This window comes from uncultured Aliiroseovarius sp., from assembly GCF_947492455.1.
Lineage (GTDB): Bacteria > Pseudomonadota > Alphaproteobacteria > Rhodobacterales > Rhodobacteraceae > Aliiroseovarius.
In genome coordinates this window covers 621985-670391 of record NZ_CANLNB010000002.1, presented here as the reverse complement: position 1 = coordinate 670391, position 48407 = coordinate 621985, and the positions used below count along the sequence as shown (strand labels likewise).

Below are 48407 nucleotides of genomic sequence, written 5' to 3'. Positions count from 1 at the left end.
ATAATCCCAAACGCATGCTCAATCCCATGCATCTGAAGCACTTTTACAAACGCTTCTTCCGTGGTCATCTTCATTGTGACGCTCTCCCTTGAAATGGTGGTAGGGCGACGCGTTCACTTCGTCCGCCCAAGCAGTTTTCCTAAATCATTTTTAGGCAGCGGATCCCGGTCTCTATAGGGCCAGTTGTCTTGGCTATCTGGCGCCAGATTTCACGGCGGCTGCAATTTCATCCGCGATCAGGGAAATCCCTTCGGGGATGCGCGTGGCCGGGATCGAGCTATAGGCGATCCGATAGAAATTGGTGGGCTGATTGGGGCCGCGGAAGAAGGGCGTGCCGGGTTCAATCAAGACACCCTTAGCGTTGAGCTGCCCGGCCAGTTGGCCCATGTCTACCCCTTCAGGTGCACGCATCCAGAAGGCTGATCCACCAAAAACACCGCGCCCCGCTATGCTTAGCCCTGTATCTTCGATGGCCTGATTCATGACTTCGCGCCGTTCCTGATAGGCTCCTCCCATCCGGCGGATCAGGGCGTCGTAATGGCCCAAAGACAGGAAATAGGCGACGGTGCGTTGGATCAGGCCGGGCGGGTGGCGCAGCACGGCGGACCGCAGTGCGCGGGCTTCGCGGATGAAGGGTTCCGACCCGACCATGTAGCCAAGGCGCAGTCCCGGAAACAGTGATTTCGAGAAACTGCCCACATAGATCACCCGCCCTTCGCGGTCCAAGGACTTCAGCGCGGGTGAGGGGGGCTTCAGGAACGACATCTCGAAATCATAGTCGTCTTCCACGATCACAGCGTCCAATTCCTTAGCACGCGCGAGCAGCGCCTTGCGCCGTTCGATCGGCATAGTGGCGGTGGTCGGGCTGTGGTGGCTGGGCGTCGTGAAGATGACATCGGTGCCGTCGGGTAGTGCCTCGGGCGGTAGGCCGTCGCGGTCAACAGGGATATCAACCAGATGACAGCGACTTTGGGTCAGCACGTCGCGGAGTGAGTAATAGCACGGATCTTCAATCGCAGCGGTACGGCGCTGGGTTAGCAGGATTTGTGCAGCCATCCACAGCGCGTTCTGCGCGCCCAATGTGATCAGAATTTCTTCCGGTCGGGCCAGAATGCCGCGACGCGGAAGGATGTGGCGGGCAATGAATTCGATTAGTTGCGGGTCATCCTGATCATAGTAGTCGCCCATCATCACTTCGTGGTCCTTGTGACCAAGCGCGCGTAGGGCGCAAAGACGCCATGCGTTGTGGTCAAACAGCTTGGGATCGGCTTGACCATAATTGAACGGATATTTCTGTTGCCGCCAGTTTTGCGGTTTCTTTGGTGTGCTGCCACCGGTGAAGTGGTTGCCGATGGCGCGATGCCAGTCGACCTTATCCTCGCCGCGGGCGCGGGGTTGGAAGCTGGGCGGTTCTGGTGCGTTTTCCGACACATAGAAGCCCGAACGCCCCTTAGAGGACAGGTAATCATTCGCCTGAAGCTCGGTATAGGCCAGTGTCACGGTGATCCGACTGACCCCAAGATGGGTCGACAATTTCCGGGTCGAGGGCAGCTTTTCGCCTCGGGGCAGGCGCCCGGACAGGATCGCCTCGGCGATCATTTGCTGGATCTGCGCTTGAAGCGTGCCCTGGGCGTCAGGGTCCAGAAAGAATGTCTCAACAGGTGCTGCCATAAAGGGCACCTTATATTGGACTTAGTTGCGGTGCAATCTGGATATAATCAACTTCTCAGCGATTTGAGGATATCCACGCCGACATTAGCCCCGCATCGCGAAAGCATTCGTCCGGGACAGATCGGCGTTTGGCGCGTGCGATCCGTTCCGCATAGGCCACCTGTTTCGAGGTCGCCCGTGTGTCGCGTGGCTGTGTGGCACGGGCTTTCAAGCGGGCCTGATGCTCGCCAATCCAGCCTGACAGGGCTGCACGATCTTGCGCCACGTCTGCCGGAATGGCCGCGCCAAGCTTTGACGCAATCGCGCGGGCATAGTCCGTCTGTTTCGGCGTCGGGGGCAGGCTTCTGGGCTGGGCCATGGCGCGTTCCTTTGTTCACATCGAGTGAGAACAAATATAGAACAAAATGGTTACTTGTCCAGTCCCACAGGATCACGGGATGGTGAACGCCCTTGTTTTCTTGGTTTCTCAAGCCGCCATGTCAGGTTTGCCCGGACGGCGGGCCATTCCGCCGCGATGATCGAATAGACCGCTGTGTCGCGCAGCACCCCGTTGCCCTGATCCATGTGGCTGCGCAACACGCCATCCAGTTTGGCGCCCAGTCGTTCAATCGCGGCCCGGCTTTGGTGGTTCATGAAATGGGTGCGGAGCTCGACCGCGATACAATTCAAGTCGTCAAAGGCGTAGGTAAGAAGCAGCCGCTTGGCTTCGGTATTCAGCGGGCTGCGTTGGACAGATGTGCGATACCACGTCGATCCGATCTCGACCCGCTTGTTGGTGGCGTCGATGTTCATGAAGGTCGTCATGCCGACTGGCGTGCCGTCTGGCGTCATCACGCAGAAGGGCAGCATTGATCCCGCGTCCTGCAGCGATAGGCGCCGGGTGATTTCGGCCTCCATATCCTCGGGCTTGGGGATCCATGTGTACCACAGGCGGTGCAACTCGCCATCCGCACTGGCTTCTTTCAACGCGGGGGCGTGATCTAGGCTGAGAGGCGCGAGTGTAACGTGAGTGCCGGTGAGGGTGACGGGGGCAGGCCACATGATGCAGATCCTTTTGTTGAACTTGATCGTGATGCGAAAAAGGCGGCCCTGTTTCCAGAGCCGCCTTTGAACTTTTTGACCAGTCCAATTTTACTGGGGTCAGCCAAAGACCTTGGTCAGGGCGTTGTCCACCGCTTCGCAAATGCGGTCGATGTCCTGCTCGGTCGCGATCAGGGCCGGGCTGAAGCACAGCGTGTTGTTGCGGCCGGGCAGCGAGCGGTTGGTCGCGCCGATGATCACGCCCTGCGCTCCGCAATCGGCAACAACGGCACCGACTTCGGCTTCCGAAACCGGTTCCTTGGTCTCGCGGTCTTTGACCAGCTCGGCGCCCAGGAACAGACCCTTGCCGCGCACGTCGCCGATGACAGCGTGCTTTTCGGCTAAAGCGTTCAGGTTCGCCATCATGCGCTCGCCCATCTTGGTGGTGTTCTCCAAAAGGCCCTCGTCTTCGATGATGCGCAGGTTTTCCAGCGCGGCGACGGGACCAGCGGTGCAGCCGCCGAAGGTCGAGATGTCGCGGAAATAGCCCATCGGGTCCGAGGCATCTTCTTTGAACATGTCAAACACGCGCTCGGTGGTCACGCAGCAGGCAATCGCCGCATAGCCCGAGGCCACACCCTTCGCCATGGTGACGAAATCGGGCTTGATGCCATAGTGCTGATAGCCAAACCATGTGCCGGTACGGCCCAGACCGCAGACGACCTCGTCGATATGCAGCAGGATGTCGTATTTCTCGCAAATCTCCTGCACGCGCGGCCAGTAGCCTTCGGGCGCTTCGATGACGCCACCGCCTGCGGTGATGGGTTCAAGGCACAGTGCGCCAACGGTTTCCGGACCTTCGCGCAGGATGACCTCTTCAATCGCGTCAGCAGCAGCGCGGCCGAACTCGGTACCCGACAGATGCTCAAGACCCAGCTCGTGCTTGCGGTACTCCATGCAATGCGGCACGCGGATGAAGTCCGGGGCGAAGGGGCCATATTGCGCGTTGCGCTCGTCCTGACCGCCGGCCGACATGGTCGCAAGGGTCGAGCCGTGATAGTCGCGGTCGCGATACAGGATCTTGGTTTTCTTGCCGCCATAGCGCTTGTGGGCGATCTGACGGATCATCTTGAAGGCTTTTTCGTTCGCTTCCGAGCCCGAGTTGGTGATGTAGACACGGCTCATACCCGGCATCTTTTCGATCAGCTTCTCAGAGAACAGCGCGCCGGGGATCGAACCCGCAGCGGCGGCGAAATAGTTCATCTTCACCAGCTGGTCACGTACGACGTCAGCGATGGTTTCGCGGCCATAGCCCACGTTTACGGTCCAGACGCCACCCGACACGGCATCGATGTATTCTTTGCCGTTCTGGTCCCACACGCGCATGCCTTTGCCTTCAACGATGATGCGGGGATCACCGGTTTCAAAGGGCTTGTGCTGGGTCAGGTGGTGCCAGACATGGGCCTTATCGGCCTCGACTACGTGGCTGATATCGTTTTCTTTGATTTGACCGTCCATGACGTCCTCCGGTGCTGAAGGTTCCCCGTGCGAAGCGGGCCGTGGGAACAGAGATTCTTTGATCAAATATCTTCTCGGAAATCGCAAACGAAAATAGGGCCAGCCCGCTATTAAATTATATCCAGAATTGGGGCGAAGCGACGGGCTAAATGCGGCCTTCGGGCTGGCTACCCCTGAAATATAACACGGAATGCGCGCGAAAGCTGGAAATCCCTGCAGGATTTGCTTAACTGCCCGCATGGCTGGACAAACCGAAATCGTGCTGAATGCAATCCTGACATCGATTGACAGGGGCGAGTTGTCGCCCGGAGAGGCAATCGACGAGAACGCGCTGATCGCGCAATACGAGGTCTCGCGCACACCCTTACGCGAAGCGTTGTTGCGGTTGGAAGCGATGGGTTTGGTCACGCGCCCGCCGCGTAAAGGGGCGGTGCTGTTCAAACCCAGCTTTGAAGAGTTTCTGTCCATCCTTGAAGTGAACGCCCAATTGGAAGGGCAGGCGGCAGGTTTGGCGGCGCGTCGGATCGGGGCCGAGGATGGCGCTGCCCTGATGCAGATCGTCGAGGCCTGCGAGGTCCATGCGCGCGACAAGGGGGATGGCGATCCAAACGGCTACTACGCGCTGAACCTCGCCTTCCACAAGCAGGTGGCTGAGGCCGCGGGGAACCCGTTCCTTCTGGACATGATCAAGATGAACGGGCGCAAGCTGATCGCCTATTACCGCGCCCGATATCGCAATCCCGGCGCGATTGCAGAAAGTGCGCGCGAGCATCGCCAGATTGCCGAGCTGATCCTTGCCCACAAGGTGGACGAGGCGCGCGCCCTGATGACCGAACATGTCCTGTTTGACCGTGTCACGGTCACGGATTTGTTGGCCGCGTTGGGTTAGCCTTGCGCGTTCGCGTGTTCGAAGAACCTGACGATCCATTCCGCAAATTGAGGGCCATCTGCTGGCATCGCCAATGAGGTACGCGCGCGCGCGATCACGTCCGCGGGTTTTTCGTCTTCCAACTCGTCAATCAAGGCCGCGATGAAGTTTGGCGTCATTTCCGGATGGTTTTGCGTGGTGAAGACGTGATCGTCGATGCGGAACCCGCCGATGGGGCAGCCTTCGGAGGTCATGATATTCGTCGCGCCCTCGGGCATCTGGGTCACTTGCTCGATATGCGCACCATACAGACGGAATCGCTGTGCCTCGACCCACGGGGTGGGGGTGCTGATCCCCATCTGAGTCGACCCGAAAACCCAGCCGCCGGGGTTCGCTTCGACCTTTCCGCCAAGTGCTTTCGCAATGGCTTGATGTCCGAAACAGGCACCGAAAAGCGGGGTCTTCTGGGCGTGTAGGGTGCGGATCAGATCTGATAGCGGCTCGACCCACGCGTCTTCATCATGCACCGATGCCGGACTTCCGGTGATCACAAAACCATCAAAAACCTCAAGCTCTTGCGGGAAGTCACCATCCTTTACGGAAAAGGCCACATAGTCCCAATCCGGGCGCTGGTGCGCCAGCAATGTGGTCCACTTCTCGCCGTCCTTTGGGTGCTGATCGGCAAAGCTGCTTTCATCGGTGTTTGCCATCAGAATTGCGATGCGCATGATTTCGCCCTTTACATACTTAACATGTTCCCTAATATATTTATAGACGCGCTAAGTACAATATAAAAACGCCACGGAGGTGCGCATGACCGTTTGGACCCCACAGGATGATGGATTTGCGGATCTGTCCAGCCACGACACCTTTGTGAATGGCGCCCCGCACAACACCTTTGCGCGTCTGCGCCGGGAAGACCCGCTCAGCTGGACCGATTGGGACGGCGGCGAAGGCTTCTGGAACGTGGTGCGCCATGCCGACATCACCGAGCTGAACCGGAATTACGAGCTGATGTCCTCGGCCCGCGGCATTCGGATGGAGGACCAGACCTACGAGGAATATCTGGCCCGCCGGACCTTTCAGGAAACCGATCCGCCCGAACACATGAAGACCCGCGTTAAGGTGGGCAAGGCGTTCTCGCGCCCGGTTGTGGCGGGGTTCGAAGAACAAATCCGCGAGCTGTGCCACCCCATTCTGGACGAAGCGCTTGAAGCGGGCACCTTCGACGCCACCAAGATCATCGCGCGCCAATTGCCGATGATGATGCTGGGCCGGATCATCGGGACGCCGGACGAGGACCTGCCGTGGCTGGTGGAAAAGGGCGATGCGCTGATTGCCAACACGGACCCGGACTTTACCGATCACGTCTTGGACAAGATGGAGACCGACGAATACCGGATGATGCCGTTCAACTCGCCCGCCGGGGCCGAGCTGTTCGACTATGCCAAGCGCCTGATGGAAGAGAAGAACCGTAAGGGAGATACGGATGGTGTGCTGCACCTGATCTTGCAGCCCGACAAGGATGGCAACGTGATGCCGGAGCAAGAGTTCCGTAATTTCTTCTGCCTTCTGGTCGCCGCCGGGAATGACACCACGCGCTATTCAATTGCGGCGGGCATTCAGGCGATGGCGCATCAGCAGGAACTGCTGGGTCAGATGCAGGACGGCGGTGATGTCTGGGCCACTGCGCCGGACGAAATCATCCGCTGGGCCACGCCCGCGCTCTATTTCCGCCGGACCGCAACGCGCGATCACGAGATGCACGGGAAGCAGATCAAAGAGGGCGACAAGGTGCTGTTCTGGTGGTCCTCTGCCAACCGCGATGACGAGGTCTTCGAGGATCCGTTCCGCGTTGACCTGCATCGCAGCCCCAACCGCCACATGTCCTTCGGGCAGGGCGGGCCGCATGTGTGCTTGGGCATGCATCTGGCGCGACTTGAGGTTCGGGTTCTGTTCGAAGAACTGGCGAAACGTGTGAAAATGGTGGAACCTGCCGGGGACCACAAATTCCTGCGCTCGAATTTCGTGGGTGGGATCAAGGAACTGCCTGTCACAATGCAGGCCAAATAACCCCAAAGGGGACGCCCCGGATCGCCGGGCAGGGAGGATACATGAAAGATCGTTTGCGGGCCTTATGGCTTGATCATCTGAGCATTCTGCGCGGCAAATACCTGCCCGGCTCGAAAATTGGCACGGGTGAGACGCGGTTCTGTCGATCCACTTATGGCGTGCATTACGACAAGGACCTTCTGGATGCGCCGGGCGCGATGATGAAGGAAGGTTTGCCGGATATGGAGTTGCGCTGGCGGGCCGAGGACATTCGGGACGGGTGGGAGGCCTCGACGCAGATTGTCATCGGTGACCTGTACGACCAAGACGGCGTGCCGCTGGACCTGTGCGGGCGTCAGGCGTTGAAACGCGCGATTGCGGCGTGGGAAGAACGCGGCCTAACCCCGATGGTCGGGATCGAGCTGGAATGCTTTGCCCTGATGGCCAACGAGATCGGCCGCCTTGTGCCCTATGACGCGCCGGGTGGCGTGGTCTATGGCACAGGACCGTTTACCGATCCGCTGCGGTTCACCGATGACATCTGGGAACGGGCCGAGAAACTGGGCTTCAAGCTCGAAATGATGACGGGCGAGTACGATAGCCCTCAGTTCGAGTTCACGCTGACCTTTGACGAGGCGCTGAAGCATGTGGACGACATCGTGCTGTTCCGTCAGATGGCGCGCGAAGTGGCGCTGGAACACGGGCTGGTCCTGACCTTCATGCCGAAACCGATTGCCGAGGCGGGTGGCTCGGGCATGCATATCAACTATAGCTTCCGGGATCGGTCGGGCGGCAATGCGCTGGACAATGGTCCGGTGGGTGGGCCCGATCACATGAACGATCTGGCGCGCGGCTGTATTTCGGGCCTGATGCATCACCACAAGGGGCTTGCCGGGCTGGTCGCACCCACGACGAACTCGTACCAGCGTTTGCAGCCGGGATCGCTGTCGGGCTATTGGCGCAACTGGGGCGGGGACCACCGCAATGTCACCACCCGGATTTCCGGCGAGGGCGGCGCAAAATCGCGGCTGGAGCACCGGATGGCGGATGCGACGGCGAACCCCTATACGGCAGTGGCTGCGGTGTTGCAGGCGTCACTTCTGGGGCTTGAGAACAACTATCCGCTTGGGTCCATCGAGGGTGGGGACGGGTTCGACCGGACCGAAGCCAAGGACGGCACGGCGGTGAACCTGAAAGCGGCGATGAATGATCTGGAGGCCGACACCGTGCTGGGCGACCGTGTGGGTCGTTTGCTGGTCGACAACCACATTTTCATGAAGCGCAAAGAGGTCATCAAAACCCGCGACCTTGAGGGCGACGGGCTGCGCGATTTCTATGTGAATTTCGTCTAAGCGACACGAAAACAAGGAGATACGAGATGAAAGTAACCTGGGTCTTGCCTGGGGGCGAGGAAGTCGTGGCTGACGTCCAGACGGGCGTGAACCTGATGGAAGCCGCTACAGCGAACAATATCGCAGGCATTCAGGGCGAATGTGGTGGATCGCTGTCCTGCGCCACCTGCCACGTGCATGTGGACGGTAATTGGCTGTCCAAAACAGGCGAGAAAGGCGATTTCGAAGAGGCGATGCTGGACATGGCGGATGGCGAAGTGACCGACGCCTCGCGCCTGTCCTGCCAGATCGAAGCATCGGATGATTTGGACGGTATTCGGCTAATCGTCCCCGTCTAAATCCCGTGTGATCCGCCCATGTGCTACACTTGTCGCAAAGGGAGGATCACATCATGCAACTCGGAGCGTTCTCGGTCAGCCTTGGCGTCAAGGATCTGGCCGCGTCGAAGGTGTTTTACGAGGCATTGGGCTTCACCGCTTATGCCGGCACGGAAGAGCATAACTATCTGATTATGAAGAACGGCGACACACTGGTGGGGCTGTTTCAGGGAATGTTTGAAGGGGCGATGCTAACCTTCAATCCCGGCTGGGATCAGAATGCTACGAATGTGGACCCATTCGACGATGTGCGCGCAATCAAGGCGCAGTTGGCGTCGGCGGGGATCGAGGTTGCGCAGGAACAGGGTGGGGATGAAGGTCCGGGCAGCTTTGTCGTCACCGACCCTGATGGCTTCCCCATTTTGATCGACCAACACAGATAAAGGCCGCCCGATGGGGCGGCCTTCGGTCATTTCTGGAAGGGGTTAGACGGCTGCAAAGCCCGCCTTCAGCGCATTCAGAATGGTCTGCACGTCGTCCGAGGTCAGGACCAGCGGCGGCGACATGATGACATTCGGGCCCGACACACGTACCATCGCGCCGGTCTGATAGGCGACCTCTTGCAGAGTGCCGATGGTCTTCTTGTCGATCGGCGCTTTGGTGGCGGGATCCGAGACCAGCTCCAGCGCACACATCAATCCGTGCCCCCCGCGCACGTCGCCGATGATGTCATGGGCTGCGCCAAGCTCTTGCAGACCGGCGAACAGCTCGGCCCCGCGCGCGGCGGCGTTTTCGTTCACCTTCAGGCGCATGGTTTCTTCCATGCAGGCCACGGCTGCAGCCGCACCGACCGGGTGACCGGAATAGGTATAGCCGTGACCGATGGCAGCGGCGCCGGTCGTGTCTTTTTCAAAGGTTTCAACCACATGGTCGGCAATCATCACCGCGCCGAATGGGAAATAGCCGTTGGTGATTGCCTTGGCAGTACACATGAAATCAGGCTGCACGCCCCAATACCGGCTACCCGACCAACCGCCGGTACGACCGAAGGCGGTGATGACCTCATCCGCGATCAGCAGAATACCGTGCTTCGAGCAGATCTCGCGTACGCCGGGCATGAAGCTTTCATGGGGCGGGATGACGCCGCCTGCGCCCAGAATGGGTTCCATAATCATGGCGGCGATGGTGTTTGCGCCCTGGAATGCGATCTCGTCTTCCATCGCTTGCAGGCAGAGCTGGGCCAAACGCTCGGGGTCTGTTTCGTTGAACGGGTTGCGATAGGTGTAAGGCGCGGGGATGTGATAGCAGCCGGGCAAAAGTGGCTCGTATTGGGTGCGGAAATTGGCGTTCCCGTTCACCGACGCGCCGCCCATATGGGTGCCGTGATAGCCCTTCTTCAGGCTCAGGAACTTGGTCCGACCGGTGTCGCCCTTCACCTTGTGATACTGGCGCGCAAGGCGCAGCGCGGTTTCCACACTGTCCGATCCGCCCGAGGTATAAAACGCCCGCGTCAGCCCGTCCGGCGCGAAGAAGTCGCGCAGGATCTCGGACAGCTCGATCACTTTGTCATTCGTGGTGCCGCGGAAGGTCGAATAATATGGCAGGGTGTCCAACTGCGCGGAAATCGCATCCTTGATCTTCTGGTTCGAGAAACCAAGGTTCACGTTCCACAGCCCGCCCACGGCGTCGACGACCTCGTGCCCGTCGACGTCCTTGATCTTCACGCCAGTGGCGCCAGTGATGATGGTGGGCGGGTTCTGAAGGCTGTCGGCGGGATGCGCCATTGGATGCCAGAGCGAACGGGCGTTCTTTTCTTTCAGAAAGTTGGAATCTTTCATGTCAGCTCGCTTTCTACAGGAGAGTCTGTGGGGTTGATTTTTGGAAAACTGTCAGGCGGGAAGCCCCCAAGCACGCGCGTTGTCCGGCGGGCGGCAAGGGCAAGTTCGGCTTGGATCATGGCACGCAGTTCGTCGGTCATGCGCGAGACCGGGGCCGCGACGGCCATCGCACCGATGCACTGCGATCCGGCGTCGAATATCGGCACGGCATGGGAATAGACATCCCGTTCATAGCCACCAATCGACCATGCCATCCCACGTTTGCGAATCTTCGGCAGCAAAGCTTGAATGGCTGCGGGATCGGTGACGGTTTCGGGGGTGCGCGCGACCAGCGGTTTGCTGAGAATGGCGTCGATGAACGAAGCGGGAGAGAAGGCTAGGACGGCCAAGCCCGAGCCGGTCGAGTGCAGCTCTAGCACCTCAGCATCTTCCATCATCACCATCGTGCCGTGCTTATGCGCGTAGCTGTAGGTGAGGTTGGACAGGACCTCGCCATTCAAGAGTGACATATGGGATGTTTCGCCGGTCAGTTCGCTGAGTTTTGTCAGTTCCGCCAGCGCCAATTCGCGCATCGGAACGGCTTTTTCCCGCAAGGCTGCGAGGCGCAAAAAGGCGGGGCCCAGACGGTATTCACGGCCCGCGCCGACCTGTTCAACGAATCCATGATCCGCCAGTTCGCCCATCAGGCGATAGACGGTCGCCTTGTTCATTCCTGACAAGCGGGCCAGGTCACTTAGCCCGATCTGAGACTGGGCGCGACTGAAATAATTCAGCAATGACAAGGCTTTGGATGCTGTTCCCATTGGGTCTTCCGGTTGGATTCGGCGCCGATCGACAAGCGGCCTGCGCAGAAATTCGTTTACATGTTCATTGTTTTGTTGACAGGAATCACTCCCGTCTGTCAATCTATTTTAAAACCGATGGTTCAAATATTGAACCGATGCATGAATTCTGATCTGACGAAATAGGGAGACCGTCATGAACACCAAATCCATTCTGGCTGGCGCGCTGGCTGTAACCGCAACCATGGTCGCTGCACCCGCGCTGGCCGAGTATCCGGAAAAGCCGGTCAGCTTCATCGTGCCGTGGCCTCCGGGTGATCTGGAAGACGTATTGACCCGCATGATCGCGGAAGACTTTCAGGCCGAGTACGGCGTCTCGGCTGCGGTTGTGAACAAACCCGGTGGCGGCGGCGGTCCGTTCCCCGGCGCGATCGACGTGGCAACTGCGCCGGCGGACGGCTATACCATCGGCAGCTTCGTGCCCGCCGTTCCTGTGATCGGCCATGAGATCGGCATTGACGAGCTGGCCCCGGCCAAGTTCGACCCGATTGGCATCTTTCTGACCTATCCATTCGTCGTCGCAACCTCGGGCGACGCGCCTTACAGCTCGATGGCTGAACTGGCCGACTATGCCAAGGAAAACGACGTGGCACTGGGTCACTTTGGCGACGTGCTGACGCCGACGCAGGTGACTAAGGCCTACGCCAAGAATGCTGGCTTCGAGTGGGGTTCGGACGCAGCCTTTGATGCGCTGGACTGCAACACACTGGCATCGGGCGATGCGGATGTGATCAACACCACGCTGCAGCTGATCCTTCCCTGTCTGGATGACGTGAAGGTTCTGATGGCCGTCACGGACGAGCGCATCAGCCTTGTGCCCGACACCCCCACCATCGGCGAACTGGACGCTCAGCTGAACATCGCCCTGTGGAACGGTCTGTTCGTCACCAAGGACACCCCGGCAGACGTGCGCGAGAAGATCGCAGCCGTCGCGTCGAAAACCGTGATGAGCGAGCGTGCTCAGGCCGTCGCCAAAGAGACCGGCGCGCTGGTCTACTGGATGGATGCCGAAGCCTCGGCCGCACGCATCGCAGCCGATCAGGAAACTGGTGCGGTGATCAGCGGGATCCTTGAGTAATCCCCTCTGATACGACCTTTTGCGGGGCTGGCTTTGGCTGGCCCCGCGTGACGACCAAGCCCCCGGAAAGCGCCTGATATGAGCGACGAAATCACAGAACATCCCGACCGGCCACAGCGCGGTCAGGTGTTGTTCGCGGCCCTGTTTCTGATCTGTGCCACGCTTCTGTTGGCGGCCATTGAAGATCAAACCAAGTGGCTGAAAGGCAAAGACTTCTTCGCACAACCGCGGTTCTGGCCCGCGATTGGTGTTGGCGGCATGGTGCTGTTCACCGCGCTGCATTTCTGGCATCTGCCGCGTAAACCCCGTCGCCTGCCGCGCTGGATGCGCGAGGCCGATTGGTTCCAATGGGCCGAGAGCCTGTTTTGGGCCGTATTGGCTATTGGATTGGCGCTCTGGCTTGGCCCGATTTCGGCAGCGCCCATGGTGTTTCTGGTCGCTATCATCCGCGTGACGTGGCTGTACCAGCACTGGACCGACCGGCGCGAAGCCAAGATCTGGGCGTCTGTCTTCGAATGGGCCGGATGGTTCCTAGCCTATGTTCTTCTGGTGCCGCTGATCGGCTATCTGCCGGTTACCATCGCGTTCTCGCTGATCCTGACATGGCGGGTGGGCTATCGCTCGCGCCTGATGATGTGGAGCGCGGGCATCTTCGCGGTCACCGTTGTGCTGGTCTTCAAAAGCTTCCTGCAGGTGAAGATCCCCGGTGCCGCGCTTTATGAATATTTTCCGGGCGCGCTGCGCTCGTTCTTCATCTTGAATTTCTGAGGGCAGCATGGACCTGATCTACGACTTCCTTGCTCAAGTGCAGGCCAGTTCCTCGGTTCTGGCGCGTTGGGACGTGGTGCTGGCGCTTTTAGTGGGGTCGGTCGGTGGTGTGCTGATCGGCGCGATCCCCGGCGTGGGCCCGGCGGTGGCCATTGCGATCCTGTTGCCCGCGACGTTTTCCATGGACCCGATTGTCGGGCTGACCGTGTTGCTGGGCATCTATGGCAGTTCAATGTACGGGGGCTCGATCCCTGCGATCCTGATCAACACGCCGGGCACGGCGGTGAATGCGCTGACCACCTATGACGGCTATCCGATGACCACGCGGGGCGAGGCACGGCGCGCGCTGTCGCTGGCCTATAGCTCGTCCTTCTTTGGGGGCATCTTCTCGGTCGTCTGCCTGATTTTCTTCGCACCCATTCTGGCGAAAATCGCCCCGATGTTCGGTTCGCGCGAGATCTTCTTGGCCGCCCTTCTGGGCATCATCCTTGTGGTCACGGCGCATCGCAAACACACACTGATTGCGGCTGCGATGGCCTGCTTTGGTATCTGGCTGAACACGATTGGCCTACATCCAGCCAGCTATTCGAAACGCTATACGTTTGACCAAAGTTGGCTGTCGGGCGGGGTGAACCTGATTGTTGTGGTGCTGGGGCTGTTTGCTTTGAGCCAAGCCTTTACCCTGCTGCATGGTGATGACGAAAAAGTCCGCCTGACAAAGCTGAAGGGCAGCTTCTTCCAGGGCTTCCGCGAGTTGGCCCGCCACCCGCGCATCGCCGGTATCTCAGCCACCTTCGGTGTAGTCATGGGCATGATCCCTGGCGTGGGTGAGTTCACGGCGCAGTTCATGTCCTACACATACGCGCAGAAGTCGTCGAAGCGGCCCGAGGATTTCGGGCATGGATCAAGCGAAGGGCTGATCGCGGCCGAGACGGCCAATAACGCGGTTCCCGGTGCAGCGATGGTGCCGCTTCTGGCGCTGGGCATCCCGGGCGAGGCGCTGACGGCGATGATGCTGTCGGTCTTCTATGTCCACAACGTGATCCCCGGCCCGCAGCTTTTCCAGAACGACATGGATTTTGTGGTCGCGCTGTATCTTGCGCTTCTGATCCTGAACGTGCTGGTGGTGGCTTTCCTGTTGGTGGCAACCAACCAACTGATCAAAGTGGTTAAGATCCCCAACCGCTTCCTCGGCGTTTGCATCTTGGTCCTCAGCTTTGTGGGGGTCTATTCGCTGCGCAACTCGCTGACCGACTGCATCATCGCCGCCGCTTTCGGCATCTTCGGCTTCGTCATGAAACGCATGCAACTGCCCGTCGTGCCCATCGTACTGGGCATGGTTCTGGGCGGCATCATGGAAGTGAAACTGCGCAGCGCCATGGCGCGCGTGAAGACCCCCTTGGACTTTATTGATCGCCCGATCGCGGCGATCCTCTTTGGAATGATCGTTCTGGTTCTGGCCCTGCATTTCCGCCGGGTCTGGCTGGACTATAAAGAAAGAAAGACGGACGAATGGCAGACCAGTCACGCATCAACGAGCTTTCCCGCCATCCTGTCGCGCCGCAGAAACTATATATTGACGGAGCGTGGCAAGAGGCTGAGGGCGAAGCGCAAGACGTTCTCTCGCCGATTGACGGACAAAGACTGACCACGATCGCACGGGCGTCCGCAGCAGATGTGGACCGGGCGGTTGCGGCGGCACGGCGGGCGTTTGACGACGGGCGTTGGTCGCGGGCAGCGCCTGCGCATCGCAAGAAGGTCCTGCATAAGCTGGCCGATTTGATCGAGGCCAACGCGCTGGAACTGGCGGTTCTTGGCGTGCGCGATAACGGGACCGAGATCGGCATGGCCCTGAAGGCCGAGCCGGGATCGGCGGCGGGCACCTTCCGCTACTACGCCGAGGCTTTGGACAAAGTGTATGGCGAGATTGCCCCGACCGCGCCCGGCATCTTGGGCCTTGTCCACCGGGAACCCGTGGGCGTTGTCGGCGCGATTGTCCCGTGGAACTTCCCGTTGATGATCGGCGCGTGGAAACTGGCCCCGGCGTTGGCGGCGGGGAACTCGATCGTGTTGAAACCGGCCGAAACCGCGTCGCTGTCGCTTCTGAAACTCGCCGAGCTGGCTGCCGAGGCTGGACTGCCGGATGGCGTGTTGAACGTCGTCACCGGGGCAGGGTCCGTCACCGGCGAGGCGCTGGCCCTGTCGATGGACGTTGACGTTCTGGTTTTCACAGGCTCGGGCGGGGTCGGGCGGCGGCTGTTGGAATACTCGGCGCGCTCGAACCTGAAACGCTGCTATCTGGAGCTGGGCGGCAAGTCCCCCAACGTGGTCTTCGCGGATGCGCCGGATTTGGAGCAAGCGGCCAAGGTCTCAGCTGCTGGGATCTTCCGCAACGCAGGGCAAGTTTGCGTCGCGGGTTCGCGCCTGTTGGTCGAAGAGAGTATCCATGACGAGTTTGTCAACGCCCTGTCTCGTCATGCGGCGGCGATGAAGGTGGGCAACCCGCTGGACCTGACCACCAATATCGGCGCGGTGAACAACCTGACGCAGTTGGAAGGCAACCTGAACTTCGTGACGAAAGCCGTGGAAGAGGGCGCCGAGATCGCACTTGGCGGCGCCCGCATCATGCAAGACACCGGCGGATACTTCATGGAGCCGACCGTGCTGAAAGGCGTGAAGCCGCAAGACAACGTGGCCCAGAACGAGGTCTTCGGCCCGGTGCTGGCGGTCACACCGTTTAAGTCGGATGCGGAAGCCGTCGCCATCGCCAACTCGACAAAATTCGGTTTGGCCGCGGGGGTTTGGACCTCGAACCTCAGCCGCGCACATACCATGGTGCGCGACATTCAGGCGGGCGTCGTGCATGTGAACACCTATGGCGGAGCCGACGGCACCGTTCCCTTGGGCGGCGTCAAGCAATCGGGCAACGGCCATGACAAGTCGATGCACGCCTTCGACAAGTATTTCGACCTCAAGACAGCATGGATGCAGCTATGAGCGATAAGACAATTCTGGTCGTCGGGACCTATGACACCAAAGATGACGAGCTGAACTATATCGCCGATGTGATCCGGGCGCAGGGCGGAGGTGTCGCCACGATGGACATCTCGGTTCTGGGGGATCCCAGCGCGCCGTGTGATTACTCGAAGCATGACGTGGCCGAGGCTGGTGGGTCGTCGATCCAAGCCGCCATCGACAGCGGGGATGAAAACACCGCCATGCAGATCATGGCGCAGGGCTCGGCCGCTTTGGCGTTGAAACTCTACCGAGAAAGCGTGTTCGACGGGCTGATCGTGCTGGGCGGCACGATGGGCACGGACGCGGCGCTGGACCTGTGTCAGGCGCTGCCGATTGGGGTGCCGAAATACGTTGTATCTACGGTTAGCTTCTCGCCCTTGATCCCGCCAGAACGTCTGCCTGCGGACGTGCAGATGATCCTTTGGGCCGGGGGCCTCTACGGGCTGAACTCGATCTGCAAGGCATCGCTGTCTCAGGCGGCGGGCGCCGTGCTGGGTGCGGCCCGCGCGGTCGAGAAACCGGATTTCCAAAAACCACTCATCGGCATGACCAGCTTCGGCAAAACCGTGCTGCGCTATATGGTCAGCCTGAAACCTGCACTGGAAGAACGCGGGTTCGAGGTCGCTGTGTTTCACGCCACCGGCATGGGCGGGCGCGCGTTTGAAAGCCTGGCGGGCGAGGGCGCATTTGCTGCGGTTCTGGACTTTGCCCCGCAGGAACTGGGCAATCACATTATGGGGTCGACCATTTCCGCCGGGCCTGACCGGATGACCAACGCAGGAGCATCAGGCACGCCGCAGATGGTGTCGATCGGCTGCTACGATCTGGTGGATTTCATCGGCTGGCAGGACATTCCGCCGAAACTGGCCGGCCAAGAGGTGCATGCACATAACCGCCTGCTGTCCTCGGTCATGATGACCCCGGTTCAACGGCGCGAGATGGCGCGGGCCATGTGCACGCAATTGGCAGGTGCGAAAGGTCCGGTGAACCTGATCCTGCCGCTTGAGGGTGGCAATGAATGGGACCGTCCCGGTGGCCCGCTGCATGACGCGGACGGGCTTGCTGCCTTCATCGACGAAATCCGCACCCACTGCCCCGACAACGTGACGCTGATCGAACTGGACAGCCATATCAACGACGCCGCATTTTCGGACCGCGTATTGGCGGAGTTCGATGCGTGGGTGGCGGCAGGCACAATCACCCCCTGAGACAACTTGTTGCACCCGCAATGATTTGCAATCTAGGCGCGACGGGTATTTATTGTCGGTGTTAAGGAGTGAACATGCCACACCTGTCTTTCGAATTCAGCAACGGGCTGGGCCAGCACGCGGATCTTTCCGCTTTGGCCGAAACCATGCGCACGGCTTTGGTTGCCACGGGCAAATGCCCCATTGGCGGCATCCGCGTGCGTGGGTTCGAGGCTGACATCGACGCCATTGGCGATGGGGCAGGCGGGTATCACTTCCTGGATATGATCCTCAGACTTGGGCAGGGACGGGACGAGGCCACGCGCGAGGCCATCGCCGACACCCTATACAGCGCGGTTGAGGACGCGCTGCGCCCGCAGATGGGCGACACGCCCTTCATTCTCAGTCTTGAGGTTCAGGAAATCGAAACCCGCTTCAGCCGGAAAGGTTGGAGCACGATCCACGCGGCCATCCGCGAAAGGACTGACAATGATGAAGAAACTCGATCGCGCCCTGCCTCTGGCACTTCTCCACGCCCGTGAGGCGACCCTCAAACCTTTCCGACAGGAACTCGACGACATCGGCCTGACAGTGCAGCAATGGCGTGTGGTGCGCGTGCTGGCCGAAGGCAAACCCTGCTGCGCCACCGAACTGGCCGAACGCTGCGTCCTGATGCCGCCCAGCCTGTCGCGCATCCTGAAAACCCTGACCGAACGTGGCTTGATCGAGCGTGTTGCAGACACCGACGCCCGCCGCCGCCGCGTACAAATCACCGAGGCAGGTCGGGCAAAGTACCTTGCCATGTCGCAAAAGGCTGCCGGGATCTATGAGGATCTGGAAGACAAGTTCGGGACCGAGAAGATGGAAACGCTTCTGGATCTGTTGAACGAACTTTACGACGTCGCCCGCGCTGCCTGATCGGCGTGTCACGTAACGGCGTTGTTGCATGGGGGCTTGCTGCGACCTACCCATAGGTAAGCAATGAACGAGGCCCCCCAATGTCGAATACTGACGCCCCCGAAGGCAACATCATCCTGCGCACGCTTGCCATGCCCAAGGACACCAACGTGGCCGGAGACATCTTCGGCGGCTGGGTGCTGTCCCAGATGGACATCGCGGGTGGCGTGCTGGCGGCGGAATACGCAGGCGGGCGCGTGGCCACCGTGGCGGTGGACGCGATGAAATTCATCTCGCCAGTTAAAGTGGGCGACGTCTTGTGCCTGTACGGCGAGGTCACACGGGTCGGAACCACCTCAATGTCTGTGACGCTCGAGGCATGGTCGGAACGCGATCGTGGCCGGTCCAAGCACAAAGTGACCGAGGGCGTGTTCGTCTTCGTCTCACTGGATGATGACGGCACCCCGGTCCCGGTGACGAAAGACTAGACGGCTGGCCCGTGCTGCCTGCGGTCCACCTGCAGCATGCCAAAGCGATTGGCTGTCACGGTGAATAGGTCGCCATAGTTCAGCGGCGGTTCTCCGCCCGCGCCGAGGGCCTCCCAAATCTCGCGCAGATTGCCCTTGTTGCCGACCCAAACCACGGTTTTTCCGGCGGACGCGGTGAGCAACCGCTCGGCCATACCGTTGGCGGGTAACCGGTTGATCGGCAGATCGCGGTCCGTGGCCAACGGCTGGGCCGTGTCCAGATTGCGCTGCACGCTTGGGGCGTATATCGCGTCGACATGGACCCCATCCAGCGCGCCCACCAAAGCTTGCGCCCGCGCGCGCCCGATCGCATTCAGATTTTCCCCGGTGCGATCCCCATGCCGCACGATGATCAGCGTTGTATTCGGCGCAAGCCCGAGCACACCCGGACGCGCACATGCCGTCAAAACCCCAGCGCCCGTCAGCGCCAGAAAAACCCTTCTTTTCATAATGTTTCCCCTCTTCTTAATAGGGGAAGCTTAGCAAGGGGTGGGGGATGTGGCTAGGTTTTGGGGTAAGGGCAGATAATGGCGACGTCCCGTCCGGCCGATAGGCCAGACAACGCCCCGCTGATCGGCAGGTGATTGCTTGCAATCGCCGCGAGATGACCCTCCCCGGTCATCTAAGGAAAGGCATCAGTTACTAGATCTCAAGCTAGTAGGGTTTTCGTGGGTTTCCAAATGTACCTAACCTTAACGGTTCACCATTGATCAAAATCCATCAAACTACCCACAAAAATGAAATTTTCATTTGGAATATCTTTGTTTCGAATGCGCTTTCTCCAATCCTCAATGCACTTACCTTCGTCTTCTGGCATCCTTGAGGCAACTCTAATCACTACATGATCGTCAGTATTTGAAAGTAGGTTATTTAGATGTAGGTCCATCCCGCCATAACCAAAAAGAGTCACTTCTGTAGGCTCGCATAAAATGGTATCGAGTTCCTTCCAGTAGGCACTTAGAATGGGGGAGGAACGAATTGCACCCGGTTTGCTTTTTGCATGAGTTAGAACCAAATGAGTTTTTTCAGAGCCTCGGTAGCTGCCCAAATCTGCTCTAGTTAGCTTCTGATCAATACCATTTCGGGTGACAAAAAGTGGTGAGCCGTGCAGATGGAGAAACCAACCTTCGTTTTGCGAATTAAAGTAGCCTTGATGTTTTTCAAAATCAAAACTCTTAAAAAAGCCATCGCGCAAAAGGTGATCGCTCGCGATATCGTATCCGACGTAAGCGTCATACAGGAGATCATCATAGTTTAGTGTCGCGATATGTGGTCTGTGTTCACGCACAAACTCTCTGAAACGGTTTGCGAAAACTTCGGGTAAGTATTTGTTTTGGTCATGAAATTGCGACGCAGCGTGGTGAAAGTAGCGACGCACGGCACGCGGAAACTCTACACCTTCACCAGTTAACCACCCCTCATCGTAGTTCGTTCTTTCCTGAAATACTGCGATGAGATCGCAGGCATCAACGACGCGTTGAAGATCTCTCAGCTGCTCCTCAGAAGTAGGTGCTTCAGCTTCGTTCTCAATCAGTTCATCATCGAGGCAACTATTGATCAGCTGGCGCTGTTGCGCACTCAACGGACCTTCCTCTCCCCAAGAAGTCTTGAGCGCGCGATCAAGGCAATAGAAATCGTTGTCAAATGATCGTCCAAGCCCGTTCCCAAAAATATAGAGCTTTTTCATGATATTCCTTTTTAAGAATGTAGCACTCCTGAAAGTTGAATATCTGTCATTGTTGGCATGGTAAAGGTGAAACGTAACTAGTCCCTGTAAACAAAAAACGGCCCCCGAAGGGGCCGTTCTCTTATCTCGTAAACTTCTTATGCTTCAAGCGCTTGGGCTCCAGTGCGTCCGGTCCCAGCCTGCGCTTCTTGTCCTCTTCGTAGTCCTCGAAGTTGCCTTCGAACCATTCCACATGGGCGTCGCCTTCGAAGGCGAGGATGTGGGTACAGATACGGTCAAGGAAGAAGCGGTCGTGCGAGATGACGACGGCGCAGCCGGCAAAGTCGACCAGTGCGTCTTCCAGCGCACGCAAGGTTTCCACGTCCAAATCGTTGGTCGGTTCGTCGAGGAGGAGCACGTTGCCGCCCTCTTTCAACAGACGTGCCATGTGGACGCGGTTGCGTTCACCGCCCGACAGCAGGTTCAGCTTCTTCTGCTGATCGCCGCCTTTAAAGTTGAAGCTGGAACAATAGGCGCGGGAGTTCACCTGCGCGTCGCCCAGTTCGATGATCTCGGCCCCGCCGGAAATGGCTTCCCAAACGGTGTCATTGTCATTCAGGTCATCACGCGACTGGTCCACATAGGACAGTTTCACGGTGTCGCCGAGTTCCACGGTGCCTTCGTCGGGTTGTTCCTGACCGGTCAGCATTTTGAACAGGGTCGATTTACCCGCGCCGTTCGGGCCGATCACACCGACGATGCCGCCGGGGGGCAGCGAGAAGTCGAGGTTCTCGATCAGCAGCTTGTCACCCATGTGCTTCTTCAGGCCAGTGACCTCGATCACCTTGCCGCCAAGGCGGGGGCCGTTCGGGATGACGATCTGGGCGCGACCGACTTTGTCTCGTTCGGACTGGTTGGCGAGCTCGTTATAGGCGGCGATACGGGCCTTGGATTTGGCCTGACGGGCTTTCTGGCCCTGACGCATCCATTCCAGCTCGCGTTCCAACGTTTTCTGCTTGGATTTGTCTTCGCGGGCTTCTTGCTCCAGCCGTTTGGCTTTCTGTTCCAGCCATGCCGAGTAGTTGCCTTCGTAGGGGATGCCGCGGCCACGGTCGAGTTCAAGGATCCAGCCGGTGATGTCATCCAGGAAGTAACGGTCGTGGGTAACGATCAGGATGGTGCCTTTGTAGTCGATCAGGTGCTGTTGCAGCCATGCGATGGTCTCGGCGTCCAAGTGGTTGGTCGGTTCGTCGAGAAGCAGCATGTCAGGCGCTTCCAACAGTAGCTTGCACAGCGCGACGCGGCGTTTCTCACCACCCGAGAGGGTCGTGACGTCGGCGTCATCGGGGGGGCAGCGCAGGGCCTCCATCGAGACGTCGATCTGCGCGTCCAGATCCCAGAGGTTCTGGGCGTCGATCTCGTCCTGCAGCTTTGCCATCTCCTCGGCGGTTTCGTCCGAGTAGTTCATGGCGAGCTCGTTATAACGCTCGAGGATGGCTTTTTTTTCGGCCACGCCCTGCATGACATTGCCGCGCACATCCAGCGACGGGTCCAGTTCGGGCTCCTGCGGCAGATAGCCGACTTTGGCGCCTTCGGCGGCCCAAGCTTCGCCGGTAAAATCCTTGTCGATGCCCGCCATGATGCGCATCAACGTCGATTTACCGGTGCCGTTTACACCGACTACACCGATCTTTACGCCCGGCAGGAAGCTAAGGCGGATGTCTTCGAAGCATTTCTTGCCACCGGGATAGGTCTTGGAAACACCATCCATGTGGTAGACATATTGATAAGCGGCCATGTTGCGCGTCCTCGTGTTTGACTTCCGGTTGTCTTAGCCAGACAAAGGGGGCAGGGCAATCCCGAAGGAGACGTTATGACCTATCAACCCGCCGAAGATCGCTATGAAAAGATGGAGTATCGGCGCTGTGGGGCATCCGGGCTGAAGCTGCCAGCGATCAGCTTGGGGCTGTGGCACAATTTCGGGCATGACTTTCCGCATTCCAACAAGCAGGCAATTTGCCGGACGGCGTTTGACCATGGGATCACGCATTTTGACTTGGCCAACAATTACGGCCCACCCGCAGGCAGTGCAGAAGAGGCCTTTGGAGAGATCTTGCGCAGTGATTTCGCGGGGCTGCGTGACGAGCTGATCATCAGCTCCAAGGCCGGATATGACATGTGGCCTGGGCCGTATGGTGAATGGGGTAGCCGGAAATACTTGATCGCGTCCTGTGACCAAAGTCTGAAGCGCATGGGGGTGGACTATGTGGATATCTTCTATAGCCACCGGTTTGACCCGGACACCCCGCTTGAGGAAACCATGGGTGCGCTGGATCACATCGTGCGCTCGGGGCGGGCGCTTTATGTTGGGATTTCAAGCTATAACAGCCAGCGCACACGCGAGGCCGTGGCGATCTTGAAGGATTTGGGTACGCCCTGCCTGATCCATCAGCCAAGTTACAATATGTTGAACCGTTGGGTCGAGCGTGACGGGTTGAAGGATACCTTGACCGAGCTTGGCATTGGCTCGATCGCCTTCACGCCATTGGCTCAGGGATTGCTGACTGGCAAGTACCTGCGGGGAATTCCGGCAGATAGCCGCGCCAGCCAAGGGAAGTCTTTGGCCCCTGATCTGGTGTCCGAAAAGGTCATTGAAAACCTGCGCGCGTTGGCGGCAATAGCCGAACGCCGCGGGCAGACACTGGCGCAGATGGCTTTGGCGTGGGTTCTGCGTGATGGTGGGATCACGTCCGCCCTGATTGGCGCGTCCCGCCCTGAGCAGGTTGTGGATTGCGCAGGTGCCGTTTCGCGTTTGGATTTTAACGACGAAGAACTGGCCGAGATCGATGCCTACACCGATGAAGAGACCGCGAACCTCTGGGCTGCGTCGTCAGAAACTGACTGAGTTATTTAAGCTGTGATGCGTCATAACTTTCCATATGCACGCCCCGGTCAGGTGATTGGTCTATTGGGTGGATCCTTTGATCCGGCCCACGAGGGGCACGTGCACATCTCGCGTGAGGCGCTGAAGCGGTTCGGGCTGGATCAGGTGTGGTGGTTGGTGACACCGGGCAATCCGTTGAAGGCTCATGGGCCCGCGCCGCTGGAGCAGCGTCTAGACCATGCGCGAGACGTGATGCAGCATCCGCGCGTGAAGGTCACTGAGATCGAGGCACATACCGGAACGCGCTATACGGCGGAAACGCTGGAGGCGCTGATTGCACTTTATCCGGGTGTACATTTCGTCTGGCTAATGGGCGCCGACAATCTGGCGGATTTCCATCGCTGGGAACGGTGGGACTGGATCATGTCGCACGTGCCGATTGGCATCTTGGCCCGACCGGGGGATCGCGGCGCGGCGCGTGTGTCTAAGGCGGCACGCCGGTTTCGCGCGGCGCAGTTCACTGGGCGGCAGGCCGCGAAACTGCGGGTGTCCGAGGCGCCAGCGTGGTCTTTGGTGAATGTGCCTATGGTGGATGTTTCGTCTTCCCAGATCCGGGCACGTGGGGACTGGTAAACCTGTCAGAAAGATTGTGCTGATCAGCAGGTTTCCGACTTGATTGCGCGAATGCCAGCGGGTTAACTCGCCCCATGACGAACCCTTTTTCAAGACGCGCATTTTTGGCGGGACTGGGGGCTGGGGTAGGGATGCCTGCCTTCGCCAACGCGCCTGCGACGTCGCTTTTCCCAGTGCCTAAGCCGGGCGATTACGCCAAGCGAGGTCTGCCATCGGTCGCTGCTTTGGTGGCCGATGCCGGGCTGGGCGGGAAGATTGGCTTCGTGGTGGCGGACGCGCGTACAGGCGAGGTGCTCGAGGTTCACAACCCTGTGCTGCCTTTGCCGCCTGCCAGTGTTGCGAAAGCGATCACGGGGGCCTATGCCCTATCGGTCCTTGGTGCGGAGCACCGTTTTCAAACGCGCCTGCTGGCGACTGGACCTGTGCAAGAAGGCATTATCCAAGGCGACCTGATCCTTGTGGGCGGCGCGGATCCCACGCTGGACACCGATGCACTGTCACAGATGGCAAAAGACCTGCGCGCGCTGGGCGTGAGCGGGATCACCGGTAAGTTTCATGTGAACGGCGCGTATCTGCCCTATCAGCGGGTGATTGATCCGGGGCAGCCGGATCATCTAGGATACAACCCCTCGATCTCGGGGCTGAACCTGAACTTCAACCGTGTGCATTTTGAATGGAAGCGCGAGGGGCAGAGCTGGGCTGTTGCGATGGATGCGCGGTCCGAGACTCTGCGACCTGCGGTGAAAGTCGCGCGGATGGAGGTCGTGGACAGGACGTCTCCGATTTTCACTTATAAGGACGCGGCGGGCATCGACAGTTGGACGGTTGCTCAGGCGGCCTTGGGTAAGGGCGGATCGCGTTGGTTGCCGGTTCGGCGGCCGGACATCTACACCGGTGAGGTCTTTCAGGTTCTGGCGCGCGGGCAGGGGGTGAAGCTGCCCCGCCCTCTGGCGCAAAATGGAGCAGCTGAGGGCGACGTTCTGGTGTCGCACGCCTCGGCCCCGGTCGCCGAGATCGTGCAGGGCATGCTGAAATACTCGACCAACCTGACGGCGGAAGTGGTCGGCATGGCGGCGAGTGTCGAGGCGGGTGGAGCGCCTGCGGATTTGGCAGGCTCGGCGGATCAGATGTCAGACTGGGCGCAGGACGCGTTAGGCACGCGGCGGCTGAGATTTGCGGATCATAGCGGGTTGAGCGACCAGTCCATCGTGACAGCGCGCGATATGGTGCGTGCGCTGGTCACGCTGTCTCCGGATGGCGATCTTGCGCCGCTTCTGAAAAACATCCCGCCCAAGTCCGAGCTATTGCCTGAAGGCGGAACCCACGCGATCCGTGCCAAGACCGGGACGCTGAACTTCGTGTCGGCGCTGGCGGGCTATGTCACCGTGCCCAACGGGCGCGAGCTGGCGTTTGCGATTTTCACGGCAGATATGGAGCGGAGGGGGGCCATTCCGAAAGCGTTCCGGGAACGTCCAAAGGGCGCACGCGGATGGAGCCGCCGGTCGCGACGTTTGCAACATGATCTGATTGCGCGCTGGTCGGTGCTGTTCGGGACATAAAAAAGGGGCCGTGTGGCCCCTTTTGTGTTTGCTAGCAGCAGCCTTATTCGGGCTTCGGCGGCATATTCACCGCGATTTTCGAGGCCGGGCGGTCGGCGCTCATGGCGTACCAACGCTGTACGTTTGCGTAGCTATCAAGCTCCAGCGCGTCGCCCGCGTTATAGCCGGTCAACAGCACGCGAACCCAAGGCCAGATGGCGATGTCCGCGATCGAATACTCGTCTCCGGCCACGACATCGCGCCCGTCCAGACGCTTGTCCAGAACGCTTAGAAGTCGCTTTGCTTCCGCGCGGTAGCGTTCCAGCGGGCGCTTGTCTTCGAAATCTTTCCCACCGGCGGCATAGAAGAAGCCGAACTGGCCCAACATGGGGCCAAAGCCGCCCATCTGCCACATCAGCCACTGGATGGCCTCAGCGCGTTTTACCGGATCAGAGGGTAAGAACTTTCCTGATTTTTCAGCAAGATAGATCAGGATCGCGCCGGTCTCCCACAGTGGTAGGGGTTTGCCGTCCGGTCCGTTGGGATCAATGATCGCGGGGATCTTGTTGTTTGGGTTGAGCGACAAGTATTCTGGAGTGAACTGGTCGCCATCCATGATCGAGATGCGGTGCGCTTCGTAGGGCAGGCCGGTCTCTTCCAGCATGGTCGAAGCCTTGATGCCGTTGGGGGTGGGCAGCGAGTAAAGCTGGATGGCGTCGGGCCGGGTGGCGGGCCAACGCTCGGTAATCTTGAAGTCTTGCAACATGGGGTGTCCTAGAAAGTAGAACCTTGAATGTGGCCGCGGTATCGGCGCGCGCTCAAGGGACTGCGTGTGTAGCTGAGCCCGAATATGGGGCGGCAGGGTGGCAGCTTCAAGGTTCGGCATGATCACGGGCGTGTGGTGTCCTTTCGGACACGGTGGGGAAAACAAAAAAGGGGCCAAGGGGCCCCTTTCGTGTTGGTCAAAAACCTAGTTAGCTTACAGCGTCATGTGACGGGCGCGGGCGCCGCGTTCGATGGCGGCGGCGTGTAAGCGGTCGATGCTCAGTTCGTACCGGATCTCCTCCAGAATACGAAGTTCTGGGCCTTGCAGCACACCATCGGCAGCAGCCACGTCGCAGGCCAGCGCATAGGCGGTTTCCCACAGGTTTTCCGGCAGGTTGTCCCGCACGAGGCCAAATAGCGCGTCCAGACCATCCTCGACCGCGAACAGGTCGAACACAGTTTGCGAGACGGTTTTGAACCGGTCGGGATCATAGGTCGCGAAGACCGGAAGGTGATTGACGATCCGTTCGATGGTCAAAAGCTCGGCTGACGTAATTTCTTCGTCCGATGCAGAAACGGCCATCATCACGGCAATCAGACTGTCCTGAGGGGTCAGGGAATGGGGAATATCTTGCACTTGGATTTGCTCCTCTGTTGCGGTGCAGAATATTGACCCCGCGTGCCCTTCGCAATAGGGAGTGCACAACGCGCAAGATGCGCGAGATGAAAGGAAAGCACATGTCCGAAATGCGTGACGCCGCGATGAGTTCGAAAGCCTGGCCCTTTGAAGAGGCGCGCCGGGTGCTCAAACGTTACCAGAAGGGCGCGCCGGATAAGGGATACGTGCTGTTTGAAACGGGCTATGGTCCGTCGGGTCTGCCCCATATCGGCACCTTCGGCGAGGTCGCGCGCACCACAATGATCCAGCGCGCTTTCGAGGTGATTTCCGACATTCCGACCAAGTTGGTCTGCTTCTCGGACGATCTGGACGGCATGCGAAAAGTGCCGGGCAACGTCCCGAATTCGGAAAGCCTGCATGACCACCTGCAAAAGCCGCTGACCAGTGTGCCGGATCCGTTTGGGACGCATGAAAGCTTTGGCCACCACAACAACGCCATGCTGCGTCGGTTCCTGGACACGTTCGGGTTTGAGTACGAGTTCTACTCGGCCACCGAATTCTATGGCTCGGGCCAGTTCGACGAGGTGCTGAAGCGCGCGGTCGAGAAATATGACGACATCATGGAGGTGATGCTGAAAAGCCTGCGTGAAGAGCGTCGCCAGACCTATTCGATCTTCCTGCCCATTCACCCTGAAACCGGTCGTGTCCTTTACGTCCCGATGAAAGAGGTGAACGCCGAAAATCACACCATCACCTTCGATGACGAGGATGGCAAAGAGTGGACGTTGCCCGTCACCGGCGGCAACGTGAAGCTGCAGTGGAAGCCAGACTTTGGCGCGCGCTGGGCCGCGCTGGAAGTTGACTTCGAGATGTACGGCAAGGACCACTCCACCAACACGCCGATCTATGACAAGATCTGCCGCATTCTGGGCTGGCGTGCGCCCGAGCACTTTACCTATGAGCTGTTCTTGGATGAGAACGGTCAGAAGATCTCGAAAACCTCGGGCAATGGCGTGTCGATCGACGAATGGCTGACCTATGCCTCGACCGAGAGCTTGGCCTATTTCATGTTCCTGAAGCCCAAGACCGCGAAGCGGATGCATTTTGATGTGATCCCCAAGGCGATGGACGAATATCATCAACAGCTGAATGCCTACCACAAGCAGGACCTGAAGCAGCAGTTGAACAACCCGGTGTGGCACATCCACGGCGGCGACGTGCCTGTGTCGAACATGGTCGTTCCGTTCTCGATGCTGCTCAATCTGGCGTCTGTGGCCTCGGCCCATGACAAGGCGCAGCTGTGGGGCTTCATTCAGCGCTATGCGCCGGACGCGACGCCCGAGACGCACCCGGATCTGGATGCGGCGGCAGGCTATGCCGTCAAGTACTATGAAGACTTCGTAGAGCCTGCGAAGGTCTTCCGCCTGCCCACCGATCAAGAGCGTGGCGCGCTGGAAGAACTGGCGAAAGCACTGCGCGATGGCGACGTGGCGCTGGATGCGATTGCCCGCAAGAACGAGATGATGGGCAACGACGACCCGCTGCCTGCGGTCGATTTCCACTCGGATGAGTTCCTGCAATCGGTGGTCTTCGCGCTGGGCAAGCTGCACGGGTTCGAGAACCTGCGTGATTGGTTCAAGGCGCTGTATGAAGTGCTGCTGGGCGCCAGCCAAGGTCCGCGCTTCGGTGGGTTTGCAGCCCTTTACGGTGCCGAGGAAACGGCTGCCCTGATCGACAAAGCGTTGGCCGGAGAGCTGGTGAAGTAAGGCCAGCAAGGCATTGAAATACAAGACGGCGTCCGAGTGATCGGGCGCCGTTTTTCGTTCCGCTCCCCGCGCAACGCTCGCCTGTCTTAACGCCCGTTAACACCTGACGCTTACCCCTTTTGACGTTTCTCGCCCCGTCCTGCGCGCCCCAACGCGTCTGCGCGGGGCCTTGCGTGGATATCGACCGGAAAGGGAACCTGATGAACAAGGCGATTACCGAAGGGGTGGTGTTCATGCCGCCTGAATTTGAGGATGGGCTAGATGTTTGGTCAAGCGAGGACGGCACCCCCGGCAGTCTGACCTATGACGGGGCAGGCAATGCGGCGATTGTTCCGGCGGATCAGGATTTCGATAGCTGTCTGGAGCTGTTCAAGGACCAGAATACGCAGACGCTGCGCTATATGGGCCAGACCCCGTTCGAGCAGGGCTGTTATCTGCGGGTGCGTGCACGGGTCAAGGCGATCTCGGGCCCGCTGCCATCGGTACGCATTGCGACGCGTCCCAGCCTGACGGGCGGTGGCCACGCCACCGGCTATGTCGAAACCGGGCCCGAGGTGGCTTTGACGTCATATGGTGAGGTGGTCGAGGTCTCGGCCATCATCGGGTCGGGCAGCCGGTCGAGCGTCGATATGGTCTGGGGCGAAGACGTCGCCTATGCCCATGTGGGTCTGGATTTGACCGGGTCGAATGGTGCGGCAGTGCGCATTGACGACATCATCGTCGAGGACGTGACCGGCGCCTATCTGCGCGACATGATGGATTGGGTCGATGTGCGCGATTTTGGGGCCGTTGGGGACGGCGTCACCGATGACCGTGCGGCGTTTCAGGCGGCTGATGCAGCTGCCGGTGGGCGTACCCTGCTGGTTCCTGAAGGGGTCTTTTATATCGGTGGGAATCTGACTCTGCACACGGACATTCGCTTTGAAGGCACGATGACGATGCCGGACAATGTGTATCTGTCCATGACGCGCAGTTTCGACCTGCCCAACTATATCGACGCGTTCGGCAGCGAGCTTCTGGGCTTCCGCAAGGCGTTTCAGGCGCTGCTGCACTATGCCGACCACAAGGTTCTGGACTTGGGCGGACGCCGCATCGATGTGACCGAGCCGATCGACATGCAGGCGGCCTATGCGACGTCGGACACGTTCCTGATCCGGCGCGCGATCCGCAATGGCCAGTTCTACGTCATCGGGGGATCGGCTTGGGATGACGAGGTGACGACCTCGGCTGCGCAGTATAGTCCGGCCAATCCGATGAAGCTGACCAACGTTCCGGGGATCTCGGCGATCCAACCCGGTTCAATCGTGACCGGCAATGGTGTCGGGCGCGAGGTCTATGTGAAATCCGTCAATGTCAGCGCCTCTGAACTTGAACTGAGCCGCCCGCTTTGGGGGGCGGACCCCAACCAGACCTATACGTTTACCCGTCACAAATACGTGCTGGATTTCGGTGGATTTGCCGAGCTGCGCCGCCTGAACATGATCGAGATCGAGTTCCAGTGTAACTCGCAAGCCTCGGCGGTGATGCTGGCGAAGAACGGCGAGAATATGGTATTCCAGGACTGCCACTTCATCAAGCCGAAGAACCACGGGATCAGCTCGATCGGACGGGCATGTCAGGGGCTGCAGGTAGACCGCTGCCAGTTCATCTCGGCCGAACAAAGCATGGCCGCGACAGACCGTGTGTCGGTGGCGCTGAATGTGAATGCCAACGACTCGAAGATCCGCGATACGCAGTTCCAGCGCATGGGGACGTCGATGGTGATGTATGGCTCGGGCCATGTCATTCAGGGCAACCATATGTATCAGGGCGATGAAGTCACGGATGGTCCGCGTGTGGCGGGGCTTGTGTTTACGCTGGAGAACAACAAGACCGTGCTGACCGGCAACTATATCGACAACTGCATGATCGAGTGGAACAACGAGCACGACTCGGAGCCTGATTTCAGCAGCGAATATGCGTTCGGGGGGATGACCATCACCGACAACATCTTTACCGCGAATGATGTTGCGTCGTGGTTTACCTGGATCATGATTAAGCCGTTTGGGACTGGCCACTACCTGTCGGGCCTGCATGTCACTAACAACACCTTCCGGTCGTTGAACGGACGTATTGACCGGGTCGAAGGCGTGTCGACCACGCATGGGACGCTGAACGGGTGGAGCATGCGCGACGTGACCTTCAAGGATAATGCCTTCGTCGGCGTCGATCAGCGGACGATCTCGCCCGTGACGCTTGAGTTCAACCAAAATACCGAAGCCAGCACATGGAACTTGGATGGCTCGGCTTACTTCCCGTTTGGCGGTAATGCGCGGACGGTCAGTTCCGTGGTGATCGAAGGCGATCTGCGCGACAGTTCCAACAATCAAGTCTGGGACAATCCGCATGTTCTGGTGAACCAAGGAGCCGGTGCGAAACTGGCGCAGTTGAAATGGTCCAAGCCAGTGCGTGGCACAGCTCATGTGACCCTGCGTACGGACAAGCCTGTTTAATATGCTTCAGAAAGGGCCCGCCAATTGGTGGGCCCATTTTCGACAATTTTCGAGGGAAATGCTTCAACATCTTCAATTTTCTTGATGCTGATCAAGGCGCGATCTGGGCGGGTTTGTTAGAGGCAAATCGGACAATCAAGGAGAGATGCGAATGACTGCGACCCAGACCCGTAATAGTGCGCCGAAAACTGCTGCAAAGGCGGCCTCGAAGCCTGCAGAGGCGCCCAAGACCGAGCCCAAACCGTTCCCTAAGGTAAGCGCAGATCAGATCCGCGAGACCTTTGAAAACGGCAAATACCCCTATGACACAAAGCTGGGTCGTAAGGAATACGAAGCCGAGAAAGCACGCCTGCAGGCCGAGCTTTTGAAAGTGCAGCGCTGGGTTGGTGAAACGGGTCAGAAATTCGTGCTTCTGTTCGAAGGTCGTGACGCGGCCGGCAAGGGCGGCACGATCAAACGCTTTATGGAACATCTCAACCCGCGCGAAGCCCGCGTTGTTGCACTGAACAAGCCCACCGACGAAGAGCGCGGCCAGTGGTTCTATCAGCGCTATATCAGCCAGCTGCCGACCGAGGGCGAAATGGTTTTCTATGACCGCTCGTGGTACAACCGCGCAGGCGTTGAACGCGTGATGGGCTTTTGTTCCCCCAGCGAATATCTTGAGTTCATGCGCCAGACGCCCGAATACGAACGCATGCTGACGCGCTCGGGCATTCGCCTGTACAAATACTGGTTCTCGGTCACCCGTGAAGAGCAGAAGCGCCGCTTTGACAGCCGCAAGGACGACCCGTTGAAGCGCTGGAAGCTGAGCCCTGTTGATGTGGCATCGCTCTCGAAATGGGACGACTACACGGAAGCTAAAGAGGCGATGTTCTTCTATACAGACACTGCCGATGCGCCGTGGACCATCATCAAGTCGAACGACAAAAAGCGTGCGCGCTTGGAGTGCATGCGCCACTTCCTGTCGACCATTGACTATCCGGACAAGGACTATGACTTGGTCCGTGCACCGGATCCGCTGATCGTGGGTCATGCCAGCCAGGTGATCCACAACGCGGACCATATTCTGGGCGCAAGCCTGCATCCGGATCAGCGTCGCGGCTGATCTGCCAGACAACACAGAACGACGGGGGCGCTTCGGCGCCCCTTTTTCATTCAATCTTTTGTTGAGGCGGGGTAGTCTGGAGAAAACAGATTTGCGCACGGACCCCGGAGCGCTTTTTATACAAGCAGCGCAGGTGATTTTATGCCCTATTCCAGACGTTTCCTTCTGGCCGGTTTGTCGGTTGTTTCTCTTGGGGCTTGCCAATCTGGAAGCGCAGTAAGCAGCGTTCCGCTTAGTGCGTCTGGTGGTATGCGTACAGTGCGCAATGCGCGGTTTGACGCGTGGGTGCCGGGTGCAAAGAAACGGATGATCGCGCGCGGGTTGCCTGCGTCCGCAGTCAACCGTGCCTTCCGCGATGTGGGGTATCTGCCCGGCGTGGTGGACCGCGACCGCAATCAGACCGAATTCGTGCGCTCGTTCGAGGACTATCTGGCTATCGCAGCTTCGGACGCGCGGATTGCAAAGGGGCGGGCGATGCTGTCCAGACATGCAGGCCTGCTGAACCGGCTTGAAGCCCGTTACGGCGTCGAGAAAGAGGTGATCGTCGCCGTCTGGGGTGTCGAAAGCCGCTATGGCGAACGGCGCGGCGATGTGCCGGTGATGTCCGCGCTGGCAACACTGGCGTTTGACGGGCGACGTGGTCGCTTCTTCGAAGGTCAGATGGCGGCCGCGATCAAGATCCTTGCACGCGGCGACGTCACGCCTGCGCGCATGGTGGGCAGTTGGGCAGGCGCAATGGGGCATACGCAGTTCATCCCCTCGTCCTATCTGGCCTATGCGGTGGATTTCCGCGGCGACGGCAAGGCGGATATCTGGTCAGATGATCCCACCGACGCGCTGGCCTCGACCGCCGCGTATCTTAGCCGGTCGGGCTGGAGGCGCGGGCAGCGATGGGGCGAAGAGATCACCGGGCGTTTGCCGTCGGGCAGGGGGCGCGTGGTCAAGCCTGCAGGTGACAGTGGCCCGGTGTTCGAAGTCTATCAAAACTACGCGGTTCTGGCCCGCTACAACAACGCGCAGAAATACATCATTGGCGTCGGGCATCTGTCTGACCGGTTGGTCGGACGCCCCGCGCTGCGTGCCTCGTTCGGACCAGATGAACACGGGTTGACGCTAGTGGATCGCAAGGCCCTGCAACGCGGGCTGATCCGCGCAGGCTTTGACACGGGCGAGGCCGATGGCGTCTTGGGCAAAAAGACCTTCGCCGCGATTGAGGCCTTCCAGAGGTCGCGCGGGCTTCGGGTGACTGGCACGCCATCGAATGCGTTGCTTGCAATGCTGCGATAGCGCCAACACTCTGTACTTGCCCCGCCGCACCACCCACAATAGAGGTGGGGAATGACACAGGTAATGACTCTCCCTCAGCACATGCGTGCAGTTCTGGTTCTGGGCACCCCGTTGGTGGCCTCACAGCTGGCGCAGTTTTCGGTGCAGATCACCGACACGATCATGCTGGGCTGGTACGGGGTCGAGGAACTGGCCGCCGTCACGCTGGCAGGCACATTCTTTTTCATTTTCCTGATTATGGGGGCAGGGCCGGGCTTTGCCCTGATGCCCATGGTGGCCGAGGCGGAAGAGGCCGGCGACGAGGTCCGCGTGCGGCGCCTGACCCGCATGGCTCTGTGGATTTCGGTTGGCTTTGCACTGGCCGTGCTGCCCCTGATGTGGATGTCTGCGCCGATCCTGCAGGCCATGGGGCAGGACGAAGTGCTCAGCCTGATTGCGCAGGACTATCTGCGGATCGCAGGCTTTGGCATGATCCCGTCTTTGATCGTGATGTCCTTGCGCAGCTACCTGTCCGCGCTGGAGCACGCACGCATTGTCCTGTGGGCGACGGTGATTGCGGCCGTGATGAATGCGGTCATCAACTATGCACTGATCTTCGGCAACTGGGGCGCGCCGGAACTGGGCGTACGTGGCGCGGCGATTGCTTCGGTCACGATCCAGATCGCAGCGGGGATCGTTCTGTGGATCTATGCCGCGCGCCTGAACCCGGAACAGGCCTTGTTCCAACGGCTTTGGAAACCAGATTGGGAGGCCTTGGTGGCACTCCTGAGACTGGGCATTCCCATCGGCATGACCACATTGGCCGAGGTGGGGATGTTTTCGGCCTCGACCATCGTTGTGGGACTGATCGGCACGCTCGAGCTCGCCGCGCACGGCATCGCGCTTCAGATCACGGCGCTGTTCTTCATGGTGCATCTGGGCCTGTCGATGACGGCGACGGTGCGCGCGGGCCGCGCCTTGGGCCGCCGGGACGAGCTGGGCCTACGCCGGGGCGCCCTGGCCGTAACGCTGGCCTCGGTCCTCTTCGGCGGGCTGACGGTCATCCTGTTCTTGGTCTTCCCGGCGCCGCTGATCCAGCTGTTCCTCGACCCGAACGAAGTCTTGCGCGATCAGATCGTCGTGCTTGGCACCTCGCTTCTTGTAGTCGCCGCTCTGTTTCAATTCGCAGACGGCGCACAGGCCATCGCCATGGGGCTTCTGCGCGGCGTGCAGGACACACGGGTGCCCATGATCATCGCCAGCCTCAGCTATTGGCTGGTCGGCATGGGGTCGTCCTATGTGCTGGGCATCACGCTGGGCTTTGGCGCTGTGGGTGTCTGGTGGGGGCTGCTGCTGGGCCTCGTTTGCGCCGGCGCCTTCATGTCGTGGCGCTTTTGGATGCAAAGCTCGCGCATTGGCGTACGAGGCTAAAGCACTTGGCGGCCAGCACCTCGCATTTTCTTGTTATAAATATCCTGGGGTGAGCCTCAACGAGGCGAGGGGCAAAGCCCCTTTTGCGCAGGCTATCCCTTGATCAGCCGATCCGCCTTTTTACGAACCAACATCGTGCGCAGATCGTGCATGGCCAGCAAAAGTGCGTCGGTCACCTGCTCCAGATCCTCATCCGAGGCGCGTGCCTGCGCCCAATGCGTCGTCAGGTTCAGGTGATCGACCGTGCGCAGGATGTCGTCAACTTCGCGCTGCTTCAGATGCGCTCGGCGCTGCTCCATCCACTCGGCAATCGCGGCATTGTCCTCGTCGGACAATTCGCGACCGCCTTGGGGTTTCACATCGCCGTTTTTGATGTTCAAAACCGCAATCTGGTCCAGCTCGATCCGGCGCTGCCGGTTTTCCGTATCCACCTTGAACACGAAAGCTCCGTTTTCACGGACACGGAAATAATAGTCAGGCAGGACAGCGGACATCTGGGACCTTTCGATTCGGAGCGCCTTCGGTTCTATACCAAAGACGCACAGAAATCCTGAATGCGGGTGCACGCTTCCTTCAGTGCCTCGTCCGACGTGGCATAGCTGACACGGAAGTTCGGCGACAGACCAAAGGCCGAGCCAAAGACCACGGCCACGCCTTTCTCTTCCAGAAGTGCCTTGGCGAAGGTTTCGTCGTCGTCGATCTTCACACCACCGGCCGAGGTTTTACCCAGACAGCCTTTGATCGAGGGGTAGACGTAAAACGCCCCATCCGGCACCGGGCATTCAATGCCTTCGGCCGCGTTCAACATCTCGACCACCAGATCGCGACGGCGCACGAACATTTTGTTGTTCTCGGCGATGAAATCCTGCGTCCCGTTCAGTGCTTCAACGGCGGCCCATTGGCTGACCGAACAGGGGTTCGAGGTCGACTGCGACTGGATCTTGCGCATGGCAGCGATCAGCGCGACCGGACCAGCGGCATAGCCGATCCGCCAGCCGGTCATGGCATAGGCTTTCGACACGCCGTTACAGGTCAGCGTGCGGTCATAAAGGCCGGGTTCGACTTCCGCCGGGGTGCAGAACTCGAAATCGTCATAGGCAAGGTGTTCATACATATCATCCGTCATCACCCAGACATGCGGGTGGCGCATCAGGACATCTGTCAGGGCCTTCAGTTCGTCACGAGAATAGCCTGCGCCCGTCGGGTTCGAAGGCGAGTTGAAAATCAGCCATTTGGTCTTCGGCGTAATCGCGGCCTCAAGCTGTTCCGGCGTCATGCGAAAGCCGGTCTCGATCGGGCATTCCACCACGACGGGTTCACCGCCAGCCAGCAGCACCATGTCGGGGTAGCTGACCCAATAAGGGGCCGGGATGATCACCTCGTCACCCGGGTTCAGCGTGGCCATCAGCGCGTTATACAGGATCTGCTTACCGCCGGTCCCGACCGAGACCTGAGCGGGGGTATACTCCAGCCCATTCTCGCGCTTGAACTTGTCGCAGATTGCCTGCTTCAGCTCGGGCATCCCGTCCGGCGCGGTGTATTTCGTCTTGCCCGCATCAATCGCGGCTTTCGCGGCGGCTTTGATGTTGTCGGGGGTGTCGAAATCCGGCTCGCCAGCGCCAAGGCCGATGACGTCACGCCCAGCGGCTTTCAGCTCGGCTGCGAGGGTCGATACAGCGATGGTCGGAGAAGGTTTTACGCGGTCAAGTGTCGCGGAGAGGAAAGACATGGCGGCCTCGGTTTGTATGTTGGTCGCAATTCTTCTAGGGTGCGCCGCGAGGCGGATCAAGCATCATCAGGTGCCCGATATCGACATTGCATAAGGAGAGACAGGCATGGAACAGACTGTAGCGAACGGCGATTGGTTTTCCGAGGACGCCGCGACCTTCGGGGATCGCCTGGCCGCCGCCCGCGAAGCCGAAAGCATGTCGCAATCCGCATTGGCCCGACGGCTGGGTGTGAAACTGAAAACCCTGCGCGGATGGGAAGAGGATCTGTCCGAACCACGCGCCAACAAATTGCAGATGGTCTCGGGCGTTCTGAACGTCTCGATGCGCTGGCTTCTGACCGGCGAAGGCGAAGGGGTCAGCGAACCGACGCTTGAAGACGGAGACGTCCCCGAGGTGCGCGATCTTCTGCTTGAAATTCGTGACATCAAGATGCAGATGAGCCGCTCGGCCGAGCAGTTGGGCCGACTGGAAAAACGCCTGCGCAAGCGGCTGGAAGGATAAGAGATGAGCGGAATTCCCTATGATCAGCTGAAGGAAACACCCGGCGCGCGCGAAGGCGAAACGCCCGAGCACCGTGTAAAGCGTCTGGCGATGCGCTCGATGCGGCGCGGGATCAAAGAGATGGACATCATCCTGACGCGATATGCGGATGATCATCTGGAAAACATGACCACCGAAGAGCTGGACTTGTACGAGGCGCTGCTGGGGGAAAATGATCAGGATCTCTATCAATGGGTGTCGGGCCAGCAGAACGCGCCGGAAGCCCTGTCCGAACTGATCTCGCGGATCGCGCAGCACATGCAGTCACGCTAAGTAGCCGCGGGGTACAGGGCGATTTTCCGAAAATTGTCCTGAACTCTGTGACGGTTTTCCTCGATATTTAACTGAATGTTCTTCTTTCAGGCTCAAGAGTCGTCTCAGTAACGGTTCGGAGAGACGGATGAGCATGCATTTGCAAATCGGGCAATCAGTCAATCATGGCTTTGTTGTGCAGTATCTTGAGGCGCTGGCGTTGGTCGAGCGTTTGCACAGGTTGCTCTTGGATGTGATCAAGGATGAGTTTGAGCGAGTTGGCGTTCTGGAAGTAAACGCGGTGCAGGCGCTTTTGCTGTTCAATATCGGCGACAACGAAGTCACGGCTGGCGAGTTGAAAAGCCGCGGCTATTATCAAGGCTCGAACGTGTCCTACAACCTGAAGAAATTGGTCGAGATGGGCTATATGCACCATCAACGCTGCGAGATTGATCGACGTTCGGTGCGGGTGCGATTGACAGAAAAAGGCCGATCGATCCGCGATACTGTCGAGGGCCTGTTCGAGCGTCACGCGGACGGGCTGCAGTCGCGGGATGTGCTGTCCTCGGATGGGATCAACGACATCAATACCGCGTTGAAACGTGTCGAACGCTATTGGACCGACCAGATCCGCTATATCTATTGAGTTGCGTTTGGAACTGTTGGGGCGGGGGATGCATTTGACACCATCACGCCCTGAACCTCGCGCAACAGTTTCTTGATCATCGCGGCTTCGAACTCTTTGAAGCTTTCGGCCTGCATGGTGAAACTGCCAAACCCATGCAGCACATAGGCCTCGAAATACGAGGTCAGGTCCCGGTCGGGGATCGATGCGCCAATGACCAGCGCGTTGACCACCACGTTTTCCAGCAACCGATCTTGCCGGACATCTTGCGGACGAGGGCCGGAATTTGATTGGCCGTCCCCCGACAGATCAAGGCTGTGAGTCCAGCAGTCTGGGCGCTGCGCCAGCATCTCGGCCCCGAACAGCATTGCGCGCCCCAATCCTGTCGAAGGATCCGCGGGAACACGGGTGGACTGGCGTAAACCGTCCGCGATTTCAGTGATGACTGATTTAGAGGTCAACGCGGTCCAATCCCGAAGCACCCTCTGATGCCCCGGGCCACTCCACTCATATATGGCCAAGTTGATCACGGTCTTGGACGACGCCAGCAGTTTGTCGACCACCTCCGGGCTTTCCAGCGCGTTCGCCAATCCGTCGATCTGGAGCCGATATTCCTGACTGTCGACGGACCCAGACACGTCCAACCCCAGCGCAAGTGCTTGTCTGCACTGGGATTGGGAAACGGCGAGTTGCGGAAGCGCACAGGCCAAGCCGATGACGGCGACGCGCTTTAAAAAGCGCCGCACATATGCATCGACTGTGGCCTGTATCTGCATCACCAGTGCCCGGTATTTTCCATGCTCACCCAAGGTTCCTGTGGGGGCAGGGGATCTCCGGACTGCAACAGTTCGACCGACACGTTGTCCGGCGAGCGCACAAAGGCCATGTTTCCGTCGCGCGGCGGGCGATTGATCACTACCCCATTATCCTGCAGATGCTGGCACATGGCATAGATGTCCTCGACCTCGTAGGCCAAATGGCCGAAATGACGGCTGTCGGAGGGCAAGCCGTCATCGCCATCCCAGTTGTAGGTCAGCTCGACCGGGCATTCGGGCTGATCGGGCGGGGCCATGAAAATCAGGGAATAGCGCCCAGCTTCGTCATCGCGGCGCTTGGTTTCTTTCAATCCCAGCAGTTCGTAGAACTTGATGCTGGCCTCAAGGTCTTTCACCCGGACCATCGTATGCAGATAGCGTAGAGTCATTGTCGTCCCCATAAATGTCTGTGTTGGCGCTACCATATCAGGCGTGGCGCCTACGAAAAGCGGAAACGCCACAAACGCGGCATATGGCTGTTTTTCCGAAGCGCACACCTAGATATAGTGGCGGGGCAGCCAATAGAAAGAGATTCGTCATGTCATTGAGCCCCGAGCAGATCCAGGAAATCGAAGAGCAACGCGCCCAGACCGGCACCACCCGCCGCGCCATCAGCGAAGGGATGGAAAAACACCTCTATACCGCGCATGAAGTACTGGACCACGGCTTCGTCCGGGTGATCGATTATATGGGCGATGACGCCGCGATCTGTCAGGCCGCGCGGGTGTCTTACGGCAAGGGCACCAAATCGGTGCAGAACGACGAAGGGCTGATCCGCTATCTGATGCGCCACTGGCACTCGACCCCGTTCGAGATGTGCGAGATCAAGCTGCATGTGAAACTGCCCGTCTTCGTGGCGCGCCAGTGGATCCGTCACCGGACCGCGAATGTGAACGAATACTCGGCGCGCTATTCGATCCTCGATCGCGAGTTCTATATTCCCGCGCCCGAACACATCGCCGCGCAATCGGTGGTGAACAACCAAGGGCGCGGCGCCACGCTGCAAGGCGAGGAAGCCGCCCGCGTGCTGGAAATCCTGAAGGCCGACAGCAACCGCGCTTATGATCACTATGAACAGATGATCTCGGACGAGGGGCAGGACGGTCTGGCCCGCGAACTGGCGCGGATGAACCTGCCCGCCAACATCTATACCCAATGGTACTGGAAGGTGGACCTGCACAACCTGTTCCACTTCCTGCGCCTGCGCGCCGACCACCACGCCCAATACGAAATCCGTGTCTATGCGGACGCGATCTGCAAAGTCGTCGCCGACTGGGTCCCCGCCGCATACGGCGCGTTCGAGGACTACCGCTTGGGCGGCGCCAACCTGTCCGGCCGCGCCATGGACTGCATCCGCCGCATGCTGAAAGGCGAGGAAGTCACGCAGGAGAACTCGGGCATGTCGAAAGGCGAATGGCGTGAGTTTGAGGCGGAGTTGAAGGGGTGAATGTTAGCTACGCGCTCCAATGAGCAGCTGATATGAAGATTTCTCAAAAATCTATCGAGTATCTTGTTGGAATTGTAACTGGAGATTCTGGGATTTCGGCCTATCGTTCTGGCCCTGAGCTTGTCAGGTTCTTCAATTCGTTCGGAGAAGAAGACCTATATGGTCAGGGATTTCCCTCCCGCCATCAATATGTCCGAGATAAACTCACAGAATTGAACGGGACTGAACGCCTACGAAAGATTGCGGCAGAAGCTTTTGATTTCGGCTGGGAGATGGAAGAAGCAGCGGAAGATGCGGCATTTCAATTCAATAAGATATTGTCGCGTGATGGTTTCAAGCTAGTCAAGAAACACCACACTGGTTTCATGCAAGGACACGAGTATATCCAGGGGCCGTTGTATTTTGAAGTGAAGAAAAATACCGGCCTGGCCCTCGCCGCACCTGAAATCCTGTTAAGTGAAGCATCACTTCGCGAGCACTCGGCCAAGGTTGCGAGGCGCATTGAGTTAGGTGATTACTCAGGCGCAATTGCTAGCTGCTACACCTTTTTGGAAGAGTTCGCAAAGCTTGCTCTCAAAGACGAGGGCGTCGAGTTTAATGAGAACGAAGGTGATTTAAGAAAGCTTTTTCGATTGCTATTCGCTTCACGCGGGATGACCGTAGAAGCAGAAACACCTGATCCATTTAAACCCATTCTGAGCGGTATAAATTCTTTGGTATCTGGATTCTACGAGATTGCTAACAAAGCTAGCGACAGACACGCTGCGAAGCTTAAGCCAGCGCAACATCATGCCCGTTTTGTCGCGTCACTCACGTACTCGATATGTGAGTTTCTTGTACATTCTAGGGATCATCGGCGGGCACTTAATCGCTAGATTGATGCGTGCTCATATATGCCCGTGCCGTGCACGGGCAGCGCCCGACCCTCCCCACGGGAGGGCGCTTTTGCGCCCACCCAGGGCCGGGCGATGCCCTAAGAAAACTAGGTGATAAACGTGCTTCACGCCCACCCAGGGTCAGGCGCGGCCCTCAGCAGATGATGCACACCCCAAAGAAAAACCCCGCCGAGTTCTCACTCCGCGGGGTTTCGAATTTCTAGTAGGTCGAGGCTAACTTAGCCCTGAACCTCAAGGTCTACAGCCGACTGGCGACCGTCGCGACCTTCTTGCAGCTCGTAGGCTACTTTGGTGTTGTCGGCCAGACCGGTCAGGCCCGAACGCTCAACAGCCGAGATGTGTACGAACACATCTTTGCCGCCGTTATCGGGGGCGATGAAGCCATAGCCTTTGGTGGTGTTGAACCATTTTACGGTGCCGGTTTGTTTATCGGACATATCCGCTTCTCCTATGTTTAACCCTGCAGTTTGCGGGCTTTCGTTTGCAATCAGGTATCGTCCGACTGCATGAAAGGAGGCGGTAGATAGTTCTGTCTTACCCGGCCTAATGTGGGGACGGGGCGGCAAATTGCAAGGGAAACCTTTTCATTGCCGAATTTGCAGCGGGTCTCTGCGTCCTTTCGTTTCGGGCCGATTACGGTCATAACAGGCGCTGGCGGCACATTGGGCGGGCCGCGTGACAGGAATATGACAGGGGGCGAAATGCGCATCTGGGGACTGAAAAACTGTGATACCTGCCGAAAGGCCGTGAAGGCGTTGGAGGCTGCGGGGCGGTCGCTGGAATACGTAGACGTGCGCGCTGATGGGGTGGCCGCCGCTGATCTGGAGCGGTTTTACGCGGCTTTTGGGGAGGCTCTGGTCAACAAACGCTCGACCACGTGGCGGGGCTTGTCCGAGGGTGAGCGGGCAGGCGATCCGGTTGCCCTGTTGGCGCAGCACCCCACATTGATGAAGCGCCCGGTGATCGAGGCAGACAGCGCGTTGACGCTGGGTTGGGACGCAAAAACACAAGCCAAATGGTTGGAGAACGGCGCCTGATCCCTTATCTGGGATGAAAGAGCAGGAGAATTGTGATGCGTAATGCCGCGTTGGTTTTGGGTGTGATTGCAGGTGTTTTGGGCATGATCGTCGGATTTTTTGGATATGGATACACGGAAGTGATCGACCGGTTTGGCGAGCTTCCGGACTTGGCCGAGCAGGTCGAACATCCCGGTCGTGTGCGGGCCTTTGCCCTGATCGCGCCGCTTCTGGCGTTGGCCGGCGGGGCGATGGCACGCTCGGTCGCGCAGATCGGGGGCGCGTTGATGCTGGCCTCGGCTGCGGGAATGTATTTTGCCTTTGGCTATGGTGTCTTCACCATGTTCCCGATCGCACTGGCCGGATTGGGCGGACTTTTGGCGCTGGCTGCGGTGAAGCCGGATCCGCACTAATCGGGCGCCCAAAAAGAAAGAGCACCCGCAAGGGTGCCCTTTCAGGGACTTTACTCAGACACTGGTTACTTGAGCTTCAGCAGTCGGTCGAGCGACAGCGATCCTGCGCCTTTCAGGACGGGGATCAGCAGGACGACGACCCAAAACAGGCGTTGATCCAGAATAAGGCTGTCAGGGATGCGGTCGAACCACGCGCCGAGGGTTTCGGCATGTTGGATGCCCCCGTGACCAAAAAGATCGGTCAGGCTTTGCACGATGACGAAACCGATCATGCCGAGCGAGGCCAGACGGGTGAACAGCCCGATCACGATCAGAAGTGGCAGAATGAACTCGGCCACGGTGCCCGCGAAAACGACGGCCCAGTGGAAGAACGACAGGTCGCCCACGTTGTAACTGACGGCCTCCATTGCTTTGGGAAAGATCTGCGCGTAGGCGCCAAGTGACGGCTTGAAAATGCCGAGAATGCCGGGGCCGACCTTGGTCAGGGCAGACGCCCAGAAATAGCCAAGCAGCGTCGCGGCAAAGGTGAAGCGCGCCAGCAACGGCAGCACCTCGGGGGCAGCGCGGTCGGCCAGTCCGGCCAGCCGGTTGTGAATGTTCACCAAGGCTTGCATGGTGTGTCCTTCCTTCTTCTTAGTCCCGGTCTATGCCGGTTATTGCTTGCGCCGCGATCAGAACGGTCAGCGTGGCGGTCAGGTCGAAATCCGGGGTGTTGGACGTTGCCAATCCCAGAGCCGTGCCAAAACTGCGCCCCTTCAACAGCGACGAAATGAACTCGGCCGCGCCTTCTGGCAGCAAAAACGTCTTCGGCTCGTACCCGATGCGCGAGATCAGGATGTCTTCGCCGCCTGCACTGGGCTGCGGTCCGTCAGCCATGTTGAAATCCCAGATGGATTTAGCGGGCCATTTGGCTTGCAGCACCTCACAGGCGGGGGCCAGCGTCAGATGGGCCTCCATTAACTCGTGCTGGCCGAGCGTAGTCAGCGCGGCTGGATCAATCGGATCGGCATCACCCGCGTGGTAGGCACGGCGCAAGGCCAGCTCCAGCCGTGCCACATCGGGCAGGTATTTCAGGTGCAATGTGCCGGGGAAGCTTTCCAGAAAGCCGGGCAGGGCCGCGCCGTAATGCATCATCAGTTGCGAAGCAGGCGGATGGATGCGCAGATAGACCTTCGCCATCTCGCGAAAGAACTCCTCGCCCAACAGCTTGGTCAGCACCGGGAAGCCGGTCAGCATCGCCTCGGACAGGCTGTGTACCACGTTGTTGCGATAGACCGAGAAACGTTTCGAGGCCTGTTCTCCGTCCGGATTCACCAGCCCCTCGGGCACATCGGCTTGTGCATTCAGGATCGCGGCGCGGAATTCGGCCTGAGATACGGTGGCGCGGGCGGGCGTTTGGGTCAGTGTGTCTTGGGTCATGCGGACACCATCAGGCTTTGTCCTACGACAACCGCCTCCATCTGCGCGGTGGCGCGGGCGGCTTCGTTTTCCAGCACGTCCCACTCGGGCACGTCATTGTCCCATTCGATCAGGGCAGGGCGCGCACCGGTGCGAGCGATAACGTGGTCAAACAGCGCCCAGACGGGCTCGTCCACTGGTTTGCCGTGGCTGTCGATCAGAAGCTTGCGGCCAAGTTCGTCCGCGTCTTCGTCGTGGCCGGCAAGGTGGATTTCTTCGACCAGCTCCAGCGGATAGGCGTCCAGATAATCCAGTGCCTCGAACTCCAAATTGGTGGCCGAGATGAAGACGTTGTTCACGTCCAAAAGCAGGCCACAGCCGGTGCGACGGGCGACTTCACGGATGAAGTCGGGCTCGGACCAGGTGCTTTCTGCAAAGGCCAAGTACGAGGACGGGTTTTCGAGCAACATCTTGCGGCCCAGAAGCTCCTGCACCTCGTTGATATGCGCGGTGACGCGGGTCAGCGTGTCTTTCGTATAGGGCAGGGGCAGCAGGTCGTTCAGGAACGCGCTGTCATGGGTCGACCATGCCAGATGTTCCGAGAAGCTGGCCGGGTTCAGCCAATCCACCAGCTTCTTCAGACGCGCCAGATGCTCGGGATCCAATCGCCCTTCGCCGCCGATCGAGGCACCAACCCCGTGCACGGAAATCGGGAAATGCTCGGCCAGATGACGCAGCTGCGCGATCTGGCGGCCACCATCGCCCATGTAGTTCTCGGCGTGGATTTCCAGCCAAGTAACGGCACCGGGCGCGCTTAGAAGATCTTGGAAATGCTGCGGCTTGTACCCAACGCCAGCGCCGTCGGGAAGCGTCGTGTTGTTGCGTTGGTTCAGCATGTCAAAGCCCTTCGAGTTCTTTTTGTTGGGGCGCTCTGGCCAAGCAAGCTTGGCCAGAGCGGTCTTTTGGGGACTAGTCAGAAATCCGTGCGGGTTAGCTGGGCAGGTTCATTTCGGTTGCGGTCAGCGAACCTTTGTGAACTTTGCCGTCAGCGCCGGTGATTTCCATGGTTTCGCAGGTGCCAGCCGGAACCAGTTTCCAGGCGTTGCCCTGATAGTCGACGGTCGACGAACCGGCGCAGGTGGTGCCGGGACCAGCTGCACAGTCATTCTGGCCGGCCAGCGACACGCCGAAGCATTTTTCATTGTCTTCAGCAAAAGCCGGAGCAGCGTTGGCAGCTACAGCAGCGGTGACGGCGCCCAGGATGGCTACAGTTTTCTTCGACATCGTATTTCCTTTCGGGTTTGTAATTCGTTCCGCCTCAAAGCGGTAAGGAAAAGCTAGTCGTGGGAACGGGCGGTCTCCACTCACGAAAACGTGGATCACGGGCCTGTCAGGTCAGCGCGAGCGACATATAACGCGTGCGTGAACGGCGGGGCGGACGACGGATTTGCGAAAGCCCAAGAAAACTTGCGTTTCTGCCGGGTTGGCCAATTTGCGCAGTAATGATCTGTAACGAAATCACCCGCCGGGATGTTCACATCTTTCAGAAATGATCCTGCCAAATTCTGTAATGTTACAACTTTCTGCGCTGCGGTAGGGGCGGGTTCACGTGTTTTGTGAGCCCGTGTAACAGCCCTTGGGCATAAAAAAGCGCCCTCTGACCGGGTCAAAGGGCGCTTTTGTTCAGGTTTTGGGCGATCAGGCCAAGTCAGGCGCGGTGGCTTCCTTGGCCAGATCCGCGGCAACCTCGTCCAGCGGCAGCACTTTCGAGTGCTTTTCGCCCAGACGACGCATCGACACGGTGCCGTCTTCGACTTCTTTCATGCCGACGGCCAGAATGACTGGCACTTTGCCGACCGAGTGCTCGCGGACCTTATAGTTGATCTTCTCGTTGCGAATGTCGGCCTCGGCGCGGACACCTTGGGCTTTCAGGGTTTCGACAACCTGATGCACATAGTCATCCGCATCCGACACGATCGAGGCCACAACCACCTGACGCGGGGCCAGCCAGAAGGGCAGCTTGCCCGCGTGTTCTTCAATCAGGATGCCGATGAAGCGTTCGAACGAGCCTAGCGTCGCGCGGTGCAGCATGACCGGGCGGTGCTTGGCGCCGTCTTCACCGATATAGTTGGCCTCAAGACGTTCCGGCAGGAATGGGTCCACCTGCAGCGTACCGCACTGCCAGTCACGGCCAATCGCGTCAGTCAGGGTGAACTCGAGCTTCGGACCATAGAACGCGCCTTCGCCTTCGAGGATCTCGTATTCATAGCCCGCTGCATTACACGCATCCCCAAGGGCCTTTTCCACGCGGTCCCAGCTTTCATCTTCCCCGATCCGCTTTTCCGGACGGGTGGACAGCTTGATGGTCCAGTTGTGGAAGCCCAGATCGGCATAGACCTTTGACAGGAACTCGATGAAACGCGCGGTTTCTTCGGTGATCTGATCTTCGGTACAGAAGATGTGTCCATCGTCCTGCGTAAACCCACGTACCCGCATGATGCCGTGCAGCGCACCCGACGGTTCGTAACGCGCACAGGACCCGAACTCGGCCATGCGCAGGGGCAGGTCGCGATAGGATTTCAGACCCTGATTGAACACCTGCACGTGGCAGGGGCAGTTCATTGGTTTCAGGGCGTTCACGGCCTTTTCGCGGGCGTGATCTTCGTCCACCTCAACGATGAACATGTTTTCCTGATACTTGTCCCAGTGACCCGAGGCGATCCACAATTTGCGGTCCACGACCTGAGGCGTGTTGACCTCGACATAGCCGCCCTTGCGCTGCTGGCGGCGCATGTAGTCTTGCAGCTCGGTATAGATGGTCCAGCCGTTGGGGTGCCAGAACACCTGACCGGGAGCCTCTTCCTGCATGTGGAACAGGTTCATTTCCTTGCCCAGCTTGCGGTGGTCGCGCTTGGCGGCCTCTTCCAGCATGTGCAGGTGTTTCTTCAGGCCCTCTTTGTTCTGGAAGGCCACACCATAGATACGCTGAAGCATGGCGCGGTCGCTGTCACCACGCCAGTACGCCCCGGCCACGCTCATCAGTTTGAACGCATCGGCGGGCAGCTGGCCCGTGTGCTGCAGGTGCGGACCACGGCAGAGATCCTGCCAGTGCCCGTGCCAGTACATGCGAAGCGGCTCGTCGCCTGGAATGGCTTCGATCAGCTCGACCTTATAGGGCTCGTTGTTGGCCTGATAGAACTTCACCGCGCGGTCACGTTCCCAGATCTCGGTCGTGACGGGATCGCGCTTGTTGATGATCTCTTTCATCTTAGCTTCAATCGCGCCCAGATCTTCGGGCGTGAACGGCTCTTCGCGGTCGAAGTCATAATACCAGCCATTGTCGATGACCGGGCCGATGGTGACTTTGACGTCCGGCCAGATCTCTTGCACGGCACGCGCCATCACGTGGGCAAAGTCGTGGCGGATCAGTTCCAGCGCCTGATCGGGATCTTTCATCGTGTGAATGGCGATGTCGGCATTGTCGGTGATCGGCCATTGCAGGTCCCAATGGGCCCCGTTCACGGTGGCGGAAATGGCCTTCTTGGCCAGCGAGTTGGAAATGCTGGCAGCGACTTCGGCAGGGGTTACACCTGCGTCGAACGCGCGTGCATTGCCATCGGGAAATGTAAGGGAAATCTGGCTCATCGGCCTAGCTCCTCGTCGTTTTGGCGCCCACGGAACGCCCGGTTGCGGGTTATGTGTGCGGGTCTTTTGACGGCTTGAGCGCGCCCTGTCAACGCCCGACCGGACACAAGGGGGATTGCACTGCGCCAAGGGGCGGATATTGTCGTCGCCAACAAAAGACGAGGGAGCCAATATGTCCGAAATCCAGCACCTAGACACCAAGCAAGGGCGTCGCATTGCCTATGTGAAAACAGAGGGGCAGGGGCCGACGATCCTGTTCCTGTCTGGTCTGAAATCGGACATGGAAGGCACCAAGGCCGTCGCGCTGGAAGCGTGGGCGAAAGAGCAAGGCCGCGCCTTCCTGCGGTTTGACTATTCGGGCCACGGCGTCAGCTCGGGCACCTTTGCCGAGGGCAGCATTGGCGATTGGCACGAGGACACGCTGGAAGTCGTGGACAAGCTGATCGACGGCCCCATTCTGGCGGTAGGCAGCTCGATGGGCGGCTGGCAGTCGCTTCTCTTGTCGCGTGCGC

51 protein-coding genes (1 of these 51 running past the window's edge) are annotated in these 48407 nt (G+C 59.1%); 29 read left to right on the top strand and 22 right to left on the bottom strand.

The window, feature by feature from the left end; translation table 11 throughout:
• Positions 1-192: 192 nt before the first annotated feature.
• From Q0677_RS06730 to Q0677_RS06715, 4 genes are all read right to left on the bottom strand, one after another.
• Positions 193-1671 carry a PLP-dependent aminotransferase family protein gene (locus Q0677_RS06730; RefSeq protein WP_298907469.1) on the bottom strand — a complete coding sequence of 493 codons (1479 nt, stop codon included), beginning with the start codon at positions 1669-1671 and terminating at the stop codon, positions 193-195.
• Positions 1672-1726: 55 nt separating this feature from the next.
• Positions 1727-2029, bottom strand: coding sequence for a hypothetical protein (locus Q0677_RS06725; RefSeq protein WP_133486175.1), 303 nt, complete (start codon positions 2027-2029; stop codon positions 1727-1729).
• Positions 2030-2079: 50 nt separating this feature from the next.
• Positions 2080-2712, bottom strand: a complete 633-nt coding sequence (locus Q0677_RS06720) for a GNAT family protein (protein ID WP_298907455.1) — start codon at positions 2710-2712, stop codon at positions 2080-2082.
• A gap of 99 nt (positions 2713-2811) precedes the next feature.
• Complete coding sequence (locus Q0677_RS06715; RefSeq protein WP_298907453.1) at positions 2812-4209, bottom strand: aminotransferase class III-fold pyridoxal phosphate-dependent enzyme; 1398 nt, start codon at positions 4207-4209, stop codon at positions 2812-2814.
• Positions 4210-4447: 238 nt separating this feature from the next.
• Between Q0677_RS06715 and Q0677_RS06710 the strand changes: the two genes are divergently transcribed.
• Entirely contained in the window at positions 4448-5098 is a 651-nt protein-coding gene (locus tag Q0677_RS06710; protein WP_298907451.1) for a GntR family transcriptional regulator, read from the top strand.
• Here the strand turns inward: Q0677_RS06710 and Q0677_RS06705 are convergent.
• Positions 5095-5805, bottom strand: coding sequence for a type 1 glutamine amidotransferase (locus tag Q0677_RS06705; protein ID WP_298907449.1), 711 nt, complete (start codon positions 5803-5805; stop codon positions 5095-5097). The two genes, Q0677_RS06710 and Q0677_RS06705, sit on opposite strands and share 4 nt — an antisense overlap.
• An 85-nt stretch (positions 5806-5890) precedes the next feature.
• Between Q0677_RS06705 and Q0677_RS06700 the strand changes: the two genes are divergently transcribed.
• The 4 genes from Q0677_RS06700 to Q0677_RS06685 are packed head-to-tail and all read left to right on the top strand — an operon-like array spanning position 5891 to position 9241.
• On the top strand, positions 5891-7150 hold the full coding sequence (locus Q0677_RS06700; protein WP_298907446.1) for a cytochrome P450: 1260 nt from the start codon (positions 5891-5893) through the stop codon (positions 7148-7150).
• 41 nt (positions 7151-7191) lie between these two features.
• Positions 7192-8481, top strand: a complete 1290-nt coding sequence (locus tag Q0677_RS06695) for a glutamine synthetase family protein (protein WP_298907444.1) — start codon at positions 7192-7194, stop codon at positions 8479-8481.
• A gap of 26 nt (positions 8482-8507) precedes the next feature.
• Positions 8508-8819, top strand: coding sequence for a 2Fe-2S iron-sulfur cluster-binding protein (locus Q0677_RS06690; RefSeq protein WP_298907441.1), 312 nt, complete (start codon positions 8508-8510; stop codon positions 8817-8819).
• A gap of 53 nt (positions 8820-8872) precedes the next feature.
• Positions 8873-9241, top strand: coding sequence for a VOC family protein (locus Q0677_RS06685; RefSeq protein ID WP_298907438.1), 369 nt, complete (start codon positions 8873-8875; stop codon positions 9239-9241).
• 42 nt (positions 9242-9283) lie between these two features.
• On the opposite strand, the gene Q0677_RS06680 is transcribed toward Q0677_RS06685, so the two are convergent.
• Together Q0677_RS06680 and Q0677_RS06675 are read right to left on the bottom strand one after the other, a co-directional pair.
• The gene (locus tag Q0677_RS06680) at positions 9284-10636 is read right to left on the bottom strand and encodes an aspartate aminotransferase family protein (RefSeq protein WP_298907435.1); all 1353 of its coding nucleotides are present in this window, start codon (positions 10634-10636) and stop codon (positions 9284-9286) included.
• Entirely contained in the window at positions 10633-11439 is an 807-nt protein-coding gene (locus Q0677_RS06675; RefSeq protein ID WP_298907432.1) for an IclR family transcriptional regulator, read from the bottom strand. The genes Q0677_RS06680 and Q0677_RS06675 overlap by 4 nt, the downstream gene beginning before the upstream one ends.
• 175 nt (positions 11440-11614) lie before the next feature.
• On the opposite strand from Q0677_RS06675, the gene Q0677_RS06670 reads away from it, so the two are divergent.
• The 8 genes from Q0677_RS06670 to Q0677_RS06635 all read left to right on the top strand — a co-directional run bounded on the left by Q0677_RS06670 (position 11615) and on the right by Q0677_RS06635 (position 18914).
• On the top strand, positions 11615-12556 hold the full coding sequence (locus Q0677_RS06670) for a tripartite tricarboxylate transporter substrate-binding protein (RefSeq protein ID WP_298907429.1): 942 nt from the start codon (positions 11615-11617) through the stop codon (positions 12554-12556).
• 78 nt (positions 12557-12634) lie between these two features.
• Positions 12635-13324: a tripartite tricarboxylate transporter TctB family protein gene (locus Q0677_RS06665; RefSeq protein WP_298907427.1), complete on the top strand. Its 690-nt coding sequence runs from the start codon at positions 12635-12637 to the stop codon at positions 13322-13324.
• Positions 13325-13331: 7 nt separating this feature from the next.
• Entirely contained in the window at positions 13332-14972 is a 1641-nt protein-coding gene (locus tag Q0677_RS06660; protein ID WP_298907424.1) for a tripartite tricarboxylate transporter permease, read from the top strand.
• Positions 14855-16321, top strand: coding sequence for an aldehyde dehydrogenase (locus Q0677_RS06655; RefSeq protein ID WP_298907533.1), 1467 nt, complete (start codon positions 14855-14857; stop codon positions 16319-16321). Before Q0677_RS06660 ends, Q0677_RS06655 begins: the two co-directional genes overlap by 118 nt.
• Positions 16318-17550, top strand: coding sequence for a Tm-1-like ATP-binding domain-containing protein (locus Q0677_RS06650; RefSeq protein ID WP_298907421.1), 1233 nt, complete (start codon positions 16318-16320; stop codon positions 17548-17550). Before Q0677_RS06655 ends, Q0677_RS06650 begins: the two co-directional genes overlap by 4 nt.
• A gap of 74 nt (positions 17551-17624) precedes the next feature.
• The gene (locus Q0677_RS06645; protein WP_133486204.1) at positions 17625-18071 is read left to right on the top strand and encodes a 5-carboxymethyl-2-hydroxymuconate Delta-isomerase; all 447 of its coding nucleotides are present in this window, start codon (positions 17625-17627) and stop codon (positions 18069-18071) included.
• Positions 18022-18447 (top strand): homoprotocatechuate degradation operon regulator HpaR, encoded by a 426-nt coding sequence (gene hpaR, locus Q0677_RS06640; RefSeq protein WP_298907400.1) that lies wholly within the window; start codon positions 18022-18024, stop codon positions 18445-18447. Before Q0677_RS06645 ends, hpaR begins: the two co-directional genes overlap by 50 nt.
• An 80-nt stretch (positions 18448-18527) precedes the next feature.
• On the top strand, positions 18528-18914 hold the full coding sequence (locus Q0677_RS06635; RefSeq protein ID WP_298907396.1) for an acyl-CoA thioesterase: 387 nt from the start codon (positions 18528-18530) through the stop codon (positions 18912-18914).
• On the opposite strand, the gene Q0677_RS06630 is transcribed toward Q0677_RS06635, so the two are convergent.
• The 3 genes from Q0677_RS06630 to ettA form a co-directional block, all read right to left on the bottom strand.
• Positions 18911-19402 carry a histidine phosphatase family protein gene (locus Q0677_RS06630; protein WP_298907394.1) on the bottom strand — a complete coding sequence of 164 codons (492 nt, stop codon included), beginning with the start codon at positions 19400-19402 and terminating at the stop codon, positions 18911-18913. The genes Q0677_RS06635 and Q0677_RS06630 overlap by 4 nt on opposite strands.
• A gap of 251 nt (positions 19403-19653) precedes the next feature.
• Positions 19654-20640, bottom strand: coding sequence for a hypothetical protein (locus tag Q0677_RS06625; RefSeq protein ID WP_298907391.1), 987 nt, complete (start codon positions 20638-20640; stop codon positions 19654-19656).
• Positions 20641-20761: 121 nt separating this feature from the next.
• Entirely contained in the window at positions 20762-22417 is a 1656-nt protein-coding gene (ettA, locus tag Q0677_RS06620; RefSeq protein ID WP_298907388.1) for an energy-dependent translational throttle protein EttA, read from the bottom strand.
• A gap of 75 nt (positions 22418-22492) precedes the next feature.
• On the opposite strand from ettA, the gene mgrA reads away from it, so the two are divergent.
• The 3 genes from mgrA (at position 22493) to dacB (ending at position 25695) form a co-directional block, all read left to right on the top strand.
• Positions 22493-23524, top strand: coding sequence for an L-glyceraldehyde 3-phosphate reductase (gene mgrA / locus Q0677_RS06615; protein WP_298907385.1), 1032 nt, complete (start codon positions 22493-22495; stop codon positions 23522-23524).
• 15 nt (positions 23525-23539) lie between these two features.
• Entirely contained in the window at positions 23540-24136 is a 597-nt protein-coding gene (locus Q0677_RS06610) for a nicotinate-nucleotide adenylyltransferase (RefSeq protein WP_298907530.1), read from the top strand.
• Positions 24137-24210: 74 nt separating this feature from the next.
• A complete protein-coding gene (gene dacB / locus Q0677_RS06605) occupies positions 24211-25695 on the top strand; it encodes a D-alanyl-D-alanine carboxypeptidase/D-alanyl-D-alanine-endopeptidase (RefSeq protein ID WP_298907382.1) in 1485 nt (494 codons plus the stop codon).
• Positions 25696-25738: 43 nt separating this feature from the next.
• Here the strand turns inward: dacB and Q0677_RS06600 are convergent, their stop codons facing one another.
• Together Q0677_RS06600 and Q0677_RS06595 are read right to left on the bottom strand one after the other, a co-directional pair.
• A complete protein-coding gene (locus Q0677_RS06600; protein WP_298907379.1) occupies positions 25739-26440 on the bottom strand; it encodes a glutathione binding-like protein in 702 nt (233 codons plus the stop codon).
• 213 nt (positions 26441-26653) lie between these two features.
• Positions 26654-27025, bottom strand: coding sequence for a tellurite resistance TerB family protein (locus Q0677_RS06595; RefSeq protein WP_298907527.1), 372 nt, complete (start codon positions 27023-27025; stop codon positions 26654-26656).
• Between the two features lie 152 nt (positions 27026-27177).
• Between Q0677_RS06595 and Q0677_RS06590 the strand changes: the two genes are divergently transcribed.
• The 5 genes from Q0677_RS06590 (at position 27178) to Q0677_RS06570 (ending at position 35118) form a co-directional block, all read left to right on the top strand.
• On the top strand, positions 27178-28824 hold the full coding sequence (locus Q0677_RS06590; RefSeq protein ID WP_298907377.1) for a lysine--tRNA ligase: 1647 nt from the start codon (positions 27178-27180) through the stop codon (positions 28822-28824).
• Positions 28825-29024: 200 nt separating this feature from the next.
• Complete coding sequence (locus Q0677_RS06585) at positions 29025-31316, top strand: glycosyl hydrolase family 28-related protein (RefSeq protein WP_298907376.1); 2292 nt, start codon at positions 29025-29027, stop codon at positions 31314-31316.
• Positions 31317-31467: 151 nt separating this feature from the next.
• Positions 31468-32421 (top strand): polyphosphate kinase 2, encoded by a 954-nt coding sequence (ppk2, locus tag Q0677_RS06580; protein WP_298907374.1) that lies wholly within the window; start codon positions 31468-31470, stop codon positions 32419-32421.
• Between the two features lie 141 nt (positions 32422-32562).
• The gene (locus tag Q0677_RS06575) at positions 32563-33708 is read left to right on the top strand and encodes a lytic murein transglycosylase (protein WP_298907373.1); all 1146 of its coding nucleotides are present in this window, start codon (positions 32563-32565) and stop codon (positions 33706-33708) included.
• 51 nt (positions 33709-33759) lie between these two features.
• Entirely contained in the window at positions 33760-35118 is a 1359-nt protein-coding gene (locus Q0677_RS06570) for an MATE family efflux transporter (protein ID WP_298907370.1), read from the top strand.
• Positions 35119-35210: 92 nt separating this feature from the next.
• On the opposite strand, the gene Q0677_RS06565 is transcribed toward Q0677_RS06570, so the two are convergent.
• Together Q0677_RS06565 and Q0677_RS06560 are read right to left on the bottom strand one after the other, a co-directional pair.
• Complete coding sequence (locus Q0677_RS06565; protein ID WP_298907368.1) at positions 35211-35612, bottom strand: hypothetical protein; 402 nt, start codon at positions 35610-35612, stop codon at positions 35211-35213.
• Positions 35613-35644: 32 nt separating this feature from the next.
• Positions 35645-36847, bottom strand: a complete 1203-nt coding sequence (locus tag Q0677_RS06560; RefSeq protein ID WP_298907366.1) for a pyridoxal phosphate-dependent aminotransferase — start codon at positions 36845-36847, stop codon at positions 35645-35647.
• A gap of 106 nt (positions 36848-36953) precedes the next feature.
• Between Q0677_RS06560 and Q0677_RS06555 the strand changes: the two genes are divergently transcribed.
• From Q0677_RS06555 to Q0677_RS06545, 3 genes are all read left to right on the top strand, one after another.
• Positions 36954-37349: a helix-turn-helix transcriptional regulator gene (locus tag Q0677_RS06555; RefSeq protein WP_298907363.1), complete on the top strand. Its 396-nt coding sequence runs from the start codon at positions 36954-36956 to the stop codon at positions 37347-37349.
• A gap of 3 nt (positions 37350-37352) precedes the next feature.
• Positions 37353-37661 (top strand): succinate dehydrogenase assembly factor 2, encoded by a 309-nt coding sequence (locus tag Q0677_RS06550; protein ID WP_298907360.1) that lies wholly within the window; start codon positions 37353-37355, stop codon positions 37659-37661.
• 127 nt (positions 37662-37788) lie between these two features.
• Positions 37789-38286, top strand: coding sequence for a winged helix DNA-binding protein (locus tag Q0677_RS06545; protein ID WP_298907358.1), 498 nt, complete (start codon positions 37789-37791; stop codon positions 38284-38286).
• Here the strand turns inward: Q0677_RS06545 and Q0677_RS06540 are convergent.
• A complete protein-coding gene (locus Q0677_RS06540; RefSeq protein ID WP_298907356.1) occupies positions 38280-39074 on the bottom strand; it encodes a DUF1194 domain-containing protein in 795 nt (264 codons plus the stop codon). The genes Q0677_RS06545 and Q0677_RS06540 overlap by 7 nt on opposite strands.
• Complete coding sequence (locus Q0677_RS06535) at positions 39041-39469, bottom strand: VOC family protein (protein ID WP_298907353.1); 429 nt, start codon at positions 39467-39469, stop codon at positions 39041-39043. The genes Q0677_RS06540 and Q0677_RS06535 overlap by 34 nt, the downstream gene beginning before the upstream one ends.
• 149 nt (positions 39470-39618) lie before the next feature.
• On the opposite strand from Q0677_RS06535, the gene thyX reads away from it, so the two are divergent.
• Complete coding sequence (gene thyX / locus Q0677_RS06530) at positions 39619-40527, top strand: FAD-dependent thymidylate synthase (protein ID WP_298557260.1); 909 nt, start codon at positions 39619-39621, stop codon at positions 40525-40527.
• Positions 40528-40559: 32 nt separating this feature from the next.
• Positions 40560-41402 carry an abortive infection family protein gene (locus tag Q0677_RS06525; RefSeq protein ID WP_298907351.1) on the top strand — a complete coding sequence of 281 codons (843 nt, stop codon included), beginning with the start codon at positions 40560-40562 and terminating at the stop codon, positions 41400-41402.
• Between the two features lie 239 nt (positions 41403-41641).
• Here the strand turns inward: Q0677_RS06525 and Q0677_RS06520 are convergent, their stop codons facing one another.
• On the bottom strand, positions 41642-41860 hold the full coding sequence (locus Q0677_RS06520; RefSeq protein WP_298907349.1) for a cold-shock protein: 219 nt from the start codon (positions 41858-41860) through the stop codon (positions 41642-41644).
• 264 nt (positions 41861-42124) lie between these two features.
• Here Q0677_RS06520 and Q0677_RS06515 point away from each other — a divergent pair, with 264 nt between their 5' ends.
• Both Q0677_RS06515 and Q0677_RS06510 read left to right on the top strand, forming a co-directional pair.
• Positions 42125-42460 carry an ArsC/Spx/MgsR family protein gene (locus Q0677_RS06515; protein ID WP_298907346.1) on the top strand — a complete coding sequence of 112 codons (336 nt, stop codon included), beginning with the start codon at positions 42125-42127 and terminating at the stop codon, positions 42458-42460.
• Between the two features lie 35 nt (positions 42461-42495).
• Positions 42496-42852: a hypothetical protein gene (locus tag Q0677_RS06510; protein ID WP_133486260.1), complete on the top strand. Its 357-nt coding sequence runs from the start codon at positions 42496-42498 to the stop codon at positions 42850-42852.
• Positions 42853-42917: 65 nt separating this feature from the next.
• Here the strand turns inward: Q0677_RS06510 and Q0677_RS06505 are convergent, their stop codons facing one another.
• The 5 genes from Q0677_RS06505 to thrS all read right to left on the bottom strand — a co-directional run bounded on the left by Q0677_RS06505 (position 42918) and on the right by thrS (position 47895).
• Positions 42918-43466, bottom strand: a complete 549-nt coding sequence (locus Q0677_RS06505; RefSeq protein ID WP_298907339.1) for a DoxX family protein — start codon at positions 43464-43466, stop codon at positions 42918-42920.
• Positions 43467-43485: 19 nt separating this feature from the next.
• Complete coding sequence (locus Q0677_RS06500) at positions 43486-44271, bottom strand: DNA-binding domain-containing protein (RefSeq protein ID WP_298907336.1); 786 nt, start codon at positions 44269-44271, stop codon at positions 43486-43488.
• Positions 44268-45146 (bottom strand): DUF692 domain-containing protein, encoded by an 879-nt coding sequence (locus Q0677_RS06495; protein ID WP_298907335.1) that lies wholly within the window; start codon positions 45144-45146, stop codon positions 44268-44270. Before Q0677_RS06495 ends, Q0677_RS06500 begins: the two co-directional genes overlap by 4 nt.
• Positions 45147-45240: 94 nt before the next feature.
• Complete coding sequence (locus tag Q0677_RS06490; protein ID WP_133486267.1) at positions 45241-45534, bottom strand: DUF2282 domain-containing protein; 294 nt, start codon at positions 45532-45534, stop codon at positions 45241-45243.
• A 414-nt stretch (positions 45535-45948) separates the two neighbouring features.
• Complete coding sequence (gene thrS / locus Q0677_RS06485; RefSeq protein WP_298907332.1) at positions 45949-47895, bottom strand: threonine--tRNA ligase; 1947 nt, start codon at positions 47893-47895, stop codon at positions 45949-45951.
• A 172-nt stretch (positions 47896-48067) separates the two neighbouring features.
• Between thrS and Q0677_RS06480 the strand changes: the two genes are divergently transcribed.
• Positions 48068-48407: the 5' end (the start) of an alpha/beta hydrolase gene (locus tag Q0677_RS06480; protein ID WP_298907330.1), read on the top strand. The gene runs 416 nt beyond the window's last position; the window shows 340 of its 756 coding nt (coding positions 1-340); it begins with the start codon at positions 48068-48070; its stop codon lies beyond the right edge, outside the window.

Excerpts from the sequence above, each read along its gene's own strand:
- Q0677_RS06730 (WP_298907469.1), bottom strand. The coding sequence starts at position 1,671 with ATGGCAGCACCTGTTGAGACATTCTTTCTGGACCCTGACGCCCAGGGC.
- Q0677_RS06725 (WP_133486175.1), bottom strand. The coding sequence starts at position 2,029 with ATGGCCCAGCCCAGAAGCCTGCCCCCGACGCCGAAACAGACGGACTAT.
- Q0677_RS06720 (WP_298907455.1), bottom strand. The coding sequence starts at position 2,712 with ATGTGGCCTGCCCCCGTCACCCTCACCGGCACTCACGTTACACTCGCG.
- Q0677_RS06715 (WP_298907453.1), bottom strand. The coding sequence starts at position 4,209 with ATGGACGGTCAAATCAAAGAAAACGATATCAGCCACGTAGTCGAGGCC.
- Q0677_RS06710 (WP_298907451.1), top strand. The coding sequence starts at position 4,448 with ATGGCTGGACAAACCGAAATCGTGCTGAATGCAATCCTGACATCGATT.
- Q0677_RS06705 (WP_298907449.1), bottom strand. The coding sequence starts at position 5,805 with ATGCGCATCGCAATTCTGATGGCAAACACCGATGAAAGCAGCTTTGCC.
- Q0677_RS06700 (WP_298907446.1), top strand. The coding sequence starts at position 5,891 with ATGACCGTTTGGACCCCACAGGATGATGGATTTGCGGATCTGTCCAGC.
- Q0677_RS06695 (WP_298907444.1), top strand. The coding sequence starts at position 7,192 with ATGAAAGATCGTTTGCGGGCCTTATGGCTTGATCATCTGAGCATTCTG.
- Q0677_RS06690 (WP_298907441.1), top strand. The coding sequence starts at position 8,508 with ATGAAAGTAACCTGGGTCTTGCCTGGGGGCGAGGAAGTCGTGGCTGAC.
- Q0677_RS06685 (WP_298907438.1), top strand. The coding sequence starts at position 8,873 with ATGCAACTCGGAGCGTTCTCGGTCAGCCTTGGCGTCAAGGATCTGGCC.
- Q0677_RS06680 (WP_298907435.1), bottom strand. The coding sequence starts at position 10,636 with ATGAAAGATTCCAACTTTCTGAAAGAAAAGAACGCCCGTTCGCTCTGG.
- Q0677_RS06675 (WP_298907432.1), bottom strand. The coding sequence starts at position 11,439 with ATGGGAACAGCATCCAAAGCCTTGTCATTGCTGAATTATTTCAGTCGC.
- Q0677_RS06670 (WP_298907429.1), top strand. The coding sequence starts at position 11,615 with ATGAACACCAAATCCATTCTGGCTGGCGCGCTGGCTGTAACCGCAACC.
- Q0677_RS06665 (WP_298907427.1), top strand. The coding sequence starts at position 12,635 with ATGAGCGACGAAATCACAGAACATCCCGACCGGCCACAGCGCGGTCAG.
- Q0677_RS06660 (WP_298907424.1), top strand. The coding sequence starts at position 13,332 with ATGGACCTGATCTACGACTTCCTTGCTCAAGTGCAGGCCAGTTCCTCG.
- Q0677_RS06650 (WP_298907421.1), top strand. The coding sequence starts at position 16,318 with ATGAGCGATAAGACAATTCTGGTCGTCGGGACCTATGACACCAAAGAT.
- Q0677_RS06645 (WP_133486204.1), top strand. The coding sequence starts at position 17,625 with ATGCCACACCTGTCTTTCGAATTCAGCAACGGGCTGGGCCAGCACGCG.
- hpaR (WP_298907400.1), top strand. The coding sequence starts at position 18,022 with ATGAAGAAACTCGATCGCGCCCTGCCTCTGGCACTTCTCCACGCCCGT.
- Q0677_RS06635 (WP_298907396.1), top strand. The coding sequence starts at position 18,528 with ATGTCGAATACTGACGCCCCCGAAGGCAACATCATCCTGCGCACGCTT.
- Q0677_RS06630 (WP_298907394.1), bottom strand. The coding sequence starts at position 19,402 with ATGAAAAGAAGGGTTTTTCTGGCGCTGACGGGCGCTGGGGTTTTGACG.
- Q0677_RS06625 (WP_298907391.1), bottom strand. The coding sequence starts at position 20,640 with ATGAAAAAGCTCTATATTTTTGGGAACGGGCTTGGACGATCATTTGAC.
- ettA (WP_298907388.1), bottom strand. The coding sequence starts at position 22,417 with ATGGCCGCTTATCAATATGTCTACCACATGGATGGTGTTTCCAAGACC.
- mgrA (WP_298907385.1), top strand. The coding sequence starts at position 22,493 with ATGACCTATCAACCCGCCGAAGATCGCTATGAAAAGATGGAGTATCGG.
- Q0677_RS06610 (WP_298907530.1), top strand. The coding sequence starts at position 23,540 with ATGCGTCATAACTTTCCATATGCACGCCCCGGTCAGGTGATTGGTCTA.
- dacB (WP_298907382.1), top strand. The coding sequence starts at position 24,211 with ATGACGAACCCTTTTTCAAGACGCGCATTTTTGGCGGGACTGGGGGCT.
- Q0677_RS06600 (WP_298907379.1), bottom strand. The coding sequence starts at position 26,440 with ATGTTGCAAGACTTCAAGATTACCGAGCGTTGGCCCGCCACCCGGCCC.
- Q0677_RS06595 (WP_298907527.1), bottom strand. The coding sequence starts at position 27,025 with ATGATGGCCGTTTCTGCATCGGACGAAGAAATTACGTCAGCCGAGCTT.
- Q0677_RS06590 (WP_298907377.1), top strand. The coding sequence starts at position 27,178 with ATGTCCGAAATGCGTGACGCCGCGATGAGTTCGAAAGCCTGGCCCTTT.
- Q0677_RS06585 (WP_298907376.1), top strand. The coding sequence starts at position 29,025 with ATGAACAAGGCGATTACCGAAGGGGTGGTGTTCATGCCGCCTGAATTT.
- ppk2 (WP_298907374.1), top strand. The coding sequence starts at position 31,468 with ATGACTGCGACCCAGACCCGTAATAGTGCGCCGAAAACTGCTGCAAAG.
- Q0677_RS06575 (WP_298907373.1), top strand. The coding sequence starts at position 32,563 with ATGCCCTATTCCAGACGTTTCCTTCTGGCCGGTTTGTCGGTTGTTTCT.
- Q0677_RS06570 (WP_298907370.1), top strand. The coding sequence starts at position 33,760 with ATGACACAGGTAATGACTCTCCCTCAGCACATGCGTGCAGTTCTGGTT.
- Q0677_RS06565 (WP_298907368.1), bottom strand. The coding sequence starts at position 35,612 with ATGTCCGCTGTCCTGCCTGACTATTATTTCCGTGTCCGTGAAAACGGA.
- Q0677_RS06560 (WP_298907366.1), bottom strand. The coding sequence starts at position 36,847 with ATGTCTTTCCTCTCCGCGACACTTGACCGCGTAAAACCTTCTCCGACC.
- Q0677_RS06555 (WP_298907363.1), top strand. The coding sequence starts at position 36,954 with ATGGAACAGACTGTAGCGAACGGCGATTGGTTTTCCGAGGACGCCGCG.
- Q0677_RS06550 (WP_298907360.1), top strand. The coding sequence starts at position 37,353 with ATGAGCGGAATTCCCTATGATCAGCTGAAGGAAACACCCGGCGCGCGC.
- Q0677_RS06545 (WP_298907358.1), top strand. The coding sequence starts at position 37,789 with ATGAGCATGCATTTGCAAATCGGGCAATCAGTCAATCATGGCTTTGTT.
- Q0677_RS06535 (WP_298907353.1), bottom strand. The coding sequence starts at position 39,469 with ATGACTCTACGCTATCTGCATACGATGGTCCGGGTGAAAGACCTTGAG.
- thyX (WP_298557260.1), top strand. The coding sequence starts at position 39,619 with ATGTCATTGAGCCCCGAGCAGATCCAGGAAATCGAAGAGCAACGCGCC.
- Q0677_RS06525 (WP_298907351.1), top strand. The coding sequence starts at position 40,560 with ATGAAGATTTCTCAAAAATCTATCGAGTATCTTGTTGGAATTGTAACT.
- Q0677_RS06520 (WP_298907349.1), bottom strand. The coding sequence starts at position 41,860 with ATGTCCGATAAACAAACCGGCACCGTAAAATGGTTCAACACCACCAAA.
- Q0677_RS06515 (WP_298907346.1), top strand. The coding sequence starts at position 42,125 with ATGCGCATCTGGGGACTGAAAAACTGTGATACCTGCCGAAAGGCCGTG.
- Q0677_RS06510 (WP_133486260.1), top strand. The coding sequence starts at position 42,496 with ATGCGTAATGCCGCGTTGGTTTTGGGTGTGATTGCAGGTGTTTTGGGC.
- Q0677_RS06505 (WP_298907339.1), bottom strand. The coding sequence starts at position 43,466 with ATGCAAGCCTTGGTGAACATTCACAACCGGCTGGCCGGACTGGCCGAC.
- Q0677_RS06500 (WP_298907336.1), bottom strand. The coding sequence starts at position 44,271 with ATGACCCAAGACACACTGACCCAAACGCCCGCCCGCGCCACCGTATCT.
- Q0677_RS06495 (WP_298907335.1), bottom strand. The coding sequence starts at position 45,146 with ATGCTGAACCAACGCAACAACACGACGCTTCCCGACGGCGCTGGCGTT.
- Q0677_RS06490 (WP_133486267.1), bottom strand. The coding sequence starts at position 45,534 with ATGTCGAAGAAAACTGTAGCCATCCTGGGCGCCGTCACCGCTGCTGTA.
- thrS (WP_298907332.1), bottom strand. The coding sequence starts at position 47,895 with ATGAGCCAGATTTCCCTTACATTTCCCGATGGCAATGCACGCGCGTTC.